Origin of the sequence: Streptomyces sp. NRRL F-6492, from assembly GCF_001280125.1 — a bacterium.
Classification (GTDB): domain Bacteria; phylum Actinomycetota; class Actinomycetes; order Streptomycetales; family Streptomycetaceae; genus Streptomyces.
The window spans coordinates 1-57671 of the sequence record NZ_LGEG01000223.1 but is presented as its reverse complement, the minus strand read 5'-3'; the positions used below and the strand labels follow the sequence as shown (position 1 = coordinate 57671).

Annotated in this window: 46 protein-coding genes, 1 tRNA gene and 1 pseudogene (1 of these 48 running past the window's edge); 26 read left to right on the top strand and 22 right to left on the bottom strand. The window is 70.6% G+C overall.

The window, feature by feature from the left end; translation table 11 throughout:
* The 9 genes in view from ADL08_RS20835 to ADL08_RS20795 are tightly spaced (at most 43 nt apart) and all read left to right on the top strand, a layout consistent with a single transcriptional unit that may run on beyond the window.
* Positions 1–262, top strand: the end of a protein-coding gene (locus tag ADL08_RS20835) for an ATP-binding protein (protein WP_234352211.1). The gene continues 263 nt to the left of window position 1, outside the view; the window shows 262 of its 525 coding nt (coding positions 264–525); its start codon lies beyond the left edge, outside the window; its stop codon occupies positions 260–262.
* A 43-nt stretch (positions 263–305) separates the two neighbouring features.
* The gene (locus ADL08_RS20830; protein ID WP_053645171.1) at positions 306–1619 is read left to right on the top strand and encodes a glycosyltransferase family 4 protein; all 1314 of its coding nucleotides are present in this window, start codon (positions 306–308) and stop codon (positions 1617–1619) included.
* A complete protein-coding gene (locus ADL08_RS20825) occupies positions 1616–2605 on the top strand; it encodes a D-2-hydroxyacid dehydrogenase (RefSeq protein ID WP_053645169.1) in 990 nt (329 codons plus the stop codon). The genes ADL08_RS20830 and ADL08_RS20825 overlap by 4 nt, the downstream gene beginning before the upstream one ends.
* Positions 2606–2616: 11 nt before the next feature.
* Positions 2617–3726: a radical SAM protein gene (locus ADL08_RS20820; protein ID WP_053645167.1), complete on the top strand. Its 1110-nt coding sequence runs from the start codon at positions 2617–2619 to the stop codon at positions 3724–3726.
* Entirely contained in the window at positions 3726–4841 is a 1116-nt protein-coding gene (locus ADL08_RS20815; protein ID WP_053645165.1) for a hypothetical protein, read from the top strand. Before ADL08_RS20820 ends, ADL08_RS20815 begins: the two co-directional genes overlap by 1 nt.
* A 16-nt stretch (positions 4842–4857) precedes the next feature.
* Positions 4858–5655 (top strand): radical SAM protein, encoded by a 798-nt coding sequence (locus ADL08_RS20810; RefSeq protein WP_053645163.1) that lies wholly within the window; start codon positions 4858–4860, stop codon positions 5653–5655.
* 23 nt (positions 5656–5678) lie between these two features.
* A complete protein-coding gene (locus tag ADL08_RS20805) occupies positions 5679–7394 on the top strand; it encodes a carbamoyltransferase C-terminal domain-containing protein (protein ID WP_053645161.1) in 1716 nt (571 codons plus the stop codon).
* A 5-nt stretch (positions 7395–7399) separates the two neighbouring features.
* A complete protein-coding gene (locus ADL08_RS20800; protein ID WP_053645159.1) occupies positions 7400–8014 on the top strand; it encodes an HD domain-containing protein in 615 nt (204 codons plus the stop codon).
* On the top strand, positions 8011–8997 hold the full coding sequence (locus ADL08_RS20795; protein ID WP_053645193.1) for a glycosyltransferase: 987 nt from the start codon (positions 8011–8013) through the stop codon (positions 8995–8997). The genes ADL08_RS20800 and ADL08_RS20795 overlap by 4 nt, the downstream gene beginning before the upstream one ends.
* 7 nt (positions 8998–9004) lie before the next feature.
* On the opposite strand, the gene gltX is transcribed toward ADL08_RS20795, so the two are convergent.
* Together gltX and ADL08_RS20785 are read right to left on the bottom strand one after the other, a co-directional pair.
* Positions 9005–10381 carry a glutamate--tRNA ligase gene (gene gltX / locus ADL08_RS20790; protein ID WP_234352212.1) on the bottom strand — a complete coding sequence of 459 codons (1377 nt, stop codon included), beginning with the start codon at positions 10379–10381 and terminating at the stop codon, positions 9005–9007.
* 891 nt (positions 10382–11272) lie between these two features.
* Entirely contained in the window at positions 11273–12418 is a 1146-nt protein-coding gene (locus ADL08_RS20785; protein ID WP_053645155.1) for a DNA cytosine methyltransferase, read from the bottom strand.
* Positions 12419–13714: 1296 nt separating this feature from the next.
* Here ADL08_RS20785 and ADL08_RS20780 point away from each other — a divergent pair.
* Genes ADL08_RS20780 through ADL08_RS20770 form a run of 3 tightly spaced genes read left to right on the top strand, consistent with a single transcriptional unit; the run spans position 13715 to position 22019 of the window.
* Positions 13715–15547, top strand: coding sequence for a hypothetical protein (locus tag ADL08_RS20780; RefSeq protein WP_053645153.1), 1833 nt, complete (start codon positions 13715–13717; stop codon positions 15545–15547).
* Positions 15547–16986: a hypothetical protein gene (locus tag ADL08_RS20775; protein WP_053645151.1), complete on the top strand. Its 1440-nt coding sequence runs from the start codon at positions 15547–15549 to the stop codon at positions 16984–16986. The genes ADL08_RS20780 and ADL08_RS20775 overlap by 1 nt, the downstream gene beginning before the upstream one ends.
* A complete protein-coding gene (locus ADL08_RS20770) occupies positions 16983–22019 on the top strand; it encodes an FtsK/SpoIIIE domain-containing protein (RefSeq protein ID WP_053645149.1) in 5037 nt (1678 codons plus the stop codon). The genes ADL08_RS20775 and ADL08_RS20770 overlap by 4 nt, the downstream gene beginning before the upstream one ends.
* Positions 22020–22143: 124 nt before the next feature.
* Here the strand turns inward: ADL08_RS20770 and ADL08_RS20765 are convergent, their stop codons facing one another.
* Entirely contained in the window at positions 22144–22647 is a 504-nt protein-coding gene (locus ADL08_RS20765; protein WP_078967949.1) for a very short patch repair endonuclease, read from the bottom strand.
* A 526-nt stretch (positions 22648–23173) separates the two neighbouring features.
* Between ADL08_RS20765 and ADL08_RS37270 the strand changes: the two genes are divergently transcribed.
* Positions 23174–23296, top strand: a tRNA-Arg gene (locus tag ADL08_RS37270).
* A gap of 69 nt (positions 23297–23365) precedes the next feature.
* On the top strand, positions 23366–23611 hold the full coding sequence (locus tag ADL08_RS20755) for a DUF7660 family protein (protein ID WP_063885325.1): 246 nt from the start codon (positions 23366–23368) through the stop codon (positions 23609–23611).
* Positions 23612–23689: 78 nt separating this feature from the next.
* On the opposite strand, the gene ADL08_RS20750 is transcribed toward ADL08_RS20755, so the two are convergent.
* Positions 23690–24409 carry a hypothetical protein gene (locus ADL08_RS20750; protein ID WP_053645143.1) on the bottom strand — a complete coding sequence of 240 codons (720 nt, stop codon included), beginning with the start codon at positions 24407–24409 and terminating at the stop codon, positions 23690–23692.
* 176 nt (positions 24410–24585) lie between these two features.
* Complete coding sequence (locus ADL08_RS20745) at positions 24586–25020, bottom strand: hypothetical protein (RefSeq protein WP_053645141.1); 435 nt, start codon at positions 25018–25020, stop codon at positions 24586–24588.
* Positions 25021–25305: 285 nt separating this feature from the next.
* Here ADL08_RS20745 and ADL08_RS20740 point away from each other — a divergent pair, with 285 nt between their 5' ends.
* Entirely contained in the window at positions 25306–26535 is a 1230-nt protein-coding gene (locus tag ADL08_RS20740) for an NAD(P)/FAD-dependent oxidoreductase (protein WP_053645139.1), read from the top strand.
* Between the two features lie 70 nt (positions 26536–26605).
* The gene (locus ADL08_RS20735) at positions 26606–27568 is read left to right on the top strand and encodes an RNA polymerase sigma-70 factor (RefSeq protein ID WP_078967951.1); all 963 of its coding nucleotides are present in this window, start codon (positions 26606–26608) and stop codon (positions 27566–27568) included.
* 35 nt (positions 27569–27603) lie between these two features.
* Here ADL08_RS20735 and ADL08_RS20730 read toward each other — a convergent pair whose 3' ends face one another.
* Both ADL08_RS20730 and ADL08_RS20725 read right to left on the bottom strand, forming a co-directional pair.
* Positions 27604–28953 (bottom strand): esterase-like activity of phytase family protein, encoded by a 1350-nt coding sequence (locus ADL08_RS20730; RefSeq protein WP_053645137.1) that lies wholly within the window; start codon positions 28951–28953, stop codon positions 27604–27606.
* 154 nt (positions 28954–29107) lie between these two features.
* Positions 29108–29971, bottom strand: a complete 864-nt coding sequence (locus tag ADL08_RS20725) for a hypothetical protein (RefSeq protein ID WP_053645135.1) — start codon at positions 29969–29971, stop codon at positions 29108–29110.
* A 150-nt stretch (positions 29972–30121) separates the two neighbouring features.
* On the opposite strand from ADL08_RS20725, the gene ADL08_RS20720 reads away from it, so the two are divergent.
* The 3 genes from ADL08_RS20720 to ADL08_RS20710 all read left to right on the top strand — a co-directional run bounded on the left by ADL08_RS20720 (position 30122) and on the right by ADL08_RS20710 (position 33281).
* Positions 30122–31270, top strand: a complete 1149-nt coding sequence (locus tag ADL08_RS20720; protein ID WP_053645133.1) for a winged helix DNA-binding domain-containing protein — start codon at positions 30122–30124, stop codon at positions 31268–31270.
* A complete protein-coding gene (locus tag ADL08_RS39025; protein ID WP_324610420.1) occupies positions 31267–31860 on the top strand; it encodes a hypothetical protein in 594 nt (197 codons plus the stop codon). The genes ADL08_RS20720 and ADL08_RS39025 overlap by 4 nt, the downstream gene beginning before the upstream one ends.
* A gap of 143 nt (positions 31861–32003) precedes the next feature.
* A complete protein-coding gene (locus ADL08_RS20710; RefSeq protein ID WP_053645131.1) occupies positions 32004–33281 on the top strand; it encodes a transposase in 1278 nt (425 codons plus the stop codon).
* 103 nt (positions 33282–33384) lie between these two features.
* Here the strand turns inward: ADL08_RS20710 and ADL08_RS20705 are convergent, their stop codons facing one another.
* The 4 genes from ADL08_RS20705 to ADL08_RS20690 all read right to left on the bottom strand — a co-directional run bounded on the left by ADL08_RS20705 (position 33385) and on the right by ADL08_RS20690 (position 39115).
* Positions 33385–35415: a helix-turn-helix domain-containing protein gene (locus tag ADL08_RS20705; RefSeq protein WP_053645129.1), complete on the bottom strand. Its 2031-nt coding sequence runs from the start codon at positions 35413–35415 to the stop codon at positions 33385–33387.
* 183 nt (positions 35416–35598) lie between these two features.
* A complete protein-coding gene (locus ADL08_RS20700; RefSeq protein WP_053645127.1) occupies positions 35599–36480 on the bottom strand; it encodes an AfsR/SARP family transcriptional regulator in 882 nt (293 codons plus the stop codon).
* 377 nt (positions 36481–36857) lie between these two features.
* Positions 36858–37319, bottom strand: a complete 462-nt coding sequence (locus ADL08_RS20695; protein ID WP_053645125.1) for a DUF1772 domain-containing protein — start codon at positions 37317–37319, stop codon at positions 36858–36860.
* Between the two features lie 185 nt (positions 37320–37504).
* A complete protein-coding gene (locus tag ADL08_RS20690; RefSeq protein WP_053645123.1) occupies positions 37505–39115 on the bottom strand; it encodes a vWA domain-containing protein in 1611 nt (536 codons plus the stop codon).
* A 214-nt stretch (positions 39116–39329) separates the two neighbouring features.
* Between ADL08_RS20690 and ADL08_RS20685 the strand changes: the two genes are divergently transcribed.
* Positions 39330–40055: a hypothetical protein gene (locus tag ADL08_RS20685; RefSeq protein ID WP_053645121.1), complete on the top strand. Its 726-nt coding sequence runs from the start codon at positions 39330–39332 to the stop codon at positions 40053–40055.
* A 46-nt stretch (positions 40056–40101) separates the two neighbouring features.
* Here the strand turns inward: ADL08_RS20685 and ADL08_RS20680 are convergent, their stop codons facing one another.
* Together ADL08_RS20680 and ADL08_RS20675 are read right to left on the bottom strand one after the other, a co-directional pair.
* Positions 40102–40992 (bottom strand): ABC transporter permease, encoded by an 891-nt coding sequence (locus tag ADL08_RS20680; RefSeq protein WP_053645119.1) that lies wholly within the window; start codon positions 40990–40992, stop codon positions 40102–40104.
* Entirely contained in the window at positions 40989–43736 is a 2748-nt protein-coding gene (locus ADL08_RS20675) for a CocE/NonD family hydrolase (RefSeq protein WP_053645117.1), read from the bottom strand. The genes ADL08_RS20680 and ADL08_RS20675 overlap by 4 nt, the downstream gene beginning before the upstream one ends.
* Positions 43737–43869: 133 nt before the next feature.
* On the opposite strand from ADL08_RS20675, the gene ADL08_RS20670 reads away from it, so the two are divergent.
* Together ADL08_RS20670 and ADL08_RS20665 are read left to right on the top strand one after the other, a co-directional pair.
* Positions 43870–44298 (top strand): GNAT family N-acetyltransferase, encoded by a 429-nt coding sequence (locus ADL08_RS20670; protein ID WP_053645187.1) that lies wholly within the window; start codon positions 43870–43872, stop codon positions 44296–44298.
* Between the two features lie 72 nt (positions 44299–44370).
* A complete protein-coding gene (locus tag ADL08_RS20665; protein WP_053645115.1) occupies positions 44371–44718 on the top strand; it encodes a hypothetical protein in 348 nt (115 codons plus the stop codon).
* 98 nt (positions 44719–44816) lie between these two features.
* Here the strand turns inward: ADL08_RS20665 and ADL08_RS20660 are convergent, their stop codons facing one another.
* On the bottom strand, positions 44817–45335 hold the full coding sequence (locus tag ADL08_RS20660; RefSeq protein WP_234352209.1) for an ATP-binding protein: 519 nt from the start codon (positions 45333–45335) through the stop codon (positions 44817–44819).
* Between the two features lie 56 nt (positions 45336–45391).
* Positions 45392–45709: a recombinase family protein gene (locus ADL08_RS20655; protein ID WP_053645113.1), complete on the bottom strand. Its 318-nt coding sequence runs from the start codon at positions 45707–45709 to the stop codon at positions 45392–45394.
* A 289-nt stretch (positions 45710–45998) separates the two neighbouring features.
* Here ADL08_RS20655 and ADL08_RS20650 point away from each other — a divergent pair, with 289 nt between their 5' ends.
* The gene (locus tag ADL08_RS20650) at positions 45999–46865 is read left to right on the top strand and encodes a DUF397 domain-containing protein (RefSeq protein WP_063885324.1); all 867 of its coding nucleotides are present in this window, start codon (positions 45999–46001) and stop codon (positions 46863–46865) included.
* A gap of 230 nt (positions 46866–47095) precedes the next feature.
* Here the strand turns inward: ADL08_RS20650 and ADL08_RS20645 are convergent, their stop codons facing one another.
* Positions 47096–47791: a class I SAM-dependent methyltransferase gene (locus ADL08_RS20645; RefSeq protein ID WP_053645112.1), complete on the bottom strand. Its 696-nt coding sequence runs from the start codon at positions 47789–47791 to the stop codon at positions 47096–47098.
* Positions 47792–47860: 69 nt separating this feature from the next.
* Positions 47861–48319: a glycine-rich domain-containing protein gene (locus ADL08_RS20640; RefSeq protein ID WP_053645110.1), complete on the bottom strand. Its 459-nt coding sequence runs from the start codon at positions 48317–48319 to the stop codon at positions 47861–47863.
* Positions 48320–48504: 185 nt separating this feature from the next.
* Here ADL08_RS20640 and ADL08_RS20635 point away from each other — a divergent pair, with 185 nt between their 5' ends.
* Positions 48505–49281 carry a helix-turn-helix domain-containing protein gene (locus ADL08_RS20635; RefSeq protein WP_053645109.1) on the top strand — a complete coding sequence of 259 codons (777 nt, stop codon included), beginning with the start codon at positions 48505–48507 and terminating at the stop codon, positions 49279–49281.
* A gap of 63 nt (positions 49282–49344) precedes the next feature.
* Here ADL08_RS20635 and mmsA read toward each other — a convergent pair whose 3' ends face one another.
* The 4 genes from mmsA to iolC all read right to left on the bottom strand — a co-directional run bounded on the left by mmsA (position 49345) and on the right by iolC (position 54659).
* Positions 49345–50856 (bottom strand): CoA-acylating methylmalonate-semialdehyde dehydrogenase, encoded by a 1512-nt coding sequence (gene mmsA / locus ADL08_RS20630; protein WP_053645107.1) that lies wholly within the window; start codon positions 50854–50856, stop codon positions 49345–49347.
* Positions 50857–50870: 14 nt separating this feature from the next.
* On the bottom strand, positions 50871–52751 hold the full coding sequence (gene iolD / locus ADL08_RS20625; protein WP_053645105.1) for a 3D-(3,5/4)-trihydroxycyclohexane-1,2-dione acylhydrolase (decyclizing): 1881 nt from the start codon (positions 52749–52751) through the stop codon (positions 50871–50873).
* A gap of 82 nt (positions 52752–52833) precedes the next feature.
* Complete coding sequence (gene iolB / locus ADL08_RS20620) at positions 52834–53676, bottom strand: 5-deoxy-glucuronate isomerase (RefSeq protein WP_053645103.1); 843 nt, start codon at positions 53674–53676, stop codon at positions 52834–52836.
* Between the two features lie 11 nt (positions 53677–53687).
* Positions 53688–54659 (bottom strand): 5-dehydro-2-deoxygluconokinase, encoded by a 972-nt coding sequence (gene iolC / locus ADL08_RS20615; protein WP_053645183.1) that lies wholly within the window; start codon positions 54657–54659, stop codon positions 53688–53690.
* A gap of 159 nt (positions 54660–54818) precedes the next feature.
* Here iolC and ADL08_RS20610 point away from each other — a divergent pair, with 159 nt between their 5' ends.
* Both ADL08_RS20610 and ADL08_RS20605 read left to right on the top strand, forming a co-directional pair.
* Entirely contained in the window at positions 54819–55778 is a 960-nt protein-coding gene (locus ADL08_RS20610; RefSeq protein WP_063885323.1) for a sugar phosphate isomerase/epimerase family protein, read from the top strand.
* A 274-nt stretch (positions 55779–56052) separates the two neighbouring features.
* Positions 56053–56250, top strand: coding sequence for a helix-turn-helix transcriptional regulator (locus tag ADL08_RS20605; RefSeq protein WP_053645101.1), 198 nt, complete (start codon positions 56053–56055; stop codon positions 56248–56250).
* 100 nt (positions 56251–56350) lie between these two features.
* Here the strand turns inward: ADL08_RS20605 and ADL08_RS37265 are convergent.
* Positions 56351–57671: pseudogene (locus ADL08_RS37265) on the bottom strand (tachylectin-related carbohydrate-binding protein); the annotation flags it as partial.

Below are 57671 nucleotides of genomic sequence, written 5' to 3'. Positions count from 1 at the left end.
CAGCCCGCCCCTGGTCCTGTGCGTCGACCGTACGACACCGACCACCGGCGGGCTGAAGGTCGAGATCACCGTCACCGACGGCGGCTGCTCCCGCTCCCTGCCGTCCTCCCCTCCAGCTTCCGAGGAGGAGGCCGAATCGGGACAAGGGCTGGTCATCGTCGAGGCCCTGGCCGACGACTGGTCGCTGACGACCGGCACCCACGGCACCCGTGCCTGGTGCCGACTCACCCGCCAGCCCAGCCCGTCGACCGCCAGCACCTGACGCCCACGCCCGCGCTCCCTCTCTTCGAAGGAGGCACCACACGGTGCGCATCGACCACGCCACTCCGCCACTCCCGCCCACGGCCGCCGTACCGGAGGCGGTCCGCCAGCCTCGTGTCATCGTCGCCCTCCACGAGGGCTTCTACGGTGCAGCGTCGGGCACGGGCTTCAGCAACCGGGCCTTCCTCACGGCCCTCGCCCGCCTGCTGCCGCCTGGCCTCCTCTCCGTGATCACCCCGTACGTGTCGGACACGGCAGGAGCGCACGACCGGCGGTGGGCCAGCGAGGTTCAGCAAATGCTGCGGCAGGCCGAGGCCGACGTCATCACGATCCCGGAGGTCCAGGCGGCGCCGGACTCAATCCACGGTTCCACGCAGCTGTGCGATCTGGCAGGCGAAGCGGCCATACGCATCGCTGATCGAGCGAGCCGGTGCCTCCTCATCGGCCTCGACGTCCCGTTCCTCGGGCTGGCCCCCTACACATCGCCGACCACGGATCTGCTGCTCGTACCCCGCTCCACGACCGCGCTGACAAGGCCCAAGGACATGTCCCGCGTCCGCTGGGAGCGGGACGCGCTGCGGGCAGCGACCGTCCGAGGCGGGCGGATCGGTGCCATCTCCTCCCACATGCGGGGCCACCTCGTCGTCAGTTACGCCGTCCCGCGAGGAAGCATCGTCAGCGTCCCGAACGGGCTGATTCAGGAAGAGATGGCCCCGCCCACGAGCGCGCCGCCCCTGCCCTTCAAAGCTCGCGCCGGCTTCCTTCTCGCCATGGGCCGTGCCGTGCCGACGAAGGGCTTCGACGACCTCCTGGATGCGTTGCACCTTCTCAAGGAGCGCGGGGTCCGCGCTCCGCACCTGGTCCTGGCGGCGGTGACCTCGGACGCACACGAGCGCCCGACCTTGTATCAGGAGGACCTGGCGGCGCACATCCGGGCGTACGGCCTGGACGCGACTCTGATCACCCGCTTCACCCCCGCGATCCGCGCCTGGCTGCACAACCCGGCCCTGCGTGCGGTTGTCGTTCCTTCGCGGGAGGAGCCTTTCGGGCGCATCCCCCTGGAGGCATTCGCGGCCGGAGCGGGCCCGGTGGTGGCGACCACGGCCGGCGGGCTGGCCCAGACGGTCGTCGATGGCGAGACCGGCTTCACGTCCGCACCACGGGATGCCAGGTCTCTGGCCTCGGCGCTTCACCGCGCCCTGACCGTCCTGCCCCGCGAACGCGACCGGCTCCGGAGCGCCGGGACGGCCCTGGTGCGCTCGCGCCACGACTACGAGACCAGCATCGGTTCCGTCATCGAACGCATCGCCCCTTGGGCTCTGGTGCCGGCGTCCAGCGCGAAGGGCCGAGCACGATGAACAGGCCGGTGGTCTTGATCAGCCTGGAGTCCCCGCACTCCTTCTGGCGATTGTCCGCCGAGCACGAGCGCGCGCTGCTGGCCGCCTTCCCTGGTGTCGAGTTCCGTACAGCGAGCGAGGAGGCCGTGCCGCATCAGCTGGCCGAGGCGCACGTCTACTTCGGCTGGACGTTCAAGCCGTCGTGGCTGTTCGGCGCGCCTCACCTGAGATGGATCGCCTCCCCGGCCGCCGGCACCGACCATCTGCCCGTCGCCGAGGCCCACTCCGTCGGGGTGGCGCTGACCCGCTCGTACGGGTTCCACGGCAGGCCCATCGCCGAGCACGCCATGGGGATAGTCCTGGGCTTCTCCCGCGGGCTGTTCATGAGCCAGCTCGCCCAGCGGAACCGGACCTGGTGGAAGGACGACCTGGCCGAGGAGTTCTTCGACCTCGCGGGGGCGACGATGACCATCGTCGGCTGCGGCAGTATCGGCGGACACCTCACTCGTGCAGCCCGCTCCTTCGGGATGAACGTCATCGGCGTACGACGGACGCCGCCGGTGGCCGCCGAGGGCGGGATCATGTGGATGCACACGTCGGCGGTGCACCAGGCGGTCGCCGTCGCCGACGTGGTGGTCGATCTGCTGCCCGCCACCCGGGCCACGGACCGCTTCTTCGACCACGACCTCTTCACGGCGTTCAAGCCCAGGTCCCTCTTCCTCAACCTCGGCCGCGCGGCGACCGTCGACCAGGCAGCACTCCTGGCCACCCTTAACGCCGGCCACCTTCGCGGCGCCGCCTTGGACGTCTTCGACCCGAAACCGCTGCCCGCCCGCCATCCGCTGCGGCTCCACCCCCGGGTCGTCCTCACGCCGAAGAGCTCCACTCTCAGCCGCACGTACATGAACGAGGCGGTCGCGTTCTTCGCCGACAACCTGCGCCGCTACCTCACCGGCCAGCCGCTCAACGGTCTGGCCGAAGTGACCGCTGCCCGTTTCCCCTCGTAGGAGGCTAACCGATGCCTGCCACACGACACCGCGACCTGGCCGCCGCCTTCGCCGCGACCGGCCGTAACCACCCCTACCTGGCCTTCACCCTGAACTCGCTCTGCAACCTGGACTGCGTGTTCTGCAAGCCCCGCTGCATGCCGGACTACGGGCACAAGGACCGCCCACTGACCGCCTCCGACTACGCGGCCATCGCCGCCGAGGCCGACGCCTGGAAGATCAAGAAGGCGCACTGCTCCGGCGGTGAGCCGACCCTCCGGGCGGACATCCTCGATGTGATCTCGGGCCTCGCCGACGGTCTCGGGTCCGGTGCCACGATCGGCATGACCAGCCACGGGAACCTGCGCCGCGGCCTGAGCGTCGAGAAACTCCACCGCGCCGGCCTGACGTACCTCAACCTCAGCCTCCACAGCCTCGACCCCGACCGATCCGCCGCGATCATGGGCGGCGGCGACCCGCGCATCACCCGGCGCACCCTCGACACCGCCCTCTCCCTCGGCCTGGGCGTGAAGATCAACTGTGTCCTCCAGCGCACCTACCTGGACGACGCCTTCGCCGTCGCCGAACTCGCCCGCGACCTGCCCATCGCCGTCCGGCTGATCGAACTCCAGAACATCGGCCCCGCCCAGGCACTCTTCGACACCGAGTTCATCAACGAGGCCGAGGTCCGAGACCGTCTCCACGAGTGGTTCGCGAACGCAGGAGAGGTCCGCAGGGACGAGCTCGGGGTCCGCAGCCCCGGGCAGTACCTCCGCCCGGACGGCTGGGCGGGCTCGATCGGCTTCATCTCCAACTCCAGCTGCGCCACCTGCTCCGACGCCAACCGCATCAAGATCACACCCACCGGTGTGGCCCGCCCCTGCATCCTCCACAACCGCGACATCCCGCTGAAGCCCCATCTCGCCGAGGGCACCCTCGGCGACGCCTTCGCCCACCTCTTCCAGGCCATGCTCGACCGCAACACCAACGACGCCTGGCAGGGCTTCCACTACGTCGACTACGACCTGCGCTGGGACCGGATGGAGCGTCCCGAAGGCACCCCCGTGCTGCCCGTGCTGCCGCTGCTCACCACGGACACGGCCCGGCCCGCCTGCACCCGTGCCTCCTCGGGGGAACGGTGATGGCGGTGATCGAAGCACCGTCCCTCTACATGGGACTCGGAGCCCTGTACGAACGCGAGCTGGACGCCCGCGGCGTCGGCGCAGTGATGCTCACCCACAAGTGGCAGCCAGCCGACCTGCTGGCTCCCCACTCCGACATCGACGTACGGGTCCTCCTCTCCCAGGCCCCGGCGGACTGGGAGGAGTGGAACCACCGCCTAGCCGCCGCGCACACCGCCTTGGTCGGCAGGGAGGTCTCCCACCGGCGTCTCCTGGAGCATCCGCCCGGCTTCGCCTTCATCGTGGCCGAGGTGGACGGGCGGCTCGTCTCCGCGCCCGAGCTCGCGACCTGGTCGCTGATCAGCGGGAGCGCCCGGGACTTCCAGCGCTGGAAGTCCCGGGCCCAGATGGCGCCGTGGTGCGAGGTCGACGAGCGGTTCTACCGGGGCATCCTCCAGGGGCGGCTGGGCGGCCGGTACCAGCTGGCGGCGGACAGCGCCGACAACGTGATGGAGAAGATCGGCGCGTACCGGCGCCACTGCGTGGCCTGGCACTACCTCGCTCCGTGCTGGTTCGCCGCCGCCGCGCTCGCGACACGAACCCGTTGCCCCGGCAAGACGGCCGCCCTCACTCAGTGGCGGCCGGACGGGCTGGACGGGTACGCCGAGCTGTTCCTCGGGCACGCCGAAGATCGACCCGATGCCCGTCTGCGGAGTCCGCGTCACCTGCTCCGCACGGCCCATGTTGCCCTGGAGGCTGCGATGCGCCGCGTTCCTGCCGCCGGGCCCGCCGGCCAGGGCGAGGAGCACACCCGTACCGACTGGGTGATGACCGCCGGGATGCTCCGCATCCGTGTCGCACGCTGGCTGTACTACCTCGACCCGCCGCCCAGCGTGGCGACCGACTACCTGATCCGGCGCGAGGCGAAGGAACTCCGGTCCGCCGCACGGACCCTGAACGCGCTCGCGGCCGACCAGAGCACCTCTGTCCAGCGGCTGGCCGCCCGGATGGCGACGCTGATCCCCACCGGCCCGACCACCGCCGGCACCCTGCGCGCGACCCTCGCGCTCTGGCACCGGCAGAAGTCCACCGTGCAGGACTTCCTCAGCCTCACGCCCGCTGACGTCCACCCCTGACCCAAGGAGTTCCGCCATGCCCGCGCGTGCGCCCCTGCCCCGCGCCCTGAAGACGGCGAAGATCAAGATCACGACCAAGTGCAACCGGTCCTGCGACTTCTGTATCTTCGCCGACGGTGCCCAGGGCGAGAACATGTCCCAGGAGCTGTTCTCCACCGTCCTGGCCCGGCTGGAGACCATCCCCTTCCAACAGCTGCACATCAACGGCGGCGAGCCCACCGTGCACCGGGACTTCCCCGCCCTCAGCGAGACGGCCCGCACCCGCCTGCCGGACAAGGTCATGGTCCTGGGCACGAACGCCATCACCCTGGCCCGCAACAAGCGGATCATGGAGGCCACCCTCCGCTCGTACGACCAGATCCTCATCGGCTGCGACGACGAGCACGAGAACTACGACGAGGTCCACGCCGTGGTGCCCCGCCTCCGCGAGGCCGGCAAGACCGTGGTCATCAACAGCGTCCTGGAAGGCATCAGTTCCTCCCGCCTCACGCAGCTCGCGAGGCTCTGCGACAGGCACGGCGCCATCCACGTCACCAACCACGTGCACCACGTCGACGTCGGCCAGCCGGCGAACGAGCTGCGCGGCATCTGCGACCGCTACCTCGACCAGCACCTGATGATCGAGATGGACGGCTCCTGTTACCGCTGCTTCAACGCCATGGCGAAGGCCGACAGCGAGTTCAGCATCTGGGACGAGGACTTCGCGGTCAAGGTGTTCGCGCCCCGCGGCCACCACTTCCGGTTCTGCCTGCGCTGCCACGAGTACACCGACTCCGGCGCCGTCCTCCTCCCCGCCCCGGCCCTCACCGTCTGACCCCAGACCGGAGGTACACCACCATGCCCGCAGTCCTCGGACTGAACTTCCACCACGACACCAGCGCCGCCTTACTCGTCGACGGCCGCCTCTACGCGGCCGAAGAGGAACGCTGGAGCGGCGTCAAGCACAACCACCCCACCCGCAAGGGCACGCTCACCGCCCCGACCCGCGCGCTCCAGTGGTGCCTGGAGGCCGCCGGCCTCGAACCGCAGGACGTCGATGCCGTCTGGGCCGCCTCCATGCGTCCCAACCCCGCTGCCGGCTGGTGGCTGGCCGAGGAGCGCGACGAACTCGCCGCCCTCCTGCCCGCCCCGCTCGGCGAACACCTCCGCCTGCTCTCCCACCACACGGCGCACGTGCTCTCCGGCTACCTGCTCTCTGGCCACGACCACGCGGCCGGCCTCGTCATCGACGCCGGCGGGTCCTCCCTCGGCTCCGACTTCGGCCCGGGCCGGGAACGCATCACCGGGTACGACCTGCGACCCGATCGCATCGACCGCCTCCACCAGGGCATGCCGACCGTCGTGCCCAGCCCGGCCGGCCCCCGGCGCGTGCACTCCTCCCTCGGGCACTTCTACCGGAACCTCGCGCGGCGGGTGATCCCGCCCGGCGATGAGCCCGAGGGCAGCATGATGGCGCTCGCGGCCTTCGGCGATCCCCAGCGCTACGGAGCGCAGATCCGCGAGCTGATCCAGCTTGGCGACGACGGCGAGGTCCGCATCGACCACCCCTGGGGCTCAGCGGACAGCAGCACACCGCTGCTGCTCGGCGGCCGGGCTTGGACCGCCGACAACGTCACGGAGCAGCCGGACCACGAGTGGGCAGACCTGGCCGCCGCCGTCCAGGAGGTCTTCGCCGAGTCCGTCGTCCATGTCGTCCGTCACCTGCGACGACTCACCAGGGCATCGACGTTGGTGTTCTCGGGCGGGTGCGCCCTGAACTCCCATCTCAACGGCCAGCTGGCAGCCGACAGCGGCTTCGACACCCTCTTCGTTGCACCGGCCCCGCACGACGCGGGCACCGCCGTGGGCGCCGCACTCTACGGCTGGCACTACCAGCTCGGCCAGGAGCGCCTCCCGGTGCCGACCGACGCGGCCTGGGGCCCGCACCCCGGCACCCTTGCGACCACTGCGGTGCCGCCCGGATACCGCGCCCTGACCGGCCTCGGCCCGGGTCTGGCGCCCACGGTGGCCGCGCTCCTCGCCGAACACCACATCGTCGGCTGGGTACAGGGACAGCTCGAATTCGGGCCTCGAGCCCTCGGCCATCGCTCGATCCTCGCCCACCCCGGCCACGCCGCCACGCGTGACCGGCTCAACGCGATCAAGAAGCGAGCCGCATACCGCCCCTTCGCGCCAGCGGTCCTCGCCGAGCACGCCAGGGAGTGGTTCATGTCGGCGGGTGACCCCTTCATGAACCGTGTCGCCCGTGTCCGCCGATGCCGAGCGGATCGCATCGCCGCGATCACCCACCACGACGGCACCGCCCGCGTGCAGTCCATCGCCCCCGATCACCAGGGCCTGCGCGAACTCCTGAAGCAGTTCCACGAGCGCACCGGACTGCCGCTGCTACTGAACACCTCCTTCAACCGCAAGGGAAGCCCGATCCTGCGGACCGCCGAACAGGCCGTGACAGCGACGGCAGACCTGGGGCTCGACGCCTTGGCGGTCGGCGGCACCTTGCTCCTTGCCGACCACGTGCCCGACCCCCGAGCCACAGCCCCCCGTACGAGGTGAAGCGGATGAACCCCATCGACCTGGACCACATCCTCACCGTGCTCGGCGCCGCCGCGTTGAGCGCGGACGAGCAGTCCCGCGCCCGCGTCGCTGGCGCCCTCGCCCTCACCATCTACGACGGCCACACCCGCGACCAGGGCACGCCCTACCTGGAACACCCGCTCGCCATCATCACGCTGCTCGCCACGGAGATTAGGGTCAGCCAGGTCGAGACCCTTCTCGTTGCCCTCCTTCACGACGCCCTGGAGGTGACCCCCGAGTCGGAGGCGCTGCTCATCCAGCACCTCGGCGCCCCATTCGCCGACCGCCTGCGTGCAATGACGGCCGACCACCGCCTCGAACAGCGCCCCAAGGCCGCCGGCGACGAAACCCGCTGGCGTTTCAAGCAGGCCGCGCTCCTGCCCGAGGACCTCCTCGTTCGGCTCGCCGACCGCCTCCACAACCTGCGCGATCTCGCCGCCTCGCCCAACCACGACAGGCGCCGACGGTTCCTCCAGAGCCTGCAGGACTTCTATCTCCCGCTCGCCGACGCCGCCCGCGACCTCAGCCCCCACCTGGAGGCCATGCACGCGCTGCTCCACGCCGAGTACATCCGCCACCAACAGGAGGTATGTCCGTGAAACGGGTCGTCTACTCAATGGAGCCGGTCGGCCGGACCGGCGGCCGGGTCTACCTGCGGATGCTCCACGAGGCGACGGCCGACGACGTGGAATGGCGCACGATCCCGGACCACAAGCGTACCTACCGCGTCCGCCGCTGGCGCAAGCTCCGCCACCTCGCCCGCCTGGCCCCGGCCATCCGGGCACTGGACAGCGCCAGCGGCACCTTCGTGTGGGACGACCTCAGCCTGCTGCTTTTCACCCGGGAGATGCGGGCCCGCACGGTGTTCCTCCTGCACCACTACGAGCCGCTGCAGCACGACTCCGCCCCCGTCGAGGCCATGCTCTGGGAGCACCTGTTCCGCGTACTGCCCCAGTGCGCCGCCGTGGTCTGCGTCGCCCCGTACTGGGCCGACTTCCTCCAGGCCCGAGGCGTCCGCAACGTGCGGGTGATCTACAACGCCTTCGACATGGCGGAGGTCGAGCAGGCCCGCGGCTTCGACCGGACTGAGTGCCGCGCAGAGTTCGGTCTGCCGCCGGGCGTGATCGGTGTCTACGCGGGCAAGGCCGTGCACTGGAAGGGCACCGAGAAGGTCTCGGCAGCCCTGGCCGACGCGCCCGGGCTGCGGGTGATCACCAGCGGCAGCAACACCATCGGCTTCAACGGCGCCCACTACGACGTCGACCGCGAGCAGTACCTGCGGCTGCTTTACGCGTGCGACGTCGGCGTCTTCCTCCCGCAGATGCGGGAGGGCTGGAGCCGCTGCGCGGCCGAGGCCCTGCTTCTCGGCCTGCCCTGTCTGATCCGCCCGGTGGCCGGCTTGGGCGACCTCGCCACGCTGACCGGCCAGCCCGCCCCGGACCTCGGCAGACTGCCTGTGCAGGTCCGGGAACGAGCGACGGTGCGCCAGACCGAGGCCAAGGCCCCGTACGAGGCCCTGGCCCGCTTCGATCTGAACTACTTCGGCAACGCCTGGGGCGACCTTCTCGCGAAGATCGCCTGACCGGCGGCTACGCCTGCGCGGCGGCCAGCTTCTTCGCCGCCGCGTCCAGACGGGCCAGCACGCGGTCCCGGCCGAGCATCTCCATGGACTCGAACAGCGGGAGTCCGATCGTGCGGCCGGTGACCGCGACCCGGATAGGCGCCTGGGCCTTGCCCAGCTTGAGGCCGTGCTTCTCGCCGACGGCGAGGAGGACGGCCTTCAGGTCGTCCGCCTTCCAGTTCGTGACGGTGGCGAACTCTGCGCGGGTATCGGACAGGACGTCTCCGGCGCCGGCCTTCATCGCCTTGTTCCACGACGCCTCGTCCTCAACCGGCTCGTCGAGGAACAGGAAGTCCACGTAGCCGGTGATCTCCGACAGCAGCGCGATCCGGGTCTGAGCCAGCGCTGCCGCCACCTCGAACACGTCCTTGTCGAACGCCTCCGGGGCCCACGGCGCGTGCGGAGCGACGAGCCACGGCGCGCAGGCATTGACGAACTGTTCCGGCGAGAGCGCGCGGATGTAGTCGCCGTTGAACGCCGTCAGCTTCTTCACGTCGAAGAAGGCCGGCGCCGTGTTGACGTCCTTGATCCGGAAGAGCTGCTCCAGCTCCTCGTACGGCATGATCTCCCGGTCGTCGCCGGGACCCCAGCCCAGGAGCATGAGGTAGTTCACCATCGCCTCGGGCAGGAAGCCCTCGGCGAGGTAGTCCTCCAGCGCGACCTTGTCACGGCGCTTGGACAGCTTCTGCCGCTTCTCGTTCACGATCACCGGCAGGTGCGCCCACACCGGCGGCTTGGCGCCGAGCGCCTCCCACAGCAGCTGCTGCTTCGGCGTGTTCGAAAGGTGCTCCTCGCCGCGGATGACCTGCGTGATGCCCTCGTCCAGGTCGTCGACGACGTTGGCGATCAGGAAGACCGGGGACCCGTCACCGCGGGCGATCACGAAGTCCTCGATTGCGCTGTTCGGGAACGCCGGCTCCCCGCGGATCAGGTCGACCACGACGGTCTCGCCCTCGTCCGGCGTCCGGAACCGCAGCGCCCGCCCCTCCTCGAAGGCCAGCCCCCGCTCCCGACAGAACCCGTCGTACCCGAGGTGATCCGAGCCCGTGCGCTCCTTCAGCTGCTCCCGAGTGCAGTCGCAGTAGTACGCCCGGCCAGCCGCAAAGAGCTGCAGACCCGCCTCGCGGTGCCGGTCGGCGTTGTGCGACTGGAAGTACGGCCCCTCGAAGGCCGCGTCCTCGCCATGGATGCCGATCGCCGCGAGCGCGTTGATGATCCCGTCGATCCACTCCGGCTTGTTCCGGGCCGCGTCGGTGTCCTCGATCCGCAGGACGAACGTGCCGCCGGACTGTCGCGCCACGGCCCAGTTGTAGAGAGCGGACCGCGCACCACCGACATGGAACATGCCGGTCGGGGACGGGGCGAAACGAACGCGAACCGGGGCAGTAGACATGCGCTCCAGAGTACCGACGCCGGACACCAGCCTCAGACCACTCCGCCCACCCGCACCAACGTTTTTCGATCTCGGCCCCAGCTAACGGGGCACGCTCCACACCCACACAAATGTGGGATGCCGTGCCAGATGCAAAGCCCCGCGACGCTGCCCTCGCAGCGGGCAACGCACTGGCGGAGATGCGGAGCCAGGGATCACGCGAGCGTAAAGAACCGCTAGCACCGAGGAAGACGGCCTCGCACCACGAGGCGGAGACCATCCCGAGCACGGGGAAGAAAGGTTGCCCGACCGGCCGACCCCGTCGCCAAGCCCGAGGAGGCCGCCACCTGGTAGTGGTGAGGGTGTGGTGGTATTGCGAGTTTCTTTTCTCACTCGCATTTCTCAGGACTCATGAAAATATCCTTCAGAAGATCGCAAGGATCCAAAGCCGCGCGCACGCCGCCGCAGACTGTGACGCTACAGCTGATGCGTTCTAGCAGATCAGCTCCGCCTCCACGAGACAGTTACCCCTGCACCAGCCCCGGTGAATATTCCAACCGAACTTACCTTTTAGCGCAACTGGTTCTCCTTGGGAATCGCGAAAAGCTCCGGGTAGCCGCACCAGGAGCAGCCATCGATGAAGACGGCCACTTCTAGGGTAGAAGGCTATACCGGCCCTTCGGCGCACCTTCAGGAGCGTCCTTGAAAGCCACTTAATAGTGCAGTCCATGTCTCCGGCAGCTCAGGGACAGCCTCCTCCGGGATATCCGACCGGGTGACGCCTCCTGGCCACCCGGCCCTTCCCTCGGCGCGGCAGGCATTCACCCGCATCAAATGCTCCAGATGGAAGAGTCCGTTGCAGGCTCAGCAGGCAAGGCCTACAGCAGAGGCGGCGAAGTCCTCATCAAGCTGCCGGGAAACATCGTCCTTCACCTGCAGAATGTCTGCATCGAAGAGCATGGAGGTCAGCGCCTCAGTCAGGGGCGGGGGCACGGCGTTGCCGATGATGACCTGAACCTCGGTGCGAGTCAGCTCGTAGCGAGGCTTGACCCTCTCATCGACGATCTTGAAATAGTCCGGGAAGCCCTGGATGCGCGCGGCCTCGTGGGCGGTCAGACACCGAGGGACGGCAGGGTGGACGAAGCGTCCGCGACCCATCGTCGCAAAACCGCTGGTGATGGTCTGAGACGGACGGTCCCACCACAGGCGGCCATACATTGCGGCGTAATTGTGCTTGCCCCGGTGACACACGGGGCGCTCTTCGTTCGGAAGATTGTATTCGTCATTATCGAAGAGATATTTCATACGCCGCTGGTTTTCCGCGTTGGGTACGGCAGCTTCATCGAAGAATGACTTGGCGGAAACGTCGAGCAGGTCGCCGATTGCCCAACGCAGGTCATGCGGTTCGGCATTGTGGTCTTCGATCTTCAGCAGGTCAGCAGCCGAGAAACCAAAAGGCAACGCGTCTTCACGGACGGCCAGCAGTATGTGGCGCTTGCGTGTCTGAGCAACCCCGAGCTTGAGTAGGTCGATACGACTGGTAGCGACATCGTATCCAAGCTTCTTGAGGTGAACGATGGCGCGGGATACCACCTGCTGCTTGTCATTGACAACGGCCAGCACGTTCTCAACAACGACTGCGCTGGGTCGCAGAACCTCTGCGGCACGAGCCATACGCAGGTACAGACGGTTCTTGGGGTCATCGCGGCGGGTGTGGTTGTTGAGGTTACTGTGTCCCTGGCACGGTGGCCCTCCGATCAGGAGATCCACCTCTCCCACCGTGGAGAGGGTCTCGTCCTCCTGAGCGGTCAACGGGGCGCCAAGGTCACCATCGAAGAAGGACTCGACGGTTCCCTGTTGGACGTTGGCCCTGGGAAAGTTAGCCTTGAAGACCTTGGTGGGAGCCGCCTCAAAATCAACCGCGAGGCGAACATCGAGCGAGACGCCATGCTTGTGTGCTGCCTGGGCGATACCGAGGGTGAGGCCACCGCAGCCGGCGAAGAGGTCCACGACTCGCAGGGAGCCGACACCCTCCTCAAATTTCGGCCGCCGCTTGGCCCGCAAGGGGTGTCGCTCACCCACGTGTGACCCCTATCTGCACTTGCTTGTAGAACCGGCGGAACGAGCGGTCATCGTACTCGATCAAGGATGATCACGTGCTGCAGACTGGCACCCATCCCTCGCCTGACGTGCCGACCGCGACAGCTCTACAGCTCACCTTCGGGCAACGGGGCCTCTGAACGAGCTCGTCAACGACCACCACGCCGCACCTTGTCGCTACCGCGGCGCCGACAGGCCGACGTCTCGCACTTCCTCGAAGGGATCGCAGGCAACCTTGAGCGCCGCAGTACCAAGCGCAGTGATCACCAATTGTGAGGTTTCTCCTCGTAGCATGGGGTCCGTGACAGCAGGGGATGTTGGTTGTCATGGCGGAGAAGCGTCGTAAGTTCACGGCGGAGCTTCGTGAGAGAGGGTGGTTACGGATCGTGGCGGAGACCGGGAAGCTGGCCCTCGAGGTCGCATAGGGCCTGGGGCTCAACGAGCCGATGTCGACAAGCTGGCTCTCGCGGGCGAAGCGGGCCGGGAAGGCCACACCGGAGGTCAAGGACGCGCTGATCGCCCGGCTGACGGCGGAGGACGTGGCCGCCGCGGCCGGGGTAATCAGCGACAACAGGGCTGAGCACGACATCCCGCATCTCAATGAACACCGTAGCGAAGCTGATGGCCGAGCTCGGCCTCATCGTCCAGGTGGTCATACGACGAAGCGGACTGACCAGGCAAGGCAAGCGGCCAACCGCGCCGAACTTCGCCAAACGGGACTTCACCTCCTGGGAACCTGATCCCGCCTGGGCGGGCAACATGACAGAGATCGCCACCGAGGAGGGCAAGCAAGCGCTACCTCGCTATGGTGATCGACCTGCCCTTCTGGCGCCTGCTCGGCTACGCAATGGGTGCTCGCCACGACGCGGACCTGGTCGTAGCCGCGCTGAACATATTGCGGCCTCCCGCAGCGGCGACGTCCGTGGCGTGATCTCCCACAACATCCACCGACTACGCAGCGTGTGCGGATCCAAGATCCCGATCGGCTACGAGACCGAGTACTGGGCCGGCTTCACTTTGGAGCTGGCTGCACAGGAAGGACTTCACAGTGCGAGTGGATTGACAATCCTCAAGACTTGCGGCATAGCAACGCACTGGCGAGCCAGGGACGCTTTCGCGCCTAGTCGTGGCATTTGATCTACCGTCGGGCGTGCTGGCAGCTAAAATTCTGTAGCGCTCCCGGCTCGGTCGACGAAAGACAGCAACATGCCACTAGAGGTCAACAAGCACGTCCAACGGATACGTCGTTACCAGCCGTTCGACGTCGACGCCTCTGAGATGGTCTACGAGCTGCAGGCAGACTGGACACAGCCGCAGTTCCCCGTTGTGACGCTGGACTACCTGCTGAGTGCCATCGAGCGACAGACCACGAAGACTATCGTCCTCACCGGAGACGCTGGGCATGGCAAGACGAGCCTGTGCGCCAGCCTTCTGTCCAAACTGCGGGCCGGCGATGAGCCGATCACGCCAGATGTCCGGAAGGCGGTCTTCCTCGAGCTGTCCGAGGCAAAAGGCGCGAGCCGCCCTGTCGGCCAGACCCGTAGCGGCCGCCCGCTGTACATCCTCAGCGATTTGAGCGAGCTCAGCCCGCAGGCCGGTGCTCACAAGCTCGTAGAGCTTCTCGACCCTCCGGACAAAGGCGTCGCGATCATCTGCGCGAACGAGGGCCAACTGCGCAAGTGCGTTGCCGAGGATGACAACCTTGGCAAAGTCGGCACTGGGCGTGCCAAGGTTCTGGTGCAGACCCTAACGGAAGGCATAGTTCGCGGGCAGGTCAGTGATCCTCATGGTGCAGTCACCGTCATCAACCTCAACTACCAGTCCGTAGCGGCCGACAGCTCCAACGGCGGGCTCATCCCTTGGGTTCTGAAGCAGTGGACAACTACCCAGTCGTCGCGGTGGAAGCGGTGCGAGACCTGTGATGCACGCGAGGTCTGCCCGATCCTGGCCAACCGCAACGAACTGAGTGATCCCACCCGCGGGCCTCAGCGCCGGGCCGCGATCCGGGACATGTTCGCTGCGGCCGAGCGGACCGGGTCCGTAATCACGACACGTCAGGCGCTGTCGGTGACCAGCTACATGCTCACCGGCGGCCTGTCCTGCGATGACGTCCACGCCAGGTACCAGCGGTCGCATTCGAACCGGCTGTGGCAAGCTCCCTACCTGTACCACCAAGCGCTCTTCGGGGACCGGTTGAGTCAGCAACAACGTCATCTGGTTCCTGCCTTCTTCGCGCTACGGAAGTTGGACCCGGGCCGGGTCTCCCGTCGCCAGGTCGACGACCGACTGGACCCAGACACGGCGGGTGACTTCCCTCCCGCGGATGCCAGCAGCTACCTGCAGAAGGTTCGCACGAATCGGGACGCTCAGAAGCAGGCTGAACAGCTGCGGGGCCTATACACGTTCCTACGGCGAGCCGACTTCTTCAACAGTGACGACGACACGGACCGTTTCGCCCGCATGGGCCTGCTAGCTGGCGACGACTTTGTGCGTGTCCAGGACAAGAACCGGGACCTGGCAGATACCAGAGTGCGAGACCGATTCCTCAAGGGTCTGGAAGCCGTCCAGGGCATCCACCGAGCAGCGAGCAATCCTGACTTCTTGGTACTTGACCCCGCCTTCTTCACGCACCGCGCCCGCGCGGCCGTGATCTCCCGGCGAGTGCCCAGCAAGGGTGTCGAGGTGGTCGACCAGGTCACCCAGTGGCAAAGGGAAGCCGGCACGAGCGCCACCCCCGAGATGCGGAATGCCGTCGAGTGGCTCAACCGGGCCATCTACATCCGTATCCCGGCCCTCGCCCCTGACCAGGATGCAGTCTCAGTGGAAGCGGACCTTTTGCGTTTCGAGCTGTTGACTCGATGGGCCGCGGGCCTGCGCAGCGAGGTGCAGCACGAGGCGGAGATCCGCGGCCTGAGTGGGTCCCTGGCTGAGCTGGCTGACTCGTCGAACAAGGACGACGAGATCCAAGTACTGGTGGGCAACGTCATGCGAAAGCTCATGATCGACGTCGGCGACAAGATCAGGTCGGTGCGTGCGTAATGGCTGATCGTTCCAAGGCCGAGGTCGTTCTTCGCCTCTTCGGGGTGAATCTCGAACAGCAAGGTCGCGGTTTCTATGTCCCGCTTGAGATGCTCGCGATCGCCCGCGGCGTCTACCTGGCGCATCAGGAAGACCCGGAAAAGTTCGCAGGGCTTCTAGACGACGGAGCTGGCACGGCTTATAAAAGGACCTCGCACGACCTGGCCCGGCGGATCGCGACCAAGACCCGCATAGTCGAGGGCGATGAGGAACTCGGCAAGGCCGTCGAACTGGACTCTCCCGAGACGATGGAAACGCTCCACGCCCTGTTCTCGTCCCTTTTGGTTGAGATCCCAGGGCGCCGCAGCCAGCCCAGTTGGTTCGGCGCGCACATCTATCCGTTCGTCGGTGAGCTCATCCACTACGACGCAGTCGAACGACGAGTCAAGCAAATTGATACCAAGAAGAGCGCGAAGAAGCGCAAGCAGGCTACCAAGGTCGCTGTCGGCATCAACGCTCCGAGTATCGAGCGCTACCTCTTTCGCGATGGTGGGAGTTGGGCCTACAAAGTCCTTCGTGCCGACCTCGATCCTGTCCGCAAGGAAGCGACCCGACAGGGCCTGCGCGACCTCGTGCAGGACAGCGAAACCCCGTTGGGCAACCTCGCCAAGGCCCTCAGCGCGCACGACTTCGACTACGACGAAGCGCCCGTGGAGGGCTCAGACACAGGAATCGAGCTGTATGAGGACCTCAGCCCGTGGCCTAATCTGCTGAGGGAGGGGACCCGCAACATCGTCACTCGAACCACTACGGTCCCGAGGGCCAAGCGCACTGAGAGCCTCATGCACTGGGTCCCCTATTGCTTGGCACGCCACCAGCTCCACCTCGCACGCACCAAGCTCGGTGCTACCATCCGCGAGTCGATCCTGTTGGACTTCGGAAACGAGGCAACTCCGCTGCGCAGAGAATCGCAGAAGAATCTCGCTGGCTTCCGCAACGACATCATCAATGCGATCAACATCCAGGCTCAGGTGATGATCAGCGAAGCCGAAGGCGACGAGGAAAAAAAGCGGCGCTACCAGAGATTTACGAAGGAAGGTGGGGCCGCGGTCGCCTCACCCCGAGCCTTCTTCAGCGAAACCCTTGCCGCAGTCGGAGCCCTAAATGCGACGTCCGGGCGCCGGCACTTCACCATGAAGCCTCCGATGCTTGAGGCTCTGGTCTCTGCCACCGTCGCGCAGGATGCGGAGATGGAGTTCGACAAGTTCTGCACGCTGCTGTACGAGAAGTATGGGCTTGTGATGGAGGACAAAGTCGCGGCAGTGAGCCCGTTGGCCTACGAGGTCGACCCATCGGTCCTTGACCACAACGGCAAGGCGTTCCGAGAGAAGCTTGCCGCTATCGGTCTGCTCACTCAGTATTCAGATGCAACCAGCATGGTTCGAGGGGAACCCCGGTGACCGACAGCAGCATCCGAGCGCTCGGCCGGTTCGTTGCCGACGAAGCACTCCGCAAGGTCACTGAGACCAACGGAGCCCGCGCCGTGCTACTGGTCAGTGGCTTCGACCGGCCAACCGTGGCTGAGGCTCTCCGCCGCACCGCCCAGCACCTGTCGGGCGCGCCGGACCGTCAGGTTGTCGTCAAGGTCGGCACATCAGAGCCAATCGAAGGTGTACCTGCTGAATACCTGCTGGGGCCGCAGGACCAACTGACCAAGTGGCGAAATTCGGGACAGGGTAAAGCAGTACTGCTGTTCGAGTGGGGGCAGTCTCCGGACGCACAGGGGCTGGCGGCCATGAACGCCCTGAACGACGCCACGATCCTGGGCAATTACCGCGATCCTGCCGGCGAGCGCGGGTTCGACAGGTTCATGGCGGAAGCATGGCAGGAGGCGGGAGGTATCGGCGCCGTCCCGGCTGTGATGGGCACCTTTCTGCCGGAGATCTGGGGCGCCGTCACCGATGAGGAGCCCCGGTCCTTGCACCGCTGGGCGGCATTCCTGGTCGACACTGCGCAGAAGGTAGCAGCAACTCAGGTCCACACCCCTGACATGGTCTGCCCGGAGATCTCTGCAGCTCTGCCGGCCCTTGATCTCTTCCCAGACCGCGGACTCTTCATCAAGCCCGCTGCGCTGCCCACCCGGATCAAGAAGAACGTCTCGGTCAGTGCCTTCAAACAACCCACGGGTAAGGAGATCACCGAGGACGACCTGATAGAACGCATAAGTGCAACCGAGTTCAGCGATGACTCCCTGGACCACATCGGTACGGATTCCGAGACTGCCAAGGCACTCATGCGCAGCCTCGTACTCAACCTCAATCGCAGTGGCTCTACTCCGCAGGATTCTCGTCAGTTGCGCCGCGAGCAGGACCTGACCCTCTGGCTGGAAGTCTTTGAACAGAAGTCCAAGAAGATCCGCCTGGGCCAGCAGGTCCGGCAGGAGATCGAGAAGGTCGACGCAGATCGGGTCGACGAGTTCGACGCCATGATGGTCGAAGATGCGCTCGACCGTGGAGATCAGGAAGCCGCACAGCGCTTTCTTGACGAGGTTCCTATCGGCGGAGCGGAGCCGCTGGCTGACTTGTTGTCCAAGCGGTCGCGCCGCAAAGTCGAGAAGCTTGCCTTTCCGGACTCTCAGTTCGTCCAGGACCCGCTGCGTGCCCTGCTGCGCGAGTTGACCTACTTCTCCGATGAAGACGAAGGCTCCGTCGTCGTCGGGCTTGAAGGAAACCAGGAAGCCGGGCAGTGGAGCCGCTGGCTGTTTGCCTTTTTGTACGCCAACACCCTGGATGACGTCAGGGAATCCACCGGTCTTCGCCTGACCCTGGAAGTCAAGAAGTGCCTGTTGGACCGAATCAAACCGGATCCGCCGGAGGAAGACGAGCCGTTCGACCCGAACACGGAGTGGGCCCCGCTGCGTATCCTGGTCGAGATGGACGGGGCCCAGCGACGCTTTCGCTGGGACCCTCTTGGCGTCCCGGGGCAGATCGCGCTGGCGGCCCTCATCCACGGGTGGCGAACTCCCCCTGGCCATGCCAGCAAGTTGACCTTCGATACCTTCCTCGAGAAGTTCAATGACCCTCGGCAGTGGCAGGCCGACGAGCCCGTGCCCGTGCCCGCGTCACGGTTCGCCAGTCAGTTGGAGCGCCTCAGGCTGGAGCATTTCAACCGGTTCTGCGACGGGCTTGACGCCGGGAAGATCAACGATTACGTACGTGAGTGGGAAGGTGTGCTCCGCGAAGCTCGCACCACTCTGGTTCCCGACAACGCTCCGAACGCAGACCTCAAGGCTGTCGTCCTGACTGATGTCGTCGGACTGGCCAACCACCGCATGATGATGCTGGCCACTCACCCACTAAAGCTGCGCTGGCTGGCGAAAAACTACGAGGAGGCTGCTAGCAGCATCGGCACCGCCCTGAACAAGGAGGGAGGTCTGAGCCTTAACCAGGAAAACGAGGAGCTCTTCTTCGACGCCATCGACCGTATCTCCCCTCATGGGACACCGGCGGTCCTCGTCGGTCCCGGCGGCACGATTGCCATTCCGATGCGGGAATCGGCTGGTCATGAGGAGTACGCACCGGTACGCTACGGCGGAAACGAGTCCAAGGACTGGCTCTCCAGCGTTGACGAGACCGCGATCGACGAGATGGTCCGCGTCATCACCGACTACCTGACGACCTATCCCCACAAGCTTGATGGGCTGCGCGTACTGCTTCTGGACCGCAACGGCGACCCTGTCCTGCCGATGCGCGTGGCAAAGCAGATGCGGGCCAAGAATCCTCGTCTGAAAGTCGATCTAGTTGTATTGGCTCCGCAGGCCACCCACCACGAGATCATCCAGGGTTTCGACCTGCAGTTCTCCAGTGCTGAGATGTCCGACGACAGCTTTCTGCCCGATGTCCAACTAATCCTTCAGGCGTGGGAGCCCGACCAGGAAGCAGATCTGTCAGGGCTGGAGGACACCATCGACCTCGCTCTGGCGCCGGCATTGTTCGGCACGCAGACCAGTATGAAGGAGAGCACCAAAAAGGAGTCCTTGTCGGGTTCCTTCAACCCCTGGAAGCACCCAGCCTCACATAACCTCGCTCAGACCAGCGAGAACGTCGTGAGAGCGCTGTTGCCTGAGACCGCCGACGAGACTCTTGAGTCCTGGTCGACCTTGTGCGTGCGCTACGACCGCCGTTCCCCGGTCTCCCGGGAGAGCGTCGAAGGCATCGACTACTTCGAGATGCAGGTGCAGTTCGACCAACACCAGAGCCTGTTCGAGACCCTGCACCGTGTGGCCCACTGGGTCGTCACTCTCGACAGCTTCATCGGCCGTGAGCAGATCGATGCCTTGCACAACCGCCCTGACGTCATTCTCGTCAAGCCCAGCGTCGGCAAGAACGAGTCTTACACTCTCATTGTCAGCTCGCAGACCGGTCGGCAGTTCGTCGTCCAGCGACTGCGCCGCCGCCTTGAGCAGATCGGTGTCGTCACCCCGCAGGACTCGGAAAGCACCGCTAAACGAATCTACGAGGTCGGCCGCAACGTGGCCCCTGGCGCCGTGCTGCGCTCCCTCGGCATTGGCACCACGGTCAACGAAGTCGTCGGCCTGGTTGCCACGCGGTTTGTCATCGACCAGCAGTTTCCCGTCTCTCGGCAGGGCACGAGCCTGGTCACCTGGATCAGCTTCGACGAGCACCACCGCTGGTTCGGCCGCGGACACAAGACCCGTGCCGACCTCGGCCGGTTTGTGCTGACGGCCCAGGACGACGGCACTGTTCGCCTGGATGTCCTGGTCGCCGAGTCCAAGTTCCGCCAGACCTTCGACGTCGGTTCGGCTGAGGAACAGCTCAACCGCACGACCGACCTGTGCAGGGATGCCTTCCGTTCGGACGGCGAAGCTCGCCACGACCGTCCCTTCTGGCTGGACGAGCTCGCCGCCGCGATCGCTCAGACCAGTGGAAAGACCACGCAGGCCGAAGACCTTCCAGCTCGCACCCTGATCGGCAATGACGACCACCGCCAGGTCGAGGCGAAGGTCCTTGATGCCCTGCGGTCTGAGGATGTCCAGCTTGGCCACGTCACTGGCGTTGCCGTGGCTATCTCGGCAGAGGACGATCAGCCGGCACCCGCAGTCGGAAGCCTCGGCAGGCACACCCTGGTGAGGTTGAACAAACGGGAACTGCTAAACCTCATCGGTGCTCTGCGCGCCAAACAAGACCCCAACAATGCCGATCCCCTTGTTCTCTCTGGAACCCCCGGCGGGACCGTGAAGGTGGGCGACAATGCCGTCAACGCCTCCTCTGTGGGCTTTGTCGCAGCACAGCCCACTCCCCAGGAAGCAACGGCAACTGCCGAGGTTGGCGGAGTCGCTGCTCGAACAGTCCTGCCAGGAGCCATACTTGCGCATCCCCCTGGCGCAGAGGCGGATCCTGCCCCTCTGAAGGCTTCCCGCAGTGGGCTCTCCGATGAAGAGCTGGCGCTTCGATACAACAAGATCGTCGACGTTTTCGCCCGCCACAAGGTCGCGGTCACCGCACCAGAGGTCGGCAAATGGCAGGAGGGGCCCGGCTTCTATATCTTCCGGTTCATCCCCAATCCGGGGGTCACTGTGGACAAACTAACCAACCGACGCGACGAGATCTTTCTTGCCCTGGCACTGCCCTCCGGGTTCAGTATTCGCACTCGCAGCGATCGCGGCTCCGTGCTCTTCGAGATCCCCAAAATCGACGACGAGAAGTACGGCGTCGACGCCAAGGCGCTATGGCAACGGTGCCCAGTCGATCCCGAGAGCCTCATCGCCCCGCTGGGCGCCGACATCGAAGGCAACCCGGTCACAATTGATCTGTCCTCCGCAGACTCACCGCACTTGTTGGTGGCCGGCACTACCGGATCAGGAAAGTCCGTCGCGCTGGACACGATCCTCAAGGGCCTGGTCCGGTACGACAAGAGTGCCCTGCGCCTCCGGCTCGTCGATCCTAAGGGCACCGAGCTTGTCGACTTCGAAGACGACCCGCATCTCGACGGTGTGATCGGTATGGACGCTGCCGACGCCATCGAGATGCTTGAGGAAACCGTCGAAGAGATGGCCGTGCGCTACAAGGACATGAAGGCGATCCGCACACGCAAGCTCGTCGAGTACAACGCTAAGGTTGACAAGGAAGATCGAAAGCCCTGGATCGTCATCGTCCTGGACGAGTATGCCGATCTCACTAGCGATCCCGAAGAGAAGAAGCAGATCGAAACGCTGCTCAAGCGTCTGACGCAGAAGGCTCGCGCTGCGGGTATCCATGTCATCACGGCCACTCAGCGACCGAGTGCGGACGTCATCTCTACGACGATTCGCTCTAACTTCCCTGCCCAACTCGCTCTGCGTGTCAAGACGGCAACTGATAGCCGCATCATTCTGGACGAGACCGGAGCCGAAGCTCTGGCTGGACAGGGTGACGCCTTTCTGCACACGGCTAAGAGCACCACGCGGCTGCAGGTGGCCTATGACGGGAGCTGACCGGATCCCGCCCTAATTGATCAGCTCCATCTTGCACAGGGGCTAAAAAGGCCACCAGCGGTACGATCTCTTCTTAGTGAACCCGGTGGAGTTCAGCTAACCGCTGCCGTCGGCCATGCGGCGCTCAGGAGGTCTTCCTCGGACGCTTCGAGGCTTGCACCTCCTGCCGCCGAGCTGCCACTACCTTGATGACGGTGGCAGCACACGCCTCTGGTTCGAGGTGTTCCCAGAAGCGGAGTACCAGCCAGCCTGCCTCCGCGAGGCGGTTGTCTGTGTCCCGGTCGCGCTGGATATTCCGGCCGATCTTTTCTTCCCAGTACGGCTGGTTCGTCTTGGGCATCACGAAGTGCTCTGGGCAGCCGTGCCAGAAGCAGCCGTCGATGAAGACTGCAACCTTCGCAGGGCGGAAGAGCATGTCGGCTGTGCGGCGCATCTTCGGGAGCGGCTTTGCCGCTACGCGGTAGCGCAGGCCAGCAGCGTGGACAAGCGAGCGGAGGAGCAACTCGGGCGCAGTATCACGGCTTCGGTTGCCCAGCATGCTCTGCCGGGTCGCCGCCGACGACGCCCATGATCCCTCCGGTGGTGTCCACTGCTCGGCCGACGCTTCAGGCAGTCCTTGTTCGCTCATATCTCCAGCAGGTTAGGGACAGCTTCCTCTGGGTCATCCAGCCTTGCGGTAACCCATTCCTGTCTTTCCGACTCTATCCTCGGCGCTTCCCCATGGCGGGAACGGGCAAACCGAACGTTTCAGTCATGGCCTTCACCGGCTCCGACCAAGGTACCTCCCTCTGCCTCACCGAACGACAAGGCAACGACCGCTTCGATTACATCGAGCACGCCGCTGCCGACAGCGCCCGGGACATCGGCCAGTGGCGCTCCGGACGCACCTGCGCTGGCGCCGATCACGTGTTTCATCTGAACGGTTCCGCGTCGAAGCCTTCTCCGGCATGGACGAGGGACTCTTCGACCTCCTTGCAGCAGAAAAGGAGGAGTATCGCCTCCGCGTGCACGTGGGTAGGCATGCCAATCCCCAGCTCGCCCGGGACGAGAAGTGGGGCGGCCCCGTGTCCGCCCACGCGGGCGAATCCATCCTCGCCCTCCGTCTGCTGCCCAGTCAGCGAGTGAAGCACAGCTAGAGGACTGTCCCGAAAAACGCCAGGAGATCGAGCGCGGAACCTGTGAATGCCAACAAAGACGCAGGTCACACAGCACCACTCGCGGATCCCACCAAGTGCCTTCTAAGCACTTGGCCGCAGGTTCGAGTCCTGCCGGGGGCGCTTTTCTCCGCACGACCGGGACCCTCCTTCGGGAGGGTCTTTTCGCTGGTCGGGAGGTAGCGTGCCGCCATGGCCTTCAAACCGGACGACGAGATGCGCAGCCGTGAGCAGTTGGTCGGCTTCCTCCGGGAGCTGCGTCGGGAGTTCGGCGTCCGGGAGTGGGAGAACGGCACCCTGGAGGCCTTCCTGGAGGCGCTCGCCGCCTGGGTGGAGGACTCGCCGGGTGCCTATCGGAACGCCGGCGAGGTGGTCCCTCCCCGTGGGGACTGGACCTTCATGGCCCGCGCTCTCCGCGCGGCCGCGGACTACGAGTAGGAGGGCTTCGGCGGCCTTTCGGCGCGCCCGGTCCGCCCTCCGCGACGGGTTCCCGGCCCGCCGTCGCGCGAACGGCCCTCAGCGTTCCGGCTTCCAGGCGGTTCCACGGGGGTCGGCCGCCAGGATGGGGGCGGCGAGGCGGTGGGCCTCCTGTTCCGGGGAGCCGTCGTGGGTGGTGAGGAGTTCGTACCGGTAGACGTCCGGGGGGTTGCCCGGGCCCCGGTCGTGGTGGAAGTCGACGTCGACGCCCTCCGGGTTCGTGAGCTCCTCGGGCACGCCGGGCTCCTCACGGCGGGGCGAGACGTTCGTGAGGACGCAGTCCCAGCGCGCGAACCAGCCGCTGTCGTCGAGGATGCGGCCGAGGAGGCGGGCGACGGTGTCCACCCGCTCCTCCCAGTCGCGGTCCGCCGCGGCCCGGGCGAGTTCGGCCTCGTACCGGGCGGCGTCGAAGCGGTAGGGCGGCGGTACGGCACCGCTCCCGCCGGTGTTCTCCCAGGAGTCCCAGACCACCAGGCCGCCCTCGCGGCGCACGGTGACGTACAGGGCGCCGCAGCAGCCGGCCGTGCAGGTCGGCTCGGTGATCATGATCCTGCGGGGTTCCTCCGCGGCCGCCAGCGGCCAGGTCCCGGCCGGCCCCGTCCAGTACCGGCAACTGGGCGCCATGCCGTCCGGGTGGACCTCCTTCAGGACGTCCACGCCGTCGATCAGGGGCCGCACCTCGGCCCAGGGGTCCGCCGCCCAGTCGTCCGGGATCCTGTGCCGCAGGGTCAGGGTGTGGAGCGCCGGGTCGTCGGTCATGCGGACATCATCGGTCGGCGCCGTACGGTCGGCCAAGTTCGTTCCGGCCGCCGCGACGCAGACCGGGGCGACGCAGGCCGCCGCGACGCAGACCGCCGCGACGCAGGCCGGCGGGGTGGAAGAGCCCCGCGTGCGCGGACCCCCGTACCGCGCACGCGGGGGCGTGCCGGGAGTGGTCAGCAGTGGGGCACGTAGTTCTGGATCCGGCCCGTGGTCAGGTAGTAGTCGCTGACGTAGCGGTAGCCGGAGGCCGAGTAGAGGCCGGCCCACACGTTGTAGCCGTTGACGGAGGTCCCGGTGGTCCAGCAGTCGACCTCGACCTTGGTGCCGTTGGCGAGGGTCCAGAGGGTGGTGGAGGTCGTGCTGGGCCTGCTGTGGACCTTCAGGCCGCTGGGCGCCTTCTGCACGTAGGCGCACCAGGCCCTGGGGTCGCTGCCGGACGAGCCGCAGCGGAAGGCGTCGGCGGACGCGCCCGGCGCGAGGACGAGGCCCGCCGCGAAGAGCGCGGCGGAGGCCGAGGCGACGACGGACGCGGACTTCCGGCGCGAGACGACGGACGCGGACCTCGGGCGTGGAACAGCGGACGCGGGCCTCGGGCGTGAACGGAACATGTGATCCCCCTCCGGTCGCCCCGGGCCCGTGCGGCCCCGGACCCCGTGTCGGACAGGTCGGTCATGGACATGCACGACGTTAGAGTCCGGCCGTATCCGTGCGCGTCCCACCAGGAGTTGATCCCGGGTAAACCTGTGCGGTATCCCCCGGGGCGTGGCCCTGGGAGCCGGTCGCGGCGGGTGACCCGCGTCACAGGGCGCCGGAAGTGTCACAGGAACCGGTCGCGCGGTGTCTTGAGGACGAGCCCTTCACAGAGGGCCGACCCCTTGAGCGGAGGAGACACCATGACCGAGAACACCGAGGTGGTCGTGATCGGCGGCGGGTACGCCGGTGTCATGGCGGCCAACCGGCTGACGCGGCGCGACGACGTGACGGTGACGCTGGTCAACCCGCGTCCGTCCTTCGTCCACCGGGTCCGGCTGCACGAGCTGGTGGGCGGGACCGGCGAGGCCGTCGTCGGCTACCCGGAGGTACTGGGCGGGCGCGTCCGGCTGGTGGTCGGCAGCGCCGAGCGGATCGACACGGCCGGGCGCCGCGTCACGCTGGCCGACGGCCGCACCGTCGGCTACGACTACCTGGTCTACGCCGTGGGCAGCGGAAGCGCCGATCCCGGCGTGCCCGGAGCGGCGGAGTACGCCCGGCCGCTCGCCTCCCTGGAGGAGGCCGAGCGGCTGCGGCCCGCGCTCGACGCCGCTCCCGCGACGGCGCCGGTGACGGTCGTCGGGGCCGGCCCGACCGGCATCGAGACCGCCGCCGAGCTGGCGGAGGCCGGGCGGGCCGTGACCCTGGTCTGCGGCGGCGTGCTCGGCCCGTACCTGCACTCCCGGGGCCGGCGTTCGGTCGCCCGGCGGCTGGCCCGGCTCGGGGTGACCGTGGTCGACGGGCCCGGTACGAAGGTGACGGCGGTGACCCGCGAGGCCGTACGGCTCGCCGACGGCCGCGAGCTGCCGAGCGCGGTGACGGTCTGGACGGCCGGGTTCGGCGTGCCGGACCTGGCGGCGCGCAGCGGGCTGAGCACCGACGCCCTGGGCCGTCTCCTCACCGACGAGACGCTGACCGGCGTGGACGACGAGCGCGTCGTCGCGGCCGGGGACTCGGCGGCGCCCTCGGGCCTGCCGCTGCGGATGAGCTGCCAGGCCGCGATCCCGCTGGGCGCGCGGGCCGCCGACACGGTGCTCGCCCGGATCGCGGGGGAACGGCCCAAGCCCCTCAACGAGTCCTTCGCCGGCCAGTGCATCAGCCTCGGGCGGCAGGAGGGCGTCTTCCAGTTCGCCCGGCGCGACACCGCCGTCCGGTTCCACATCGACGGCCGCCTCGGCGCGAAGCTCAAGGAGAAGGTGTGCGAGGGCATCGTCCGGCACCTGGCCGGCGAGGCCGGCGACCCCGGTTCGTACCGTCTGCACCGCGTTCCCGGCAGCACGCGGCGCCGGCGGCTGGCGCGGGCCGGGCGTACGGGAGAGGCTCTTGCCCCGGAGGCGCTCCGGCGGACCGCCGACAGCCCGTCCCGGCCCTGAAGGAACCGACGTGAAGCAGCCCGACACCAAGCAGCCCGACGTGCGGCGGCCCGACGTGAGGGAGTTCGGCGTGAGCGAGTCCGAGGCGGCGGCCCCCGGAGCCCCCGCGACCGGCGACGGCGACGGCGACGGCGAGGGCGACGGCGACGGGCCCGGTGCCGCCACCGGCGTCTTCGTCGCCCATCGCAATCTGCTCTTCACCGTCGCGTACGAGATGCTCGGCTCGGCGGCCGACGCCGAGGACGTCCTCCAGGAGACCTGGCTGCGCTGGATCGAGGTCGATCTGGAGCAGGTCCGCGACCGGCGCGCCTACCTGGTCCGGATCACCACCCGGCAGGCGCTCAACCGGCTGCGCGCCGCGAGCCGCCGCCGGGAGGCGTACGTCGGCCAGTGGCTGCCCGAGCCGCTGCTGACCGCGCCGGACGTGGCCGAGGACGTCGAGCTCGCCGAGAGCGTGTCGATGGCGATGATGCTCGTCCTCGAAACGCTGTCGCCGACCGAGCGCGCCGTCTTCGTGCTGCGCGAGGCCTTCGACGTGGGGTACGACGAGATCGCCGCCGCCGTCGGGAAGAGCCCCGCCGCCGTCCGCCAGATCGCGCACCGCGCCCGCCGGCACGTCGACGCCCGCCGTCCCCGCCGGGTGGTCTCCCCGTCCGAGGCCAGGGCGGCCCTGGAGTCGTTCCGGAACGCCGTCGAGGCCAGGGACCTCCAGGGCCTCCTCGACGTGCTCGCGCCCGACGTCGTCCTGGTGAGCGACGGCGGCGGCGTCAAGCGGGCCGCGGTGCGGCCGGTCGTCGGCGCCGGGAAGGTGGCCCGCTTCTACCTCGGCGGCTCCGCGAAGGCCGGGTTCGCGGTCACCTGCGAGCCGACCTCGGTCAACGGCGACCCGGCGCTCGCCGTGCACCTGGACGGCGAGTTCGACGGCGTCATGGTGCTCCGGGTCGAGGGCGGCCGCATCACCGGCCTGTACTACGTCCGCAACCCCGAGAAGCTGACCCGCGTCGGGTCGGAGACCCCCCTCACCCTGCGGTGAGGATCCCGTGGGGCGGGCGAGGGGGGATCGGGACGTCAGCGGACGGGGCGGTCCAGCCGCACCTTGACGAGGGTGGTCTCCACGCCGCTGTCGACCAGGCGGCCCCTCGCGTCGAAGGCGCCGGGGCCGTCCGTCATGCCGAAGTCGTTGTCGTTGAGCAGGACGAGGGTCGAGGAGCCCTCGACGGCGACGCCCTCGATCTTGCCGGGGACGCCCTTCACCGTGTTGAGGTCGACGACCAGGCTCTTCCGCAGGACGGGCACGCCCGCCGCCGCCGGGTCGTCGAGCTGCTCCAGTCCGGGCCGCACGCCGGTGTCCCAGACGGAGCCCAGGATGTCGTCGCTCCGGCGGAGGCGGACCTCGTGGAGGCGGGCGGACTTGTCGGTGCGCTCCTGCACGAGGAGGCGGTCGCCGCCGAGGGCGACGAGCGCGGAGAGCTTCAGCTCGGAGGTCTTGGTCTGGCCGGGCTCGACGGTGCCGACCGGGTCGAAGCGGTAGGCGTACTCGGCGGTGACCCGGTTCGCGCGCGGCGAGAAGCGCAGCAGCCGGGTGGTGCGGGAGTCCTTGCCGGCGGCCTCGTCGGGGTTGAGCAGCGGGCTCTGGAGGCCGAGGACGAGGTCGCCGCCGGGGAGCAGCGCGAGGCCCTCGAAGCCGCGGTTGATCTTGCGCTTGAGGAGGATCGCGGGCAGCGACTCGACCACCGGGTAGTCGGCACCGGTCAGGCCGAGCCCCTTCGGCACGTGGCGGGCGAGGACCCGGCCCTTCGCGGAGACGTGGACGAGGGACGGACCGTACTCGTCCACCAGCCAGAAGCCGCCGTCCCGGTCCCGCACGATGCCCTCGGTGTCCAGGCCGTTGGGGTCGTACGGGAGCGGGGTGGAGGCGTCGTACGTGTACGGGGCCTCGTCGCGGCCGGGCTGGTTGGGCAGGCCGGTCACGGGGGCGCCGTGGGAGGTGGTGATCGGGATGGACCCGAGGACCTGGATCCGGCCGCCGACGGCGCGGATCTTCACGATGGCCGGGTCGAAGCCGGGCACGGGGAAGGTGCGGCGCTTGTCCTTGCCGATCTCTATCTGGCCGTTGGGGCCGCGGTCGGTGACGGTCCAGTACTCGCCGCGCCGCTCCGCCGGGAACAGGTCGCTGCCGATGCCGCCCAGGTCGACGTCCCGGTCGTCCGCGACGCCGCCCGGGACCATGCCGTTGCTGAAGGCGGCCAGCGGGATGTCGGGCAGGGTCGAGACGGAGACGACGCGGCCGGCGGGACCGCCGTGGCCGCGGTGCGCCGACGCCCCGTCCGCCGTCCCCCCGACCACCGTGAGGGCGAGCGCGGCGGACAACGGCAGGACCACGGCGGCGGGCCGGCGGCGCAGGAGGCGCGGAATCATCTGGAGGAACTCCCTTGAACACATGGAATGTCGCCCGTGGGGGCGGGCCCATGGTCCATTTCCGGCCACAACAAGGGGCGACGCGTTCACGACGCCGGGGCGATCCCTGGGTGAACGCCGGGAGCCACGAGGTCCGGGACCTTCCGGACACCCCCTAGTAACGGTCGAGGATCAGCCGCGTCTTGAGGATGTCCCCGTGGTACAGCCAGCCCTTGGACTCGGCGAGGGCCACGGCGTCCGCGTGCAGTTCGGCCGCGTCGGTCCGGGAGTCGGTCTTGAAGGACAGTTCGACGACGTACTCCGTGCCGGTCCCGTCCGCGCCGACCACCGGCAGCACCTCGATGCTCGCGTCGTCGGAGGCGCCCCACTCCCCGCCGTACACCTTGGCGGTGACCGGTCCGTGGGCGCGGGACTGCTGGAGGAGGCCCTTGCCCCAGCCGGTGCCGCCCCACTTGTCCAGCTTGCCGGGGACGTCGGCGGCCAGCCAGTCGCGGCCGGTGGCGCTCGCCGGGAGCGCGGTGCCCGCGTAGCCCTTGGCGCTGCGGCTCTTCTCGTTGCTGAAGCTCAGCGTCTGCTTGGCGTAGCCCCAGTCGACCTCGGCCTTGTAGGTGGTGTCGGCGCTGTCGAAGCCGGCGGCCCTGGCCGTGTCCAGCGCGGCCGTGAGGTCGCCGTTCGTGACGGGGAAGCGCTTCTTGTACGTCTCCTCGAACGAGGACCCGTCCTTGTGGCGCAGCCGGACGCTCCACCCCTCGGCGTCGAGGGCGAGTCCGTCGGTGTCGTAGTAGGCGTACGAACGGGCCTTGGCGGAACCGGTGATGCCGAACGCCGACTTCACGGCCGCGCTCGGCGCGTGGGAGGAGTCGAGGGCGGCGGCCGTGAGGTTGATCTTCACCTCGTACGTGGGGACGGCGTTGGAGGCGGCGTGCGCCGGCGCGCCCGGGACGAGGAGCGCGACGGCGGCGAGGGCGACGGCGGAGGCGGCCGCGGCGGGGCGCGGGGCCCGCGAGGTGAGGGTCATGCGGCCGATCCTCACGGGGCCGGGTGAGGACCGCGTGGCGCCGGGGCGTGCCCCGGGTGAACCGGCGACGACCGGAAACCCACCGGCCACCCCCGCCACCCTCCCCGAAAGTCCGTTCGAACACCTCTCCCGCGAGAGAGAATCACCCCCATGGTGATCACCCCGCGCGCCCTCAACCGCTCCACCCTCGCCCGGCAGTTGCTCCTCGCCCGCGAGCCGGTCCGCGTCGAGGACGCCGTGCGGCGGGTGGTGGCGCTCCAGGCGCAGCGGCCGGGTTCGCCGTACGTGGCGCTGTGGAACCGGGTCGCGGGCTTCGCTCCGGAGCGATTCGACGAGGCCCTGAACGGGTTCCGGGTGGTCCGGTCGACGCTGATGCGGCTCACCCTCCACCAGGTGCACGCCGACGACTACCGGTCCTTCCGGGAGGCCATGGAGCCGACGCTGCGCGGCGGGCGGCTCCACGACCCCCGGTTCGAGGCGGCCGGGTTCACCGCCGCCGACGCCGACGCGCTCCTGCCCGGCCTGCTCGCCCACGCCGCGGAGGCCCGGCCCGGGGCCGAGCTGCGGGAGCTGGTCGCCCGGGGCCGGAGCGGGCCGGTGGACCCCGTGGTCTGGCGGATGGTGCGGCAGTACGCGCCGCTGTGGCACGCGCCGACGGGCCCGCCGTGGGCGTTCGGGAGCGAGCAGTCCTTCGTCACGGCGTCCGAACGGCCCGCGCTCACCGACCCGGAGGCGTCCGCCGCCGGTCTGGCCGTGCTGCTCCGGCGCTTCCTGGAGGGGTTCGGTCCGGCGTCCGCGGCGGACATGGCGCAGTTCACGACGGCGCCCCGCCGTCTGGTGCGCGAGGCGGTCCGGACGCTGGAGGGGGAGCTGGTGCGGCTGGAGGGGGCCGACGGGACGGTGCTGTACGACGTCCCGGGCGCGCCGCTCCCCGACGGGGAGACCCCGGCCCCGCCGCGCCTCCTCGCCATGTGGGACAGCGTCCTCCTCGTGTACGCGGACCGCTCCCGGATCATCCCGCCCGCGTACCGCGGGCCGGTGATCCGGGCGAACGGCGACACGCTGCCGACGCTCCTCGTCGACGGGTACGTCGCCGGGGTCTGGCGGCCCGTCGACGGCGGGATCGAGGCCACGGCCTTCCACCCGCTGCCCGCCGGGGTCTGGGAGGGTCTGGCCGCCGAGGCCGCGGCGCTCGGCGGCCTCCTCGCCGCCCGGGACCCGCTGGTCTACCGCCGCTACGACCACTGGTGGGCCAAGGGCTTCCCGGCGGCCGAGACCCGGGTGCTGCCCGCGGGGTGACGGGCCTCGCCACCAAGGTGACCGCCCGCTGGGCGAACTCGGCCACGGCGGCGGCCGACCCGGAGCACGACCGGGACCGCTCGTACGGGAAGGCGCGCCGGCGCCTGCTGGAGGCGTTCGCTGAGACGTACGGCCACTCGCTCCAGCAGACCCCGCACGCGATGGCGGACCGGGTCCCGGACCACGTCCCCACGGTCGACGAGGTGCGGCTCGACCTGCCGGACAAGCACCACTTCCTGGTGGACCCGGAGCCGTTCGGGCTGGAGGACGAGAACGAGGTGCACTTCGCGGCCGACCGGATGTACGGCCTCATCGAGGGCACCGTCCACCGCCAGGGCATACAGCCGGTGATCGCGACCGGCGACTGGATCACCGCCCGAGCCGGGGCGGATCCGTGCGAAAGGCGAGGCGCACGGGCCCGGTTCCCGGCCTGGGGCATTAACCGGCCCGGCCCGTGCCGCCTCGCTCTGCGATGGTCCGGCCACGCAGTGCGACGGGTCAAAGCCCGGCCGGTGAGTCTGTCAGATCCCCGCGAGACGTCCCGAAGGGTCTCGCGGGGGTCCGCCGCGCGGCGGTGGAGAGGCCCGTGACCTGCGCGGACGGAGGGGGAGGTGGTCCGGCCACCATCCGGCGGCCGATTCGGGTGCCGGGTACACCTCGTCCCCGGGGGCGGTGACGGGCGACGGTGGTGGTGCAGCGGGAAGGAGCTGCGCACCCTTCGGGCAGGAGTCTCGTGAGTACATCCGTCGCAACCAAGCGCAGGGCCGCCACCGGGGCCGTCGCCCCGGCCGTACCCCTGGGCGCCGCCAGGTCCGTCGGCGCGGCCGGTACGCGCGAGGACGTCTACGCCGAGCTGTGTGCCGCGCTCTTCTCCGGCTTCGCCCGCCGCGACCAGCGCCTGAAGGCCGAGCAGTACCTGCACGGCCTGCTCACCGCGCAGGGCCGCAAGTCGATCCGCAACATCGCCGCGCAGATCGGCGGTCCGGCGGCCGAGCAGAGCCTGCACCACTTCGTCTCCAGCTCCACCTGGGACTGGCAGCCCATGCGGGCGGCGCTCGGCCGCCACCTGGAGCGGAACGGCTGCCCGCAGGCCTGGGTGGTGCGGCCCATGCCGATCCCGAAGGCCGGGGAGCACTCGGTGGGCGTGGACCGGCGCTTCGACCCGGAGCGCGGGCAGGTCTTCCACGGCCAGCAGGCCTTCGGCGTGTGGTTCGCGGGCGAGGACCTGAGCGTCCCGGTCAACTGGCGGCTCTTCCTGCCGGACCCCTGGGTGAACGACCGCACGCGGCGCGACCGCGCGGAGGTCCCCGAGGAGGCCGGCGAGGAGACCCTGGAGGAGTGCGCGGTCGCGGCGGCGCTCGACACCGCCCGCTGGTCCGACGTCTCCCGCAAGCCGGTCCTCATCGACATCCGGGGCGGCGCGGGCCGTGCGGCCCTCACCCGGCTCGCCGGGGCCGGGGTGCCGGTCGTGGCCCGGATCGGGCCGGGCTCCCGGCTCGCGATCGCGGACCGCTCGCTGCCCGGCTTCGGGGCGGGCCCGCTGTCCGCCGTGCAGATACTGGAGTCCCTCAAGGGGCTGCGCAGGCCGGTGAGCTGGGTGGACACGGTGGGGGGAGTGCGGACCTCGCGGACCTCGCTCGCCACGGCCGTCCGGGTGGCGCTGCCGACGCCGGGCGGGGAGCGGATGCGTCCGCTGGTGCTGCTCGGCGAGTGGGACGATCCGCGGCGGGCCCCGTCGCGGGTGTGGATCAGCGACCTGACCGGTTCTCAGGTGGGCACCCTGCTGCGGCTGACGAAGCTCGCCCGCCGGGTGGAGCGGGACTTCACGGAGGTCGGGGAGGGGGCGGGCCTCCGGGACTTCGTGGGCCGCTCGTTCCGCGGCTGGCACCGGCACATCACCCTGGCCTCGGCGGCCCACGCGGCGACGCTCCTGGCCGCCCAGTGGGAGTCGGGCTACGGCTCGGCGCAGGGGTACGGCTCGGGCTACGGCTCGCGGCGCTCGGCGAGCTGAGGGCCGGGGCGACCGGAGTTCGGCGAGCTGAGGTCCGGGGACGAACGGCGCTCGGCGAGCTGCGGGTCGGGTCCCGCCGGCCCGCAGCTCGTCGGCCCCCGGATCAGGCGCCGCGCTCCGGCGCGCGGAGCGGTTCGGGGGCGACGCGGCCGCGGGCCAGGGCCTCCCGGGTGCGCTGGAGCCGGAGCGCCAGCTGGACCTCCAGGACCTGGCCGGGCTTCTGCCACTCGGGGCCGAGGAGTTCGCCGATCCGCTCCAGGCGGCGGGAGACCGTGTTGGGGTGGACGTGCAGCGCCTCGGCCGCGTTCGTCGGGCTGCCGCCGGAGGCGAAGTACGCCTCCAGGGTGTGGGTGAGGTCGGTGAACCGCTCGGCGTCGTAGTCGAGCACGGGCCCGATCGCCGACTCCACGAAGCCGTCCACGTCGTTGTCGTCGGAGAGCAGCAGCCCCAGGAAGCCCAGGTCCCGCACGGAGGCCGCGGAGCCGGTGCCGCCGAGGGCGCTCATCGCGTCGAGGCAGCGCCAGGCCTCCCGGTGCATCCGCCCCACGGCGTCCGGGCTCCAGCCGGGCCCGGCGGAGCCGACGGAGACGGGGTGCCCGAGCAGCGGGGACAGTTCGGCGGCGACGGCCCGGGCGGCGGCCGAGGCGTCGTCCCCCGGCAGCAGCAGCACGATGCAGCCGCCCTGCACGGTCTTCAGACCGGAGAGGCGGTACGCGTACGAGGACGCCCACACGACCGCCCGGCCCTGCTCGCCGCCCTCGGGCCGGGCGAGCACGAGGACGTGCGGCCGGCGCAGGTCGACGCCGAGGCGGCCGGCCCGCTGGGCGATCTGCTGCGGCGCGTGCGGCGGGTCCGCGATGAGGTCGTCGAGGAGTTCGTCGCGGACGGGGCCCTCGGCGACGGCCGTGGAGCGCCGCATGAGGAGGAGGAAGGCGACGGACTGGGCGGCGAGTTCGAGGAGCCGTTCGTCCTCGCCGGTGAGTCCGCCGGCGGCGTGGACCACGAGGCCGCCGAGGTCCTCGGAGCCCGCGATGACCGGCGCGACCCAGATGTCGTCGGCGGCGAGGACCGGGCGGCGGCGGGCGTGGGCGTCGAGCGAGGCCTTCTCCACGGCCTCCTCGACGGCCTCCTCGTCGAGGCCGGGGACGTCCCCGACGATGGCGAGGCACCGGCCGCCGGGGTCGCGGATCAGGACGCTCGCGTCGAGGGCGTCGGCGGCGGCCTTGGCGACGTTGCACAGGTCGCCGCCCGCGAGGACGAGGTTCATGATGCGGCCGTGGGCCTCGCTGACGTGCCGCATCCGGGTGAGCCGGGTGCGCACCCGGGCGCTGTCCCGCTCCAGTTCGGAGACCTCGGCCCGGGTCCGGTCGAGGAGGCCGGCCTTCTCGACGGCGAGGGCGGCCAGGTCCGCGAGCGCGGCGAGGAGCCCGATCTCCTCGGCGGTGTGGTGGCGGACGCGCCGGTCCGCCCCGAACAGGGTGCCGATGACGGTGTCGCCGCTGCGCAGCGGCGCGGCCACGATCGCGTGCAGTCCCTCGGTGCGCAGGGCGGTCTCGGCGGCCTCGTCGAAGGCGGGGGCGTGGACGCCCGCGTCGAGGGAGCCGGAGGGGGCGAACCGCTCGTCGGCGAGGTAGTCCGGGGTCCAGACCGGTTCGCCGTGGAGCTGGACGGCGCCGCCGAGTCCGTACCCCTCGGCGATCCGGAGGCCGGGGGCGAGGCGCGGTCCCTCGGCGCGGCCGGTGCGGGTGCCCTCGGCGGTGTGGACGTAGCAGTCGCCGTGCGGGCCGCGCAGGGTGACGTACGCCAGGTCGAGGCCGAGGAGCCGGCGGGCGCGGCGGGTGATGACGTGCAGCAGGCCGTCGAGGTCGTAGGAGAGGGTGAGGTCGCGGGCGGTGTCGGTGAGGGTGTCGAGTCCGGCCTCGCGGCGTGCTTCGTGGGCGCGTTCGGCGTGGACCTGGCCGGCGAGGACGACGGCCCGTTGCAGGCGGTCGAGGTCCGCGCGGCCGAGGTCGTCGCGGCGGGCCTCGTCGAGGAGGGCGTCGAAGCGGGCGGGCGGGGCCTGCCGGGCGAGCAGTTCGAGGACCGTGAGCAGCGCGTCGGCACCACCGGCTCCGTCCGCGCCGTGCGTCGTCATGGTCCAAGCCCCCGTATGTCGAGCGAAATCGGGCACCTCGGAGGAAACCCGCCCTGTCTGCCGAAAACTAATTCGGCTTCGGAAGCCGGTCAACGGTGAGCTGCGGCACTTCATTCCCTCCGGTGGACCGGAAGGGGCCGGTCGGCGGCCCGGGGAGCGGCCGTCCGGGTGCCGGCCGGGCCGTCAGCCGACGGAGCCCGCCGGGACGAGGCGGGGGCGGGGCGGGGCGTACTGGGTGGGGATGCGGAGGCCGAGGGCGGGGCGTCCTCCGGTGTGCCGCACGGCGAGGACCGAGCGCTGGAGGCGCCGCAGCCGCGCCGAGGGCTCCATGCCGCTCTCCGCCTTGAGGGCGAGGCGCAGCCGTTCGTACACGGTGAGGGCATCGTCGTGCCGGCCGCAGCGCAGCAGGGCAACCATGAGGTGGGCGTGGAGGGGCTCGTTGGCGCGGTAGCGGGCGACGAGTCCGGTGAGCTCGGGGACGAGTTCGGCGTGCCGGCCGAGGCCCAGCTGTGCTTCGAGCCACTGGTCGAGGACGCTGAGCCGGGAGGTTTCGAGGCGCTCGATCTCCCTGCGGAGGCGGGGTCCGGCGGCGACGCCCGCGTACGGGTCGCCGCGCCACAGGGCCAGGGCCTCGCCGAGGCGGAGCGCGGCGCGCGGGAGGTCGCCGGCCTCCATGGCCCGGTAGCCGGCGCCGGCCGCGCGCTCGAACTGCCAGACGTCGTGGGCGCCGCCGCCGGTGTCGAGCCGGTAGCCGCCGGGCTGGGAGACGAGGACCGCGTCGGCGGTGCGACGGCCGGACCAGTCGGCCCCCGGGCCGGCGGGGCCGGTGCCGCGCAGGGCGTCCTCGACGAGGGCGCGCAGCCCGGCTATGTGGGCCTGGAGCTCCGCGCGGGCGCCGCGCGGCGCGCCGGACGGCCACAGCTCCTCGGTCAGGACCGTCACGGGGACGACCTGGTCGGCGCTGGCCGTGAGCAGGGCGAGCAGCTGCCGGGGCGCGGCCGCCGTCGGGGTGATCGAGGCCCCGTTCTCACGTACCGACAGTCCCCCCAGGATCCGGACGTCCACCTTGCCCCCTCAGTGCCTGCGCGGCGTCTGCGCGCGGGATGACTCTCGATGATTAGAAAAGACCCCCGTAGGCATGTCAATAAGAAACCGGAGGGTACGGAATCACCTCCCGGGATATCGGGGTGATTCACCCCCTTTGTCGTGCTATTGGGACGCCTGGTTTTCGTCACTGGCTGATAACGCACCCATGGCGAAAGACTGTTTCCGGACTCGGAGGTACGCTTTCGGGGGTCCTTCGCGGAGTGCGGAGGGGCTCCGACCCGCGACTTCGCGCCACAAACAGACGGCCCGGTACGGTTCCGGGCCGGACGCGGGACGGACGCGGGACGGACGCGGGACGGGTGCCGGACGGGCGCGGACCGGACGCGGGGCGGGCCTCAGAGCACCGCGGCGGCGGTGAGCAGGCCGAAGGAGACGGTGATCAGGACCGTACGGACGCGGTGGAAGCCGTTCCACCGCTTCTCGAAGGCGGCCCGGACCGCCGCCGGATCCCCCTCGGGGTCGCTCGCCAGGGCGTTGTTGAGGGGGATGTTGCCGCCGAGGGTGACCGCGTGGTTGAGGGCCGCGCACACGAGTCCCGCGAGGACGAGCCACTTCTGCGCGTCCGTGCGCCCGGCGGCGGGGACGAGGAACGCGGCGGCGGGGAAGACGATGACGCCGAGGAAGACGGTGAGGAACACGGCCCTCGGCACGTACTCGTTGATCCGGCGCATCGCCGTGACGAATCCGGCGTCCGTCAGCCGGGCGAGCGCGGGCATGATCCCGGTGAGGAAGACCAGCATGAAACCGGCGTAGAGGCCGGTGCAGACGACGGCGAGGGCGAGCAGCAGGGTGGCCATGCGGCCATTCTGTCCCGCTGCCCGCCCCGGGCGTCAGGTGTAGGTGACCGATGTACGCGTCAGACGGGTGGGGGCGCGCGACGGCGCGTCCGGTCGTGCGCGCCGGATGGTGACGACGCGTCCGGTCGTGTGCGCCGATCGCCCGTCAGCTGTACGGGTCGCCCGTCAGCCGTGCGGATCGCCCGTCAGCTGTACGGGTCGCCCGACCGCAGCTCCCCCTCCCCCGGCCCGCCCGGCTCCGAAGGTTCCTCCGCCGGGCCGCGCAGGGTCTCCGCCCGCCGTACCGACTCGGCGAGTTCCCGCACCACCGCCGAGCCGGACCGCCCGGCGATCGCGTCGGCGTGCCCCGCGAGCGTTCCGAGCGCCGGCGCTCCCGGCAGCGCGCCGCCGCGCAGGGTGTCCGCGAAGTAGGCGGCGATCGCGGTCAGTTGCAGGCTGTCGTGGCCGCCGCCCCAGATGTCGGCGGTCAGCGCGCCGGTCGCGACGGTGCCGGAGCGCTCGCGCGGGGCGCGGGTGGCGGGGTCGAGCCAGCGGACGGTGGCGGTGGCGACGGTCCCGGTCGCCCCGGGCCTGGTCCGCACCGCGTAGAGCGCGGTGACCGTGTGGCCGGCCCCGATCTCGCCGCCGTCCACCCGGTCGTTCCGGAAGTCCTCGTCGGCGACCTCCCTGTTCTCGTAGCCGATCAGCCGGAACTTCTCGACGGTCCGCCGGTCGAAGGCGACCTGCGCCTTGGCGTCGCGGGCGCGCAGTTCGACGTGGGCGGGCAGCTGGTCGACGAAGACCTTGCGGGCCTGCGCCGTGGTGGAGACGTACGTCGTCTGGCCGTCCCCCCTGTCGGCGAGCTTCTCCATGAACGCGTCGCCGAACTCGCTGCCGACCCCGACGCCGAAGAGGGTGATCCCGTACTCCCCGCGCTCCTCGCCGATGCGGGCGAGGATCGTCTCCGCCTCGGTGGAACCGGTGTTGGCGAGGGCGTCGGAGAGCAGGACGACCCGGTTGGTGGCGCCCTCGCGGTGGCCGGCGACGGCGGTGTCGTAGCCGGTGCGGACACCGGCCTCCACGTTGGTGGACGCGCTGGTCGCGAGGGAGGCCACCACCTCGCGGATCCGGCCCCTGGCCTCCCCGACACGGGTCATGGGCAGCCGGGTCTCGGCCTCGGAGCTGAAGGTGACGAGGGCGATCGAGTCGTCGTCGCGGAGCTGGTCCACGAGCAGTCCGAGGGACTCCTTGACGAGGTCGAGGCGCCCCGGCTCGTCCATGGAGCCGGAGACGTCGACGACGAAGGTGAGCGCGGCGGGCGGGCGTTCGCCGCTCCGGTCCGCGCCCCGGGTGGCGAGCCCGACCCTGACCAGGGACCAGCCGTCCCGCCCGGTGCGGGCGCCGTCGAGGGTGACGCTGAAGCCGTTGTCCGCCGGGCGCCGGTAGTTCGGGCGGAAGCTGTTGACGAACTCCTCGGGGCGCACGGTCGCCGGATCGGGCAGCCGCCCCTCGGCGAGGGCGCGGCGGGCGTAGCCGTACGAGGCGGTGTCGACGTCCAGGGCGAAGGTGGACAGGTAGTCGGGCGCGGGCGACGGGGACCGCCGCTCGCCCTCCTCGGGGGCGCCCGTCCCGGTGCGTCCGCCGTCGGGAGGGGCGGGGGCGGTGCGGCCGTCCCCCTTCGCGCTCCGGTCGGCACTGCTCCCGTCGCCGGACGCGCCGCAGCCCGTGAGGACGATTCCGGCGGCGAGCAACCCCGCGATCACGGCCGGGACCCGGGACCGGCGGGGCCGGGTCCCTCTCGTCTCGTTTCGTTCCATTCCATCTCCCCCTCTTCGTAAGGCACTTGTGAATGTGACGAACGGAGGCTCCGAAAAGAGCAGTCGAAGGGGTTGCGGATGGATCTCGATGCGGCAACGGCGACACGGGTGAACCCCGGTGGCATGGATTCGCCATCCTTCTCAACAGGGGTTGTCACCGTGTGCAGTCACATGCGTACATGGAGTGGACATCGATCGGCGGGGGTGGTCAGCGGTGGCAGAGAGCGCGGGCTCCGTGATGCTCGCCCGTTCGGCGATGAACCGGGCCGCGACCGAGGGACAGCGGCCCGCGGGGCGTCCGGTCCGGGGAGCGCGGCGCATCAGTGCCGCGCTCGCCGGGCTGGCCGCCTCCACCCGGCACGAGTTGCTGACCTTCGACGACCCGGTCGCGTCCGCGGACTACGCGATCCCCGAGCCGTTCCTGGAGCTGGCGGGAGCGTGCATGCGGGCCGCGGCGGAGCGGGCCGACGAGGTGCGGCGGATCGTCCCGCGACACGCGCTGGCCCGGATCGGGGACGGGCTCCGGATCCCCGGCCGGGCCCGGCTGGTGGAGGCGATCCCGTTCAAGATGATCCTCGTGGACCGGACGGTGGCGGCGGTCCCGCTCGATCTGGAGCTGTTCTACAACGGGCTGCTGCTGATCCGCGACCCGGTGGTGGTGCAGGCCCTCGTCCGGGCCCATCACGTCTGCTGGGCGATGGCCGAGGACCCGGTGGTGTACACGGTGCCGGCCCCGTCGCCGCCGCCGGACGAGCTGCCGCCCCAGCTGCGCCCGGTGCTCGACGCCCTCCTCGCGGGGCTCACGGACGAGACGGCGGCGGCCCGGCTCGGCATGTCCGCGCGGACCTACAGCCGCCGGGTCGGCGAGCTGATGGCGGCCCTCGGCACGACGAGCCGCTTCCGCGCGGGCGCGGAAGCGGCTCGAAGGGGGTGGTTGTGACGGCTCCTCGAAACCCTCGGACACATGTCGCCCTCGGGCCCGGCTGCTAGGACACGATGTCCTTGCGGGCGAAGCCCCGGAAGGCGAGGGCGAAGAGGACCAGGGCGTACGTCAGGGAGATCGCCGTGCCCTTCACCATGCCGCCCCACTCCAGCTGGGGCTGGAGCGCGTCGACCCAGGCGAACTGCCAGTGCGCGGGCAGGAAGTCGCGCCAGTCGCCGAGCGCGGTGACGGCGTCCAGGACGTTGCCGACGATGGTCAGGCCGACGGCGCCGCCCACCGCGCCGAGCGGGGCGTCGGTGCGGGTGGACAGCCAGAAGGCGAGACCGGCGGTGACCAGTTGGGAGGCGAAGACGAAGGCGACGGCGATCGCGATCCTGAACAGGGCGTCCCCGGCCGGCACCGAGCCGCCGGTCGGCAGCTGGAGCGGGCCCCAGCCGTAGGCGACCGTGCCGGCCGCCAGGGCCACCAGCGGGAGGAGGACCATCGCGGCCGCGCTGTAGCCGAGCGCGACCACCAGCTTGGAGGCGAGGAGCCGGGACCGGGGCACGGGCGCGGCGAGCAGGTAGCGCAGCGAGGACCAGCCGGCCTCGGAGGCGACCGTGTCCCCGCAGAACAGCGCCACGGGAATGACGAGGAGGAAGCCGGCCGAGACGAAGAGGCAGGTGGCCGCGAAGTTGGCGCCCGAGGTCGTCGCCGTGTCGAGGAGGGTGACGCGGCCGTCGCGGTCGCCGTCCCCGGCGCCGCCGATCGCGAAGGCCGCGATCAGGACGAACGGCAGGGCGGCCAGGACGGCGCCCATCACCAGGGTGCGGCGCCGCTTCCACTGGCGCAGGGCCTCGACGCGCAGGGGCAGGGTGCGGCCGGGCCGGTAGCCGGGGGCGGACTCGGCGGCGGGGCCCTCGGGCGGCGGGGTGGTGGGGACGGTGCTGCTCATGCGGCTCCTCCTCCGATCAGGGTCAGGAACGCGTCCTCCAGGCGCCGGTGCGGTCCGACCCCGGTCAGCGGCACGTCCAGGCGGACGAGCTCGGCGATGAGGGCGGTCGCGTCGGCGCCGTCGAGCCGGACCAGGAGTCCGGCGTCGGTGCGGGCGGCCGAGCCGACGCCCGGCAGGGCGCCGATCTTCTCGACGAGGGCGTCCGGGAGGACGGGCAGGGGCGCGCCGTCGGGGGTGCGTTCGGCGAGGGTGACGAGGAGGGTGTCGCCGGAGCCGGTGATCTCCGCGACCGGCCCGGCCTGCACCAGCTGCCCCCGGTCCATGACGACGAGGTGGGTGCAGGACTGCTCGACCTCCGCCAGGAGGTGGCTGGAGACGATGACGGTGCGGCCCCCGGCCGCGTACCGGATCATCACCTCCCGCATCTCGCGGATCTGCGGCGGGTCGAGTCCGTTGGTCGGCTCGTCCAGGATCAGCAGGTCCGGCAGGCCGAGCATGGCCTGGGCGAGGGCGAGGCGCTGGCGCATGCCCTGCGAGTAGGTGCGCACGGCGCGTTCCAGGGCGCCGCCCAGGTTCGCGATCCGCAGGGCCTCGTCGACGTGGGCGTCCTCGGCGGGGCGGCCGGTGGCCCTCCAGTACAGGTCGAGGTTCTCCCGGCCCGACAGGTGCGGCAGGAAGCCGGCGCCCTCGACGAAGGCGCCGACGCGGGAGAGGACCGGGGCGCCGGGCCGGATCGCCTGGCCGAAGACCCGGATCTCGCCCTCGTCGGGGGCGATGAGGCCCATCAGCATGCGCAGGGTGGTGGTCTTGCCGGCGCCGTTGGGCCCGAGGAGCCCGAGGACCTGCCCCTGCTCGACCCGGAAGGAGAGGTCCTTCACGCTGTAGCGCTCGCCGCCCTTGTACTTCTTGGACAGGCCGGTGATCAGGAGCGGTACGGAGACGAGTTCCGGGTCGGGGGCGGGGGCCGCGGTCCTGCGGCGGGCCGTGAGCAGCAGGACGGCGGCGACGGCCAGGCCGATCAGCGGCAGGCCCCACACCCACCGGGGCAGGGCGGCGGCCTGGGTGGTGAGGCCGGGCGCGGTGGGGACGGTCAGGGGCCCCTCGACGGCGACGGTGTAGGCGGCGGGGGCGGCCGGGGAGGCGTAGCCGAGGTCGGTGGCGGCGACGACGAGCCGCAGCCGGTGCCCGGCCACCACCTCGTGGTCGATCGCGGGCAGCGTCAGGGTGACGTCGCGGCCCGACCGGGCGTCCTCGACGCGGACGGGGGCGACGAGCTGGGCGGGCAGCACCTGCTGCCCGCCGTCGGGGCCGACGTCGTACACCTTGGCGAAGAGGACGGCGGAGCCGTCGGCGGCGGTCGAGGTGACCTTGACGCGGACGGTCGGCGCGCCGGTGATCCGGAGCGTCTCGGCCTGCGGCTTCGCGTCGAAGCGGGCGTGCTGGCCGGGGAAGTCGAGGGAGAGGCCGACGCCGAGGGAGGAGAGGCCGGAGAGGCCGCCGCCGAGGCCGGGGACGGCCGAGACGGCGGGCGGCGCGCCGCCCGGCGGGTTGGCGAAGGTCCTCGGCGCGCCGGCGAGGGGGACGTCCGTGGTCCCGGCGGCGAGGCCCGGGTAGCGGTCGGCGGTCGCGGCGCGGGTGGTGGCCCGGCCGTTGGTGGAGTCGACGCCGCCGGTGCGGCTGACGCGGAAGGCGGGGCCGGTGTCGACGGAGGCGTCCCGCTTCAGCCAGCGGTCGAACCAGGCGCCGACGCGCCGTTCGACGCGCTCGGTCTCCTGGTCGCCGCCGTCGTGGCCGCCGGCGGTCCAGTCGACGGCGACGGGGGCGCCGTTGGCGGCGAGGGTGCGGGCCATGGCGTCGGACTGGGCCAGGGTGAAGAGCGAGTCGGACTGGCCCTGCACGAGGAGCGCGGGCACCTTGATCCCGCTGCCGACGGCGGAGGGGCTGCGTGCTTCGAGCAGCGCGCGGGCGGCGGCGTCGGGCTTCCCGGAGACGGCGACGCGCTGGTAGAGCGAGCAGAGCTCGGCGGTGAACCGGCCGCAGGCGGGGGCCTTGCCGGGGGCCGCGGCGGCCGCGGCTCCGCCGACGGCGGGGGTCTCACCGCCGACGGGTCCGTCTCCCGCGCCCGGCCTGCTCCCGGCGCCCGCGCCGTTCCCCGCGGAGAAGAAGATCCCGGCCCAGAGCTTCTTGAAGACGCCGTCGGGGAAGAGGGCGTCGGCGAGGTTCCAGTACGTGATCCGGGGGGCGATCGCGTCGACGCGCGGGTCGTGCCCGGCGGCGAGCAGGGAGATCGCGCCGCCGTAGGAGGCGCCGCTGACGCCGACGCGCGGGTCGCCCGCCTTGTCGAGGAGGACCTCGGGCCGGTCCGCGAGCCAGTCGATGAGCCCGCTGACGTCCTTGACCTCGTGGTCGGGGTCGTTGAGGCCGATCTCCCCGGTGGAGGCGCCGAAGCCGCGGGCGGACCAGGTGAGGACGGCGTAGCCCTCGCGGGCCAGGCCCTCGGCCTGGGCGCGGACGTCGTCCTTGGAGCCGCCGAAGCCGTGCCCGAGCAGGACGGCGGGCCTGCGCCCGTCGCCGTCGCCGGTGAAGTACGAGGTGTCGAGCCGTACGCCGTCGACGTCGAGCGTCCGGTCCGCGCGGTGCACGGGCGGTGGATCGTCCGAGGCGACGGCGGTCCAGGTGCCGGCACCCGCGAGGACGGTGAGCGCGGCGGTGACCGCGGCCCACCGGGGAAGTCGGAGTCGCATGGTCCCGAGCCTAAGCGGCGCCCCTGTGGACCGCGGCGCCCCGGAGACGGAGGTCCCGCACCTCCTGGGGTCGTACGGAGTACGGTCCGCGTACCGCGGGCGCGGTACGGCGGGCGTACGGAGGAGAGACGTGATCGAGATCCGGCGGGCGACGACGGTGGCCGAGCTGCTCGCGGCGGAGCACCTCTACGACGGCCCGGCGCGGGAGGAGTGGGCGGCCCGCTTCCTGGCGGCGCCGGGGCACCTGATGCTGATCGCCTACACGGAGGACGGCTTCCCGGCCGGCTTCGTGTCCGGCGTCGAGATGATCCACCCGGACAAGGGGACGGAGATGTGCCTCTACGAACTGTCGGTGGACGAGGCGCACCGGCGGCGCGGCACGGGCCGGACCCTGACGGAGGCCCTCCTCACGGCGGCCCGGGAGCGCGGCTGCCACGGCGCCTGGGTGGGCGTGGACACGGACAACGCCCCCGCCCTGGCGACCTACCGCACGACGGGGGCGGCGGACGAGGGGGTGTTCGCGATGCTGGGCTGGGAGCTGGGCGGGGAGGGCGGGGAGTAGGAACGGGGAGCCGAACGGCGAGAGTGGCGTCCGGGCGACCCGGTCCGCGCCGCTGCCTGCGACGATGCGCCCATGGGTTACGACCTTGCCGTGTGGAGCGGTGACCGTCCGCGTGACGACCGCCGAGCGGGATCGACCTACGACGAGCTCTACGAGCGCTACCTGGAGTCGGACGACGTCGTCGTGCCTCCGACACCGCGCGTCACGGCCTATGTGGAAGCCCTCGTCGCGCGCTACCCGGATGACGACCACGGTGTCGTGTGGGCGTCGCCACCGGTCACCGAAGAGGCGTCGGGCCCGATCGTGTACCTGCTCATGTCCTTCGGCAAGGCCGAGGAGGTGTCCGAGTACGCCGTCGGGCTGGCTCGCGAACACGGACTCGTCTGCTTCGACCCGCAGGAAGAACGCCTCCGTTCGTGAACCGCGTGCTCTTCGGCTGCGACCCGCCCGCGAACGGATGTCGACCGTCACGGCAACGACGCCGCCCGGACCGACCGGGGCGGCGTCGGCGGTCGCTTTCATAAGCCCGCTTCGAGTCCCGTGAGCACACGGCGCAAGAGCCCGGCGTCCGGGCCCGCCATCGGTCCGGCGCCGGACCGTAGCGCCTTCTGCCGTCGTGGCAGCGGCGTCGGTGTCGGCTGCGGGGAACGAACCGCAAGCTCGGCCCACACCGCCTTGCCGCCTTCCGTGCGGTAGGAGCCCCAGCGATCCGCGAACTGCTGTACGAGCAGCAGACCGCGCCCGTTCTCGGCCTCTTCGTCGGCCTGCGCGGGTACGGGCAGGCCGTCCGACACGTCCTCCACCTCGATGACGAAGCTGTCCCGGAGGCCGACCAGGCGCACGTGGACGAAACCGATCCCCTCCAGCTCGCCCCACGTCGGATGCCCCGTCAGCACCCCCGTGGCGGTGACGGCATTGGTCACCAGTTCCGAGGTGATGAGAAGGACGTCGTCCTCGATGAGCACGGCCTGCCACTTGGACAGGGCGAGCCGCAGGAAGTGGCGCGACACGGAGACGGCCGAACGTACGGCGGCCAAGGACAGCTGGTCGGAGAAGCGGACGCTCTGCGGCCGGTACGGCGGCTTCCCGCCCCTCACGAGCACTCGTCCAGGCTGACGACCTCCGCGCCGGTGGCGCAGGACAGATGAACCAGCATGGCGTCCTGGAGCGACCTGCTGAGCGCCGGCGCCCGGTAGGACGGCACGACCACGTGCTTCGCCCCGGCGCGCTCGACCGCCTCGACCAGTTCCGTGAACGCCGACCGGACCCCTGATACGTACTCGTGGAACACGGTCGCCAGTTGGAAGCCGTTGGCTTCGGCGTAGGCGTTCAGGTCGTCCTGCTTCTGTTTCGCCTCGTCGTCGCTCATGTCGTCAGGCACCCGCACGTAACCGAAGATCAGCGGTTTCATCGCACTGGACGCTCCCTCGCCACGCCTGCGATCACACGGCGTGTTCGCAGTGGTCCTGTGGGGTTACCGAGTGAAGCACCGTAGGACTCTTTTCTGCAGGACTACATTGTCGAGTATTCGATTCAAAGGATCCGAACCTTTATGCGACATCGCGATTCGGAATCCCTGGCGACTGCATTCCGGAACCCAAGATCTGGCGCATCGAGACCGGCCAGGTGTCGCTTCGCAGCCTCGACGTCGAGGCGATGTGCAAGGTGTGCGGCGCGGACATGAGCTGGCCAAGGGTCTGATGGGCCTGGCGAAGGAGACCAAGAGCCGGGGTTGGTGGCACGCTTATGGCGATGTGATCCCTGAGGGCTTCGACCTTTGCATCGGGTTGGAGGAGGCCGCCGAACGTCTGTCCTGGTACTCATCCGAATTGGTGCCCGGGTTGCTTCAGACGCGGGCCTATGCCGAGACACTGGTCCGCGAGGACAACCCCGGCGTACCTGACGAGGAGATTGCGCGGCGCGTAGAAGTGCGCATCGCGCGGCAAGCGCTCGTGACCAGGGTGACGGCGGCGCCCACGGTGGAAGTCGCCCTCAATGAGGCCGTTCTCCGTCGCCCTGTAGGAGGCACCGAGGTGATGAGCGATCAGTTGCGGCGCCTGGTCGAGCTGAACGAGTTGGACAACGTGGCTGTCCGCGTCGTGCCGTTCAGCGCCGGCCTGCACGCGGGCATCATGTCCGGCCCGTTCGTCAAAATGCGCTTCCCGACCACGGCCGACGGCCGGGACACGGAGCCACCCACGGTCTACGTGGAAGGCTTCACCGGGGCTCTGTACCTCGACAAGCCCCACGAGATCGATCGCTACGACAGCGTGTTCACGGCGATCTGGAGCTCTGCCTTGAACCACGAGGACACACAGAGCCTTCTGCACAAAGCAACAAGGGAGCTGTGGAAAGTGAAGAGTTCCGACCTGACGGGCGCGGTGTGGCGCAAGAGCAGCCGTAGCAACGGCCAGGCCGAGTGTGTCGAGGTCGCGTTCCTCGGCGACGGTCGCGTGGCCATGCGTGACAGCAAGGACAAGGGCACCGGCTCCGCCCTCGTCTTCACCCCCGGCGAGTGGGCCGCGTTCGAGGGCGGTGTGGTGGACGGCGAGTTCACGCGGCCGTAGCACGACCCCGCACGCGGCATCAGGAAGCGCCCGACCGGTCGCCCCGGTCGGGCGCTTCTCGCCGTGGACGCCTGCCTCGTCATCCCACCCTCAGTACGGTCTTCCCCGTGTTCCGGCCGGCCTCAAGGAGCCGGTGGGCCTCCCCTCGTCCGTCAGGTCGTACTCGGCCGTGATGTGGACCCACGTGAGGGGTTGCCGAACGCCCATCGGAACCCAAAACCGTTCCCGACTCAGAACAGCCGGGTCCGGCCTCCCCGTACGGCGCGCACCAGGAGCGTGCCCGTGGTGCGCCTGTCTCGTCCGGAGGCTGGAAGGACGGTGGCCGTGGCATCGGAGAACCCGTGGTCCTTGAGGAGCGAGCACCAGGTCTCGGGCGCGTAGTCCCACCGCTTCACGATCGCGGGGTCCTCGTCCGCGCCACGCGGGATGTACGAGGCCTGACAGCCGTAGCAGCCTTCCACCGGGGGCCTTTGGGAGAAGGCGAACACGCCGCCCGGCCTGAGGTTCGCGTGAACGATCGGCAGCAGTACGCCGGGGTCGGTGAACCATGCGACGCCGAACACGCTGAACACGGCGTCGAAGAGGGTGGAGGTCTCGCCGAGATAGGCCAGGGCATCCCCTTGGTGCAGTTCCATACCGGCCACGTCCGGCCACCGCTCCCGGGCCTTGCCGAGCTGCTTCGCGGAGATGTCCACGCCGACGGCCTTGATACCGAGCGTGGCGAGGTGGGCGAGGTTCCCGCCCGATCCGCACCCGAGGTCGAGCGCGGTGTCACCCGGGTCGAGTGCCAGCACGTCGGCGCCGGGGCCGTGATCGGCGTACTGGGTCCAGTTGAACCAGGTGGTCTCGCCTTTGGCGTTGGTCCGCCTTCGCTGGGGCTTGCTCCGCGCGTACGTGTCCCACGCGGCACTGCGAGTGTCGGTCATCGGTGTCCGTTCTCGGTCATGGCGACAGCCGCCCGGCACGATACCGGGCGGCTGTCGCGGTGGGCCCGGCTAGCTGACAGGGCTGTCGGAGCACCCGGCGTAGGACTGGGTGCAGTCCGCCGCGCCGTCGAGGGGCCAGAACTCGGGGTCGGTCCGGTGTCCGGCCTCGCGGATCAGGTCGGCGGTCCGGCGCATCGCGGCCCGGCCCTCTTCGGGGTCACGGCCGCTGCCGCGGTCCGGGACGTGGTGGACGAACCCGCCGCCGAGCGCGGCGCAGAAGTCGGCGTACGACTTGGTGTGCAGGACGAACGCGTGCCAGAACAGGTCCACGCGGAGGCTGGGGGTCACCTTCTCCGTGGTGGTCGCGGCGACGGCGAGGAACGCCGCGAGTTGGTCCACGCCCCGGTTGCCCTGCTCCTCGGTGACCTCCGGCCAGTAGTCCTCGCGGACCATGGTGACGAGGTCGGCCCGGAGGGCCGGGCTGATCAGGTTCAGGACTCCGATGGTGTCGTGCCGGGTGATCGTCACTGTTGTGCCTTCCTTGTCGTTGCGGATCGTCAGGGGCACTTGACGGGTCGATGTTCCCGTCGACGAGCAGTCGGAGCGACGACGCTTCGGGCGTCGCGTGGACGTCACTTACCAGGGCGTCGATGACGCCTCCGAGGGCGTCAATCGGGTGTCATTGGACAAGAGTTCGGTCTAGCTTTGACCTCATGACGACATCCACCGTGGTGCCGAACGATGTACTGCGAGCCGTGCGTATCGGCCTGCGCCTGAGCCAAGACGACTTCGCCAAGGCCCTGCGCCGGGCCGGGCAGGAGTCAGGGGAGCCGAACGAGGCGTCGAAGCGTCTGGTGCAGCGCTGGGAGTCGGGTACGAGCAGGACACCCAGGGGCGTGTACGCGCGGGCGTTGGAGCGGGTCACGGGCCGTCCGGTCGAGGCCCTCGGGTTCACGCTGCCGGTGCCGATGGCACGGGTGCGCGCAGACGGGACGGGAGGGTACGACATGGATACGGCGGGGACAGGGGCTTCCGTCGTCGTGGGCGCTCAGGCGGCTGCTCAGGCCACCGAGGAGACGTTCTCGGGTGTCTGGCTCAGCCGGTACGAGTTCTATTCGTCCAGCCGCTCGGAAACGTACGAGGCCAAGCACTACGTTGTGGTCGTTCAGCACGGGAACCGGCTGACCGCGCAGTCCCTCCCGGGGGCGAGCACCAACCCGGACAGCCCGCTGACCCTGGATCTCACCGTCGACCGGAACGTGGTCACCGGGACGTGGGTCGAGCAGACGGCCACTGACGGCTACTACAACGGCGCCCGGTACCACGGGGCCGTACAGCTTCTGGTCGAGCCGACCGGTCGGCGCATGGCCGGGAAGTGGGTCGGCTTCGGGAAGGACTTCGACGTGAACACCGGGCCCTGGGAGCTGCGGCTGGTGGACCGGTCCACGAGCAAGGCGGCCTTGGAGCGGTACGGGCGGGCCCCGGAGTGACGGCGGGGACCCCCGGCCGGTGGAAAGGGGCCGGGGGTCCGATGTCCGGGGCGTCCGTCCGCGTCAGTGGTTGCGCGGGAAACCGAGGTCGACGCCGGCCGGGGCGTCGGAGGGGTCGGGCCAGCGGGTGGTGACGACCTTGCCGCGGGTGTAGAAGTGCACGCCGTCGTTGCCGTAGACGTGGTGGTCGCCGAAGAGCGAGTCCTTCCAGCCGCCGAAGGAGTGGTAGCCCACCGGCACCGGGATCGGGACGTTGACGCCGACCATGCCGGCCTCGACCTCCAGCTGGAAGCGGCGGGCCGCGCCGCCGTCGCGGGTGAAGATCGCGGTGCCGTTGCCGAACGGCGAGGCGTTGATGAGGGCGAGGCCCTCCTCGTACGTCTCGGTGCGCAGCACGCACAGGACCGGGCCGAAGATCTCGTCCCGGTAGGCCTTGGCCGTGGTGGGGACGCGGTCGAGGAGGGAGAGGCCGATCCAGTGGCCGTCCTCGTGGCCCTCGACGGTGTAGCCGGTGCCGTCGAGGACGACCTCGCAGCCCTCGTCCGCCGCGCCGTGGACGTAGGAGGCGACCTTGTCGCGGTGGACGGCCGTGATGAGCGGGCCCATCTCGGAGGTGGGGTCGGCGCCGGGGCCGATCTTGATCTTCTCGGCGCGCTCGCGGATCTTGTCCACCAGCTCGTCGGCGATCGAGCCGACCGCGACGACCGCCGAGATCGCCATGCAGCGCTCGCCGGCGGAGCCGTACGCCGCCGAGACGGCCGCGTCGGCCGCCGCGTCGAGGTCGGCGTCCGGGAGGACCAGCATGTGGTTCTTGGCGCCGCCGAGCGCCTGGACGCGCTTGCCGTTGGCGGAGGCGGTGGTGTGGATGTACCGGGCGATCGGGGTGGAGCCGACGAAGGAGATCGCCGAGACGTCCGGGTGCTCCAGGAGCCGGTCCACGGCCACCTTGTCGCCGTGCAGGACGTTGAAGACGCCGTCCGGCAGGCCGGCCTCGGCGAGCAGCTCGGCGATCTTCAGGGACGGGGAGGGGTCCTTCTCGCTCGGCTTGAGGATGAACGTGTTGCCGGTCGCGATGGCGATCGGGAACATCCACATCGGCACCATGGCCGGGAAGTTGAAGGGCGTGATGCCGGCGACGACGCCGACCGGCTGGCGGATGGACGCCACGTCGACCCGGTTGGACACCTGGGTGGAGAGCTCGCCCTTGAGCTGGGTGGTGATGCCGCAGGCCAGGTCGACGATCTCCAGGCCGCGGGCGACCTCGCCGAGCGCGTCCGAGTGGACCTTGCCGTGCTCGGCGACGATCAGTTCGGCGATGGCGTCGCGGTTCGCGTCGAGCAGCGCGCGGAACTTGAAGAGGATCGTGGTGCGCTGGGCCAGCGAGGAGGTGCCCCAGGTGGCGAAGGCGGCCTTGGCGGCGGCCACCGCCGCGTCGACCTCCTCGACCGAGGCGAGCGCGACCCGGGTGGTCACGGCGCCGGTGGCCGGGTCGGTGACCGGCCCCCAGTCGCCCGACGTGCCCTCGACGGTCTTGCCACCGATCCAGTGGTCGACGGTCTTGACGGTGTTCGTCATGACGAAATGCTCCTTCAGAGATGGCGGCGTCGGGCGGTGACGTGCCGGTCGTACTCCTCCCGGGCCTTGACCGCCGACGGGCGGGTCGAGGTCTCGGCCACGGGCACATCCCACCACGCCGGGGCCGGAGGCGGGCCCGACACTGTGTCGGGCGTTTCGGTCTCGACGTAGACACATGTGGGAACCGTCGCGGCTCGCGCCTCCCCGAGGGCTTCCCGCAGGTCACGCACGGTGCGGGGGCGCAGCACCCGCATGCCGAGGGAGGCGGCGTTGGCCCCGAGGTCGACGGGGAGGGGCGGTCCGGTGAAGCCGCCGTCCGCGTCCCGGTACCGGTAGTCGGTGCCGTACCGCTCGGCGCCGACGGCCTCCGAGAGGCCGCCGATGGAGGCGTACCCGTGGTTCTGGAGGACGACGAGGCGCAGCGGCAGGCGTTCCTGCACGGCGGTGACGATCTCGGTGGGATTCATCAGGTACGTCCCGTCCCCGACGAGCGCCCAGACGGGCCGGCCGGGGGCGGCGAGGAGGACGCCGATCGCGGCGGGGATCTCGTATCCCATGCAGGAGTAGCCGTACTCGACGTGGTACTGGTCGGCGGAGCGGGGCCGCCACAGCCCGTGGAGGTCGCCGGGGAGCGATCCGGCGGCGTTGATCAGGATGTCGCTCCCGTCGACCAGGGTGTCGAGTGCGCCGAGGACCTGGGTCTGGGTGGGGCGGGCGTCCTCGTCGGGGACGGCGTAGGCGGCGTCGACCCGCTCCTGCCAGTCGCGTCCGGCGGCGGCCCACCTCGTCGTGTCCCGCCGGTGGTCGCCGAGGGCCCCGGTGAGGGCGGTCAGGCCCTCGCGGGCGTCGGCGACGAGCGGCATCGCGGCCTGCTTGTGGGCGTCGAAGCCGGTGATGTTGAGGTTGAGGAAGCGGGCTCCCCCGGGGAAGAGGGTGCCGGAGGCGGTGGTGAAGTCGGTGTACCGGGTGCCGACGCCGATGACGAGGTCGGCGGTGCGGGCCAGGGCGGCGGCGGTGTCCGTACCGGTGTGTCCGACGCCGCCCACGTCGCAGGGGTGGTCGTACGGCAGGACGCCCTTGCCGGCCTGGGTGGTGGCGACGGGCAGTCCGGCCCGCTCGGCGAAGGTCCGCAGGGCGTCCTCGGCGCCGCTGTGCCGCACCCCGCCGCCCGCGACGACCAGGGGCCGCTCGGCGGACCGCACGGCCCGTACGGCCGCGTCGAGTTCGGCCGCGTCGGGGCGGGGGCGGCGGACCCGCCAGGTCCGCTCGGCGAAGAACTCCTCCGGCCAGTCGTACGCCTCCGCCTGCACGTCCTGGGGCAGGGCGAGGGTCACGGCGCCGGTCGCGGCGGGGTCGGCGAGGGTCCGTACGGCTTCGAGGGCGGCCGGGACCAGGGCCTCGGGGCGGGTGATCCGGTCGAAGTACACCGAGACGGGACGCAGGCAGTCGTTGACGGAGACGTCGCCCGCCCAGGGGAGTTGGAGCTGCTGGAGGACGGGGTCGGCGGGACGGGTCGCGAAGGTGTCGCCGGGGAGGAGCAGGACGGGGAGGCGGTTGATCGTGGCGAGGGCGGCGCCGGTGACGAGGTTGGTGGCGCCGGGGCCGATGGAGGTGGTGACGGCGTGCGCGGAGAGGCGGCGGGACTGGCGGGCGTAGCCGACGGCGGCGTGCACCATGGCCTGCTCGTTGCGGCCCTGGTGGAAGGGCATGGGGCCCGGGTCCCCCGGTCGCGTGGCCTGCTCCACGAGCGCCTGGCCGATCCCGGCGACGTTCCCGTGGCCGAAGATGCCCCAGGTGGCGGCGATCAGGCGGCGGCGCTCGCCGTCGCGCTCGGTGTACTGGGCGGCGAGGAAGCGGACGAGGGCCTGGGCGGTGGTGAGCCGGACGGTGCTCATGCGTGTCCTTCCGGGTGCTCCGGGACCGGCCGGACGCCGCTCGCGCGTGCCTTCCCGCGTCCCGCGGTGGTCGGCCGGGCGCTCATGCGTATCCCTCCGCGTGCTCCGGGTGGAAGCTGATCCTCCACTCCCGTTCGGGTCCGGGACCCGCCATGGCGTTCAGGTAGTAGAGGTCGTGGCCCGGCTGGGCGATCGAGGGGCCGTGCCAGCCGTCGGGGACGAGGACCGCGTCGCCGTCGCGGACCTCGGCGAGCAGGTCGGCGCCGCCGGGCCGGGAGGGCGAGATCCGCTGGTAGGCGAGGCCGTGCGGGCCCTCGACCTCGTAGTAGTAGATCTCCTCCAGGACGGATTCGGCGCCGGGGCGGTGCTCGTCGTGCTTGTGCGGCGGATAGGAGGACCAGTGGCCGCCGGGCGTGACGACCTCGACGGCGATGAGCCGGTCGCAGGCGAAGGCGTCGGCGGAGGCGAAGTTCCGCACCTCGCGGGCGCGGTCGCCGCTGCCCCGGGTCTCGACGGGAACCTCCGGCGCGGGGCCGTAGCGGGCGGGGAGTCGTCGCTCGCACTTCGCTCCTGCCAAAGCGAAGCGGCCCCCGGCGCCGGAGGCGATCTGGGTGTGGGCGTCGCGCGGTACGTAGGCGAAGTCGGTCACTCCGGCGAACACGCTCGCGCGGCCCCGGAGTTCGAAGATCTCGCCGTCGACGCGCACGCTACAGGCACCGGCGAGGGGAAGCACGGTCCATTCGGAATCCCCGCTCGCGAAGGAGTGGGTCTCCCCCGGCCCGAGGGTGAGGACGCGGAGCGAGGAGTACGCCCATCCGGCCCGCCCGGGGTCGATGTCGACGGCGTACGGACCCCGGGCGGCGGCCCCGGCGGGGAGGTGGAGGGAGGCGCCGCGGGGCGCGGGGCGGTCGGGGCTCGGGCTCATGGCTGACATCCCTACCCGCTTTCCGGAAGCGTTCCCGTACGGATCGTGCCCGTGCCCCCGGCCAGGGCCTCGGCGATCTCCGCCGGGTCCGGCATGGCGGAGGAGCAGGCGAGCCGGCCCGCGACGATCGCGCCGGCGGCGTTGGCGTGGCGCAGGGTCCGTTCGAGGTCCCAGCCGGCGAGGAGGCCGTGGACGAGCGCCCCGCCGAACGCGTCGCCCGCGCCCAGGCCGTTGACGACCTCCACCGGCAGCGGCGGCACCTCGGCGCGGGTGCCGTCGGCGGCGAGCGCGAGGACGCCCTTCGGGCCCTGTTTGACGACGGCGAGCCGGACGGCGCCGCCGTCGGAGGCGAGCAGGGCGCGGGCGGCGGCCTCCGGGTCCCGCTCCCCCGTCGCGACCTCGCACTCGTCGAGGTTGCCGACGGCGACGGTGGCGTGGCGCAGGGCCTCGGCGTAGTACGGGCGGGACCCGGCCGGGTCCGGCCAGAACATCGGCCGCCAGTCCAGGTCGAACACGGTGGTCCCCCCGGCGCCGGACCCGGCCCGCAGCGCCTCCAGGGTCGCGGTGCGGCTCGGCTCGGCGCACAGGCCGGTGCCGGTGGCCCAGAAGACCCGGGCGGCGCGGATCGCGTCGAGGTCCAGCTCGTGCGGGTGGATCTCCAGGTCGGGGGCCTTGGGCAGCCGGTAGAAGTAGAGCGGGAAGTCGTCGGGCGGGAAGACCTCGCAGAAGGTGACGGGCGTGGGGTACGCGGCGGCCTCCGTCACCCAGCGGTCGTCCACGCCGAAGCCCCGGAGCTCCCGGTGCAGGAAGGCGCCGAAGGGGTCGGCGCCGGTGCGGGAGACGAGCGCGGTGCGGCGGCCGAGCCGGGCGGCGGCGACGGCCACGTTGGCCGGGGAGCCGCCGAGGAACTTGCCGAAGGTCTCGACCCGGTCGAGCCCGACGCCGGTCTGGAGCGGGTAGAGGTCCACGCCGAGGCGCCCCATGGTGATCAGGTCGTACGGCTCCGTCTCCACGCGCCACCTCTCGCCCTCGGCCCCGTCCCCAGGTCTAACCCCCTACCCGGAGGGTGTCAACGACATGTCCGGACATGCGGACCACCGGCGCGCTTGACGGTGCTCCCGGCCCCGGTCAGGGTGGCTGTCATGACGAAGCCGTCGCCGCAGCCGTCGTCCCAGCCGTCCGCACGGCCCCAGCCGTCCGCACCGTCGTCGCCGTCCCGGATCCGGGTCGGGTCCGCACCGGACTCGTGGGGGGTGTGGTTCCCCGACGATCCCCGGCAGGTGCCCTGGCAGCGCTTCCTCGACGAGGTGGCGGGCGCGGGGTACGAGTGGATCGAGCTCGGCCCGTACGGCTATCTGCCCACCGATCCGGCGGTCCTCGCGGAGGAGACGGCCCGGCGCGGTCTGCGGGTCTCGGCGGGGACGGTCTTCACCGGGCTGCACCACGGCCCGGACGTCTGGGACCGGACCTGGGCGCACGTCGCCGAGAACGCGGCCCTCGCGCAGGCGATGGGGGCGGGCCACCTGGTCGTCATCCCGTCGTTCTGGCGGGACGACCGGACGGGCGAGGTCCTGGAGGAGCCCGTCCTCACCGCCGGGCAGTGGCGGGACCTGACCCGGCTGACGGAGCGTCTGGGCCGGGAGGTGCGCGAGCGGTACGGGCTGCGGATCGTCGTCCATCCGCACGCGGACACGCACCTGGACGGCGAGGAGAGCGTGACGCGCTTCCTCGACGCCACCGACCCGGAGGCCGTCTCGCTCTGTCTGGACACCGGGCACTACGCGTACGCCGGCGGGGACGGCGTCCGGCTGATCGAGACGTACGGCGAGCGGATCGGCTATCTGCACCTGAAGCAGGTCGACCCGGCGGTCCTGGCGGAGGTGGTCGCCGAGGGGACGCCGTTCGGTCCGGCGGTGGCGCGGGGCGTGATGTGCGAGCCGCCGTCCGGGGTGCCCGCCCTGGAGCCGGTGCTGGCCGCCGCCCGCGCGCTGGACGTGGACCTCTTCGCGATCGTCGAGCAGGACATGTACCCGTGCGACCCGGACGTCCCGTACCCGATCGCGCTGCGGACCCGGCGCTTCCTGCGCTCCTGCGGGGTGTGACCGGGCCCGTACCGCGCGCATACCGTTCCGGCCCGGGGTGGCGCACGCGGACACACCGGTGGCCCGATGCGTCACTTCCGTCACGTACGTCCCACCTTCGTCACGCTTTTCTCCGTTACGCGGGTTTCCCGTCACAGGCGCGTGACAGCCGCTCTCCTCCTGTCTGAGCAGGTCGTTGCAGGGGGCACAGGCTCAGTGATCGCCAACGCCCACCCGCAGCGCCCCCGAACGGCACCCCCGCCGCCGCTGCGCGGTGCGCAGGGAGGTGCCAGGCATGACGGACAAGAGGCTCTGGTCGTACAAGGACATCGCGGCGCACATCCGGGTGCAGCCGGACACCGTCCGCTCCTATCGGAAGCACGGACTGCTCCCGCCGCCCGACCACGTCGAGTCGGGCAAGCCGTTCTGGTACGCGGACACGATCCGCGCCTGGGTCGCGAGCCGCCCCGGCAACCGGGGCCGCCGCGACTGATCCCCCGTCGGCCGCCCGAGGGGCGGGGGCGCCGGGCCCGGGATTCCCTCCCGGGCCCGGCGTCCCGCCGCGCGGGGCCCACGGGGTGCCGGGGAAGGGGTCAGAAGAGCAGGTCGTAGACGTTCCAGCCGCCGCCGACCCGGGTGCGGGCCGGGCCCGGCACCGTGGTTCCTCCCCGGTGGACCCCCTGGTAGAACCAGAGTCCACCGCTCCGGTCCCGGGCGACGGCGTCGCCGTAGTAGTCGCGCGGGCCGAGGTCGACGGTGCCCACGACGGCCGTGTAGACGTTCCAGCCGCCTCCCACCTTCGTGCGCCACCGGAAGGGGTGGCCCTCGGGGTCGGCGCCGCCGGTCTCGTCGTACTTCCAGAGGACGCCGGACCTGTCCCGGGCCACCGGCCCCCTGCCGTACCCCACCAGCATGTCGTAGACGTTCCAGCCCGCGCCGACCCTGCCCCGCCGGTGGAAGGGGGCCGGGCTGTTGACGGTCCGTTCGTAGTTCCACAGGACGCCGTCCTCGTCCCGGGCGACCAGGGAGCCGTTGGAGCGGCCGGCCATGGCGGTGTACGCGTTCCACCCGGCGCCGACCCTGGTGCGCGGCGCGAAGGGGGCGTTCGGGTCACCGGTGCCCCTGTAGAGCCAGAGGACGCCGGACCCGTCCCGGGCCACGAGGTCGCCGGTGCCGTCCGCCAGGGGGTTGCCGAGCGGGACGACCGAGGTGTAGGCGTTCCACCCGCCGCCGATCCTCTTGCGCGGCTTGAGCGGCTTGTCGGCGCGGCCGGTCCCCTCGTACCGCCAGAGCACGCCGGCCTTGTCGCGGGCGTGCACGGTGCCGAGGAACTTCGGCGCCGGCGTGCCGGCGACGAAGTCGAGCCCGGCCGTGCCCCGGGCCACCACGGTGCCGGTGGAGTCGGTCAGTTCCACCGGGGCGTCGAGGGAGCCGACCCAGGCCTGGTCCAGGGAGGTGTCGATGGTGAGCGCGTAGGTGAGGGTGGCCGCGGCCTCCGTGGCCGGCAGGTCGATCCGCACCGGGTACGGGTAGTCCTCGCCGTCGAGCCACGGCGCGTCCCAGACGCAGGGCGCGAACGCCCCGCCGTCGACCGCGCAGGTGGAGACCAGCGCCGCGGCCAGCCGGTGCGGGTTGGGCCCGGCCGGCGGGAACTGCTTGACGGGGAGGGCGAGGCGGGCCCGCACCGGGCCCGTGGTCCCGTCCGGCAGGGTGGCCCTGAGCCGCAGCGTGACCGGGCCCTCCTCGCCCGCCGGGACCGTCAGCCGGCCGCCCTCCTGGACGACCGTCCCCGTCGCGGCGGCCGGGGCGGCCGGGGCGGGGGCCGCCGGGGCGGGGGCCCCCGGGGCCGCCCGGGGCGGGGCGGCGGAGGCCCCCGCCGCTCCGAGGGACACGGGGGCCACCCCCGCGGCCCCC

What these genes read in the sequence shown, in the direction of transcription:
- ADL08_RS20825 (WP_053645169.1), top strand. Translation starts at nt 1,616, where the DNA reads ATGAACAGGCCGGTGGTCTTGATCAGCCTGGAGTCCCCGCACTCCTTC.
- ADL08_RS20820 (WP_053645167.1), top strand. Translation starts at nt 2,617, where the DNA reads ATGCCTGCCACACGACACCGCGACCTGGCCGCCGCCTTCGCCGCGACC.
- ADL08_RS20815 (WP_053645165.1), top strand. Translation starts at nt 3,726, where the DNA reads ATGGCGGTGATCGAAGCACCGTCCCTCTACATGGGACTCGGAGCCCTG.
- ADL08_RS20810 (WP_053645163.1), top strand. Translation starts at nt 4,858, where the DNA reads ATGCCCGCGCGTGCGCCCCTGCCCCGCGCCCTGAAGACGGCGAAGATC.
- ADL08_RS20805 (WP_053645161.1), top strand. Translation starts at nt 5,679, where the DNA reads ATGCCCGCAGTCCTCGGACTGAACTTCCACCACGACACCAGCGCCGCC.
- ADL08_RS20800 (WP_053645159.1), top strand. Translation starts at nt 7,400, where the DNA reads ATGAACCCCATCGACCTGGACCACATCCTCACCGTGCTCGGCGCCGCC.
- gltX (WP_234352212.1), bottom strand. Translation starts at nt 10,381, where the DNA reads ATGTTCCATGTCGGTGGTGCGCGGTCCGCTCTCTACAACTGGGCCGTG.
- ADL08_RS20780 (WP_053645153.1), top strand. Translation starts at nt 13,715, where the DNA reads ATGCCACTAGAGGTCAACAAGCACGTCCAACGGATACGTCGTTACCAG.
- ADL08_RS20775 (WP_053645151.1), top strand. Translation starts at nt 15,547, where the DNA reads ATGGCTGATCGTTCCAAGGCCGAGGTCGTTCTTCGCCTCTTCGGGGTG.
- ADL08_RS20765 (WP_078967949.1), bottom strand. Translation starts at nt 22,647, where the DNA reads ATGAGCGAACAAGGACTGCCTGAAGCGTCGGCCGAGCAGTGGACACCA.
- ADL08_RS20755 (WP_063885325.1), top strand. Translation starts at nt 23,366, where the DNA reads ATGGCCTTCAAACCGGACGACGAGATGCGCAGCCGTGAGCAGTTGGTC.
- ADL08_RS20750 (WP_053645143.1), bottom strand. Translation starts at nt 24,409, where the DNA reads ATGACCGACGACCCGGCGCTCCACACCCTGACCCTGCGGCACAGGATC.
- ADL08_RS20745 (WP_053645141.1), bottom strand. Translation starts at nt 25,020, where the DNA reads ATGTTCCGTTCACGCCCGAGGCCCGCGTCCGCTGTTCCACGCCCGAGG.
- ADL08_RS20740 (WP_053645139.1), top strand. Translation starts at nt 25,306, where the DNA reads ATGACCGAGAACACCGAGGTGGTCGTGATCGGCGGCGGGTACGCCGGT.
- ADL08_RS20730 (WP_053645137.1), bottom strand. Translation starts at nt 28,953, where the DNA reads ATGATTCCGCGCCTCCTGCGCCGCCGGCCCGCCGCCGTGGTCCTGCCG.
- ADL08_RS20725 (WP_053645135.1), bottom strand. Translation starts at nt 29,971, where the DNA reads ATGACCCTCACCTCGCGGGCCCCGCGCCCCGCCGCGGCCGCCTCCGCC.
- ADL08_RS20720 (WP_053645133.1), top strand. Translation starts at nt 30,122, where the DNA reads ATGGTGATCACCCCGCGCGCCCTCAACCGCTCCACCCTCGCCCGGCAG.
- ADL08_RS20705 (WP_053645129.1), bottom strand. Translation starts at nt 35,415, where the DNA reads ATGACGACGCACGGCGCGGACGGAGCCGGTGGTGCCGACGCGCTGCTC.
- ADL08_RS20695 (WP_053645125.1), bottom strand. Translation starts at nt 37,319, where the DNA reads ATGGCCACCCTGCTGCTCGCCCTCGCCGTCGTCTGCACCGGCCTCTAC.
- ADL08_RS20690 (WP_053645123.1), bottom strand. Translation starts at nt 39,115, where the DNA reads ATGGAACGAAACGAGACGAGAGGGACCCGGCCCCGCCGGTCCCGGGTC.
- ADL08_RS20680 (WP_053645119.1), bottom strand. Translation starts at nt 40,992, where the DNA reads ATGAGCAGCACCGTCCCCACCACCCCGCCGCCCGAGGGCCCCGCCGCC.
- ADL08_RS20675 (WP_053645117.1), bottom strand. Translation starts at nt 43,736, where the DNA reads ATGCGACTCCGACTTCCCCGGTGGGCCGCGGTCACCGCCGCGCTCACC.
- ADL08_RS20665 (WP_053645115.1), top strand. Translation starts at nt 44,371, where the DNA reads ATGGGTTACGACCTTGCCGTGTGGAGCGGTGACCGTCCGCGTGACGAC.
- ADL08_RS20655 (WP_053645113.1), bottom strand. Translation starts at nt 45,709, where the DNA reads ATGAAACCGCTGATCTTCGGTTACGTGCGGGTGCCTGACGACATGAGC.
- ADL08_RS20650 (WP_063885324.1), top strand. Translation starts at nt 45,999, where the DNA reads ATGGGCCTGGCGAAGGAGACCAAGAGCCGGGGTTGGTGGCACGCTTAT.
- ADL08_RS20645 (WP_053645112.1), bottom strand. Translation starts at nt 47,791, where the DNA reads ATGACCGACACTCGCAGTGCCGCGTGGGACACGTACGCGCGGAGCAAG.
- ADL08_RS20635 (WP_053645109.1), top strand. Translation starts at nt 48,505, where the DNA reads ATGACGACATCCACCGTGGTGCCGAACGATGTACTGCGAGCCGTGCGT.
- mmsA (WP_053645107.1), bottom strand. Translation starts at nt 50,856, where the DNA reads ATGACGAACACCGTCAAGACCGTCGACCACTGGATCGGTGGCAAGACC.
- iolD (WP_053645105.1), bottom strand. Translation starts at nt 52,751, where the DNA reads ATGAGCACCGTCCGGCTCACCACCGCCCAGGCCCTCGTCCGCTTCCTC.
- iolB (WP_053645103.1), bottom strand. Translation starts at nt 53,676, where the DNA reads ATGAGCCCGAGCCCCGACCGCCCCGCGCCCCGCGGCGCCTCCCTCCAC.
- iolC (WP_053645183.1), bottom strand. Translation starts at nt 54,659, where the DNA reads ATGGGGCGCCTCGGCGTGGACCTCTACCCGCTCCAGACCGGCGTCGGG.
- ADL08_RS20610 (WP_063885323.1), top strand. Translation starts at nt 54,819, where the DNA reads ATGACGAAGCCGTCGCCGCAGCCGTCGTCCCAGCCGTCCGCACGGCCC.
- ADL08_RS20605 (WP_053645101.1), top strand. Translation starts at nt 56,053, where the DNA reads ATGACGGACAAGAGGCTCTGGTCGTACAAGGACATCGCGGCGCACATC.